General features: G+C 40.9%; 59 protein-coding genes (2 of these 59 running past the window's edge). 30 read left to right on the top strand and 29 right to left on the bottom strand.

The features are described 5' to 3' along the window. From L1266_RS08845 to L1266_RS08835, 3 genes are all read left to right on the top strand, one after another. Positions 1-383 carry the final stretch of a GMC family oxidoreductase gene (locus L1266_RS08845; RefSeq protein ID WP_138600784.1) on the top strand. Its footprint begins 1297 nt before the window's first position, so only the last 383 of its 1680 coding nucleotides appear in the window; its start codon lies off the left edge, out of view; its stop codon occupies positions 381-383. A gap of 2 nt (positions 384-385) precedes the next feature. Next, on the top strand, positions 386-1141 hold the full coding sequence (locus L1266_RS08840) for a gluconate 2-dehydrogenase subunit 3 family protein (protein ID WP_194441038.1): 756 nt from the start codon (positions 386-388) through the stop codon (positions 1139-1141). A gap of 67 nt (positions 1142-1208) precedes the next feature. After that, positions 1209-2039, top strand: a complete 831-nt coding sequence (locus L1266_RS08835) for a sugar phosphate isomerase/epimerase family protein (RefSeq protein WP_235377337.1) — start codon at positions 1209-1211, stop codon at positions 2037-2039. An 85-nt stretch (positions 2040-2124) separates the two neighbouring features. Here L1266_RS08835 and L1266_RS08830 read toward each other — a convergent pair whose 3' ends face one another. Then, entirely contained in the window at positions 2125-2376 is a 252-nt protein-coding gene (locus tag L1266_RS08830; RefSeq protein ID WP_235377336.1) for a hypothetical protein, read from the bottom strand. Between the two features lie 852 nt (positions 2377-3228). Here L1266_RS08830 and L1266_RS08825 point away from each other — a divergent pair. Beyond that, positions 3229-3675 carry a hypothetical protein gene (locus tag L1266_RS08825; RefSeq protein ID WP_199528991.1) on the top strand — a complete coding sequence of 149 codons (447 nt, stop codon included), beginning with the start codon at positions 3229-3231 and terminating at the stop codon, positions 3673-3675. A 30-nt stretch (positions 3676-3705) separates the two neighbouring features. Here L1266_RS08825 and rnd read toward each other — a convergent pair whose 3' ends face one another. The 3 genes from rnd to L1266_RS08810 form a co-directional block, all read right to left on the bottom strand. Continuing rightward, positions 3706-4836, bottom strand: coding sequence for a ribonuclease D (gene rnd, locus L1266_RS08820; protein WP_063707455.1), 1131 nt, complete (start codon positions 4834-4836; stop codon positions 3706-3708). Positions 4837-4884: 48 nt separating this feature from the next. Next, positions 4885-6546 carry a long-chain-fatty-acid--CoA ligase FadD gene (gene fadD / locus L1266_RS08815; RefSeq protein ID WP_235377335.1) on the bottom strand — a complete coding sequence of 554 codons (1662 nt, stop codon included), beginning with the start codon at positions 6544-6546 and terminating at the stop codon, positions 4885-4887. A gap of 117 nt (positions 6547-6663) precedes the next feature. Then, positions 6664-7515: an alpha/beta fold hydrolase gene (locus tag L1266_RS08810; protein ID WP_235377334.1), complete on the bottom strand. Its 852-nt coding sequence runs from the start codon at positions 7513-7515 to the stop codon at positions 6664-6666. A 110-nt stretch (positions 7516-7625) separates the two neighbouring features. On the opposite strand from L1266_RS08810, the gene L1266_RS08805 reads away from it, so the two are divergent. Further along, on the top strand, positions 7626-8915 hold the full coding sequence (locus L1266_RS08805; protein ID WP_235377333.1) for an alkaline phosphatase: 1290 nt from the start codon (positions 7626-7628) through the stop codon (positions 8913-8915). 103 nt (positions 8916-9018) lie between these two features. Here L1266_RS08805 and L1266_RS08800 read toward each other — a convergent pair whose 3' ends face one another. The 5 genes from L1266_RS08800 to L1266_RS08780 form a co-directional block, all read right to left on the bottom strand. Then, positions 9019-9342, bottom strand: a complete 324-nt coding sequence (locus L1266_RS08800; RefSeq protein WP_054552027.1) for a hypothetical protein — start codon at positions 9340-9342, stop codon at positions 9019-9021. Between the two features lie 76 nt (positions 9343-9418). After that, positions 9419-10111 carry a tRNA (adenosine(37)-N6)-threonylcarbamoyltransferase complex dimerization subunit type 1 TsaB gene (gene tsaB, locus L1266_RS08795; protein WP_235377332.1) on the bottom strand — a complete coding sequence of 231 codons (693 nt, stop codon included), beginning with the start codon at positions 10109-10111 and terminating at the stop codon, positions 9419-9421. A gap of 10 nt (positions 10112-10121) precedes the next feature. Next, positions 10122-12038, bottom strand: coding sequence for an ATP-dependent DNA helicase (locus L1266_RS08790; protein ID WP_054552025.1), 1917 nt, complete (start codon positions 12036-12038; stop codon positions 10122-10124). 104 nt (positions 12039-12142) lie between these two features. Beyond that, positions 12143-14005: a M28 family metallopeptidase gene (locus L1266_RS08785; RefSeq protein ID WP_235377331.1), complete on the bottom strand. Its 1863-nt coding sequence runs from the start codon at positions 14003-14005 to the stop codon at positions 12143-12145. Positions 14006-14074: 69 nt separating this feature from the next. Beyond that, positions 14075-16270, bottom strand: a complete 2196-nt coding sequence (locus tag L1266_RS08780; RefSeq protein ID WP_138616634.1) for a M4 family metallopeptidase — start codon at positions 16268-16270, stop codon at positions 14075-14077. A 387-nt stretch (positions 16271-16657) separates the two neighbouring features. Between L1266_RS08780 and L1266_RS08775 the strand changes: the two genes are divergently transcribed. Together L1266_RS08775 and L1266_RS08770 are read left to right on the top strand one after the other, a co-directional pair. Beyond that, positions 16658-17737 (top strand): mechanosensitive ion channel family protein, encoded by a 1080-nt coding sequence (locus L1266_RS08775; protein WP_235377330.1) that lies wholly within the window; start codon positions 16658-16660, stop codon positions 17735-17737. Positions 17738-17962: 225 nt separating this feature from the next. Then, positions 17963-19246, top strand: a complete 1284-nt coding sequence (locus L1266_RS08770; RefSeq protein WP_235377329.1) for a cation:proton antiporter — start codon at positions 17963-17965, stop codon at positions 19244-19246. 27 nt (positions 19247-19273) lie between these two features. On the opposite strand, the gene L1266_RS08765 is transcribed toward L1266_RS08770, so the two are convergent. Beyond that, positions 19274-20239 carry a sensor domain-containing diguanylate cyclase gene (locus tag L1266_RS08765; RefSeq protein WP_235377328.1) on the bottom strand — a complete coding sequence of 322 codons (966 nt, stop codon included), beginning with the start codon at positions 20237-20239 and terminating at the stop codon, positions 19274-19276. A 90-nt stretch (positions 20240-20329) separates the two neighbouring features. Next, positions 20330-20563, bottom strand: coding sequence for a hypothetical protein (locus L1266_RS08760; RefSeq protein ID WP_054552021.1), 234 nt, complete (start codon positions 20561-20563; stop codon positions 20330-20332). A gap of 344 nt (positions 20564-20907) precedes the next feature. Here L1266_RS08760 and hisG point away from each other — a divergent pair, with 344 nt between their 5' ends. The 12 genes from hisG (at position 20908) to L1266_RS08700 (ending at position 30650) form a co-directional block, all read left to right on the top strand. After that, positions 20908-21807: an ATP phosphoribosyltransferase gene (gene hisG / locus L1266_RS08755; protein ID WP_054552020.1), complete on the top strand. Its 900-nt coding sequence runs from the start codon at positions 20908-20910 to the stop codon at positions 21805-21807. A 6-nt stretch (positions 21808-21813) separates the two neighbouring features. After that, entirely contained in the window at positions 21814-23115 is a 1302-nt protein-coding gene (gene hisD / locus L1266_RS08750; RefSeq protein WP_138616626.1) for a histidinol dehydrogenase, read from the top strand. Next, complete coding sequence (gene hisC / locus L1266_RS08745) at positions 23105-24202, top strand: histidinol-phosphate transaminase (protein ID WP_268842737.1); 1098 nt, start codon at positions 23105-23107, stop codon at positions 24200-24202. Before hisD ends, hisC begins: the two co-directional genes overlap by 11 nt. Further along, positions 24199-25260 carry a bifunctional histidinol-phosphatase/imidazoleglycerol-phosphate dehydratase HisB gene (gene hisB / locus L1266_RS08740; protein ID WP_054563884.1) on the top strand — a complete coding sequence of 354 codons (1062 nt, stop codon included), beginning with the start codon at positions 24199-24201 and terminating at the stop codon, positions 25258-25260. Before hisC ends, hisB begins: the two co-directional genes overlap by 4 nt. Continuing rightward, a complete protein-coding gene (gene hisH, locus L1266_RS08735; protein ID WP_235377327.1) occupies positions 25257-25847 on the top strand; it encodes an imidazole glycerol phosphate synthase subunit HisH in 591 nt (196 codons plus the stop codon). Before hisB ends, hisH begins: the two co-directional genes overlap by 4 nt. 27 nt (positions 25848-25874) lie before the next feature. Further along, positions 25875-26609 carry a 1-(5-phosphoribosyl)-5-[(5-phosphoribosylamino)methylideneamino] imidazole-4-carboxamide isomerase gene (locus L1266_RS08730; RefSeq protein ID WP_199528999.1) on the top strand — a complete coding sequence of 245 codons (735 nt, stop codon included), beginning with the start codon at positions 25875-25877 and terminating at the stop codon, positions 26607-26609. Continuing rightward, the gene (hisF, locus tag L1266_RS08725) at positions 26591-27370 is read left to right on the top strand and encodes an imidazole glycerol phosphate synthase subunit HisF (RefSeq protein WP_054563887.1); all 780 of its coding nucleotides are present in this window, start codon (positions 26591-26593) and stop codon (positions 27368-27370) included. Before L1266_RS08730 ends, hisF begins: the two co-directional genes overlap by 19 nt. Beyond that, complete coding sequence (gene hisIE / locus L1266_RS08720) at positions 27361-27975, top strand: bifunctional phosphoribosyl-AMP cyclohydrolase/phosphoribosyl-ATP diphosphatase HisIE (RefSeq protein WP_054552013.1); 615 nt, start codon at positions 27361-27363, stop codon at positions 27973-27975. Before hisF ends, hisIE begins: the two co-directional genes overlap by 10 nt. Before the next feature lie 192 nt (positions 27976-28167). Beyond that, entirely contained in the window at positions 28168-28905 is a 738-nt protein-coding gene (locus L1266_RS08715) for a hypothetical protein (RefSeq protein ID WP_235377326.1), read from the top strand. A gap of 151 nt (positions 28906-29056) precedes the next feature. Then, on the top strand, positions 29057-29569 hold the full coding sequence (locus L1266_RS08710; RefSeq protein WP_054552010.1) for a hypothetical protein: 513 nt from the start codon (positions 29057-29059) through the stop codon (positions 29567-29569). Positions 29570-29605: 36 nt separating this feature from the next. Further along, the gene (locus L1266_RS08705) at positions 29606-29791 is read left to right on the top strand and encodes a DUF1289 domain-containing protein (RefSeq protein WP_138600737.1); all 186 of its coding nucleotides are present in this window, start codon (positions 29606-29608) and stop codon (positions 29789-29791) included. Between the two features lie 64 nt (positions 29792-29855). Further along, a complete protein-coding gene (locus tag L1266_RS08700; RefSeq protein ID WP_235377325.1) occupies positions 29856-30650 on the top strand; it encodes a glycosyltransferase family 25 protein in 795 nt (264 codons plus the stop codon). A 20-nt stretch (positions 30651-30670) separates the two neighbouring features. Here L1266_RS08700 and L1266_RS08695 read toward each other — a convergent pair whose 3' ends face one another. Continuing rightward, the gene (locus tag L1266_RS08695; protein WP_054552007.1) at positions 30671-32452 is read right to left on the bottom strand and encodes a M61 family metallopeptidase; all 1782 of its coding nucleotides are present in this window, start codon (positions 32450-32452) and stop codon (positions 30671-30673) included. A 201-nt stretch (positions 32453-32653) separates the two neighbouring features. Between L1266_RS08695 and L1266_RS08690 the strand changes: the two genes are divergently transcribed. The 9 genes from L1266_RS08690 to ilvN all read left to right on the top strand — a co-directional run bounded on the left by L1266_RS08690 (position 32654) and on the right by ilvN (position 43952). Further along, complete coding sequence (locus L1266_RS08690; protein ID WP_138600731.1) at positions 32654-34189, top strand: GGDEF domain-containing protein; 1536 nt, start codon at positions 32654-32656, stop codon at positions 34187-34189. Between the two features lie 71 nt (positions 34190-34260). Beyond that, positions 34261-35604, top strand: a complete 1344-nt coding sequence (gene ppnN / locus L1266_RS08685) for a nucleotide 5'-monophosphate nucleosidase PpnN (protein ID WP_054552005.1) — start codon at positions 34261-34263, stop codon at positions 35602-35604. An 11-nt stretch (positions 35605-35615) separates the two neighbouring features. Next, entirely contained in the window at positions 35616-36431 is an 816-nt protein-coding gene (xni, locus tag L1266_RS08680; protein ID WP_235377324.1) for a flap endonuclease Xni, read from the top strand. A 29-nt stretch (positions 36432-36460) separates the two neighbouring features. After that, positions 36461-36844 (top strand): DUF3192 domain-containing protein, encoded by a 384-nt coding sequence (locus tag L1266_RS08675; protein ID WP_054552003.1) that lies wholly within the window; start codon positions 36461-36463, stop codon positions 36842-36844. Between the two features lie 6 nt (positions 36845-36850). Then, positions 36851-38548, top strand: coding sequence for a hypothetical protein (locus L1266_RS08670; protein ID WP_235377323.1), 1698 nt, complete (start codon positions 36851-36853; stop codon positions 38546-38548). Between the two features lie 215 nt (positions 38549-38763). Beyond that, positions 38764-39771, top strand: coding sequence for an isocitrate dehydrogenase (locus L1266_RS08665; protein ID WP_054552001.1), 1008 nt, complete (start codon positions 38764-38766; stop codon positions 39769-39771). Positions 39772-40013: 242 nt separating this feature from the next. Then, positions 40014-40988: a transposase gene (locus L1266_RS08660; protein ID WP_235377322.1), complete on the top strand. Its 975-nt coding sequence runs from the start codon at positions 40014-40016 to the stop codon at positions 40986-40988. A gap of 742 nt (positions 40989-41730) precedes the next feature. Continuing rightward, entirely contained in the window at positions 41731-43455 is a 1725-nt protein-coding gene (locus tag L1266_RS08655) for an acetolactate synthase 3 large subunit (RefSeq protein WP_054551999.1), read from the top strand. Further along, positions 43455-43952 carry an acetolactate synthase small subunit gene (gene ilvN, locus L1266_RS08650; RefSeq protein WP_054551998.1) on the top strand — a complete coding sequence of 166 codons (498 nt, stop codon included), beginning with the start codon at positions 43455-43457 and terminating at the stop codon, positions 43950-43952. Before L1266_RS08655 ends, ilvN begins: the two co-directional genes overlap by 1 nt. An 82-nt stretch (positions 43953-44034) precedes the next feature. On the opposite strand, the gene L1266_RS08645 is transcribed toward ilvN, so the two are convergent. The 15 genes from L1266_RS08645 to L1266_RS08575 form a co-directional block, all read right to left on the bottom strand. Continuing rightward, positions 44035-44310, bottom strand: a complete 276-nt coding sequence (locus tag L1266_RS08645) for an HU family DNA-binding protein (protein ID WP_036972004.1) — start codon at positions 44308-44310, stop codon at positions 44035-44037. Between the two features lie 204 nt (positions 44311-44514). Beyond that, positions 44515-45048 carry a DUF3833 domain-containing protein gene (locus L1266_RS08640; protein WP_054551997.1) on the bottom strand — a complete coding sequence of 178 codons (534 nt, stop codon included), beginning with the start codon at positions 45046-45048 and terminating at the stop codon, positions 44515-44517. After that, positions 45041-45538 (bottom strand): chalcone isomerase family protein, encoded by a 498-nt coding sequence (locus L1266_RS08635; RefSeq protein WP_235377321.1) that lies wholly within the window; start codon positions 45536-45538, stop codon positions 45041-45043. Before L1266_RS08635 ends, L1266_RS08640 begins: the two co-directional genes overlap by 8 nt. 55 nt (positions 45539-45593) lie before the next feature. Continuing rightward, on the bottom strand, positions 45594-46088 hold the full coding sequence (locus L1266_RS08630; RefSeq protein ID WP_138599482.1) for a DUF2878 family protein: 495 nt from the start codon (positions 46086-46088) through the stop codon (positions 45594-45596). Then, positions 46066-47328 carry an SAM-dependent methyltransferase gene (locus L1266_RS08625; protein ID WP_235377320.1) on the bottom strand — a complete coding sequence of 421 codons (1263 nt, stop codon included), beginning with the start codon at positions 47326-47328 and terminating at the stop codon, positions 46066-46068. Before L1266_RS08625 ends, L1266_RS08630 begins: the two co-directional genes overlap by 23 nt. 4 nt (positions 47329-47332) lie before the next feature. Next, positions 47333-48082 (bottom strand): DUF1365 domain-containing protein, encoded by a 750-nt coding sequence (locus tag L1266_RS08620; protein WP_235377351.1) that lies wholly within the window; start codon positions 48080-48082, stop codon positions 47333-47335. Continuing rightward, the gene (locus L1266_RS08615; protein WP_235377319.1) at positions 48075-49331 is read right to left on the bottom strand and encodes an NAD(P)/FAD-dependent oxidoreductase; all 1257 of its coding nucleotides are present in this window, start codon (positions 49329-49331) and stop codon (positions 48075-48077) included. Before L1266_RS08615 ends, L1266_RS08620 begins: the two co-directional genes overlap by 8 nt. Continuing rightward, positions 49328-50038 (bottom strand): SDR family NAD(P)-dependent oxidoreductase, encoded by a 711-nt coding sequence (locus L1266_RS08610; protein ID WP_235377318.1) that lies wholly within the window; start codon positions 50036-50038, stop codon positions 49328-49330. Before L1266_RS08610 ends, L1266_RS08615 begins: the two co-directional genes overlap by 4 nt. Next, on the bottom strand, positions 50038-50484 hold the full coding sequence (locus L1266_RS08605; protein ID WP_235377317.1) for a nuclear transport factor 2 family protein: 447 nt from the start codon (positions 50482-50484) through the stop codon (positions 50038-50040). The genes L1266_RS08610 and L1266_RS08605 overlap by 1 nt, the downstream gene beginning before the upstream one ends. 1 nt (position 50485) lies before the next feature. Further along, positions 50486-51877, bottom strand: a complete 1392-nt coding sequence (phrB, locus tag L1266_RS08600; RefSeq protein ID WP_235377316.1) for a deoxyribodipyrimidine photo-lyase — start codon at positions 51875-51877, stop codon at positions 50486-50488. Beyond that, positions 51877-52830 carry a YbgA family protein gene (locus L1266_RS08595; RefSeq protein ID WP_235377315.1) on the bottom strand — a complete coding sequence of 318 codons (954 nt, stop codon included), beginning with the start codon at positions 52828-52830 and terminating at the stop codon, positions 51877-51879. Before L1266_RS08595 ends, phrB begins: the two co-directional genes overlap by 1 nt. 10 nt (positions 52831-52840) lie before the next feature. Then, positions 52841-53491 carry a ChrR family anti-sigma-E factor gene (locus L1266_RS08590; RefSeq protein ID WP_235377314.1) on the bottom strand — a complete coding sequence of 217 codons (651 nt, stop codon included), beginning with the start codon at positions 53489-53491 and terminating at the stop codon, positions 52841-52843. Further along, positions 53484-54107, bottom strand: a complete 624-nt coding sequence (locus tag L1266_RS08585; RefSeq protein ID WP_235377313.1) for a sigma-70 family RNA polymerase sigma factor — start codon at positions 54105-54107, stop codon at positions 53484-53486. Before L1266_RS08585 ends, L1266_RS08590 begins: the two co-directional genes overlap by 8 nt. A gap of 62 nt (positions 54108-54169) precedes the next feature. Then, positions 54170-54748: an LON peptidase substrate-binding domain-containing protein gene (locus L1266_RS08580; RefSeq protein ID WP_235377312.1), complete on the bottom strand. Its 579-nt coding sequence runs from the start codon at positions 54746-54748 to the stop codon at positions 54170-54172. A gap of 220 nt (positions 54749-54968) precedes the next feature. Continuing rightward, complete coding sequence (locus L1266_RS08575; RefSeq protein WP_063707548.1) at positions 54969-55247, bottom strand: hypothetical protein; 279 nt, start codon at positions 55245-55247, stop codon at positions 54969-54971. A gap of 258 nt (positions 55248-55505) precedes the next feature. Here L1266_RS08575 and trhA point away from each other — a divergent pair, with 258 nt between their 5' ends. Then, positions 55506-56135: a PAQR family membrane homeostasis protein TrhA gene (trhA, locus tag L1266_RS08570; protein WP_235377311.1), complete on the top strand. Its 630-nt coding sequence runs from the start codon at positions 55506-55508 to the stop codon at positions 56133-56135. On the opposite strand, the gene L1266_RS08565 is transcribed toward trhA, so the two are convergent. Together L1266_RS08565 and L1266_RS08560 are read right to left on the bottom strand one after the other, a co-directional pair. Next, complete coding sequence (locus L1266_RS08565; protein ID WP_235377310.1) at positions 56132-56440, bottom strand: MGMT family protein; 309 nt, start codon at positions 56438-56440, stop codon at positions 56132-56134. The two genes, trhA and L1266_RS08565, sit on opposite strands and share 4 nt — an antisense overlap. Next, a complete protein-coding gene (locus L1266_RS08560) occupies positions 56424-57335 on the bottom strand; it encodes a LysR family transcriptional regulator (RefSeq protein ID WP_235377309.1) in 912 nt (303 codons plus the stop codon). The genes L1266_RS08565 and L1266_RS08560 overlap by 17 nt, the downstream gene beginning before the upstream one ends. A gap of 117 nt (positions 57336-57452) precedes the next feature. Here L1266_RS08560 and L1266_RS08555 point away from each other — a divergent pair, with 117 nt between their 5' ends. Next, positions 57453-57671: the start of an efflux RND transporter periplasmic adaptor subunit gene (locus L1266_RS08555; RefSeq protein ID WP_235377308.1), read on the top strand. 867 nt of this gene lie beyond the right edge of the window; only the first 219 of its 1086 coding nucleotides appear in the window; it begins with the start codon at positions 57453-57455; the stop codon falls past the right edge of the window.

Here is a 57671-nt window from a genome sequence, read left to right as displayed (position 1 = left end):
AAGACAAATGGGGTATTCCGGTATCAAAGTTCCACTTTAAGTGGTCTGACAGAGAATTAAAGCAAATCGAGCATGGTTTAAAAACCGCGAAGCAAATCCTCGAAAACATGGGTGCGACTGTTGGCGAACTCCCGCCTGCTGAAAAAGCAATTTCAAAAGGTGGCGAAATCATTCACGAAGTGGGCACCACACGAATGGGCAGCTCAAAGAAAGACTCAGTCACCAATCAATGGGGCCAAACATGGGATTGTAATAACCTATTTGTAATGGATGCGGGGGTATTTGCTTCAAACCCTCATAAAAACTGTACGCTCACCATCATGACACTGGCAATGCGTAATTCAACTTGGCTTGCTCAACAAATTGATAACGGGGTACTTTAATTATGCATCATCGTAACGAACACGACTCATATAACTATGTTTCTAACATGAGCCGCCGTGAGTCTTTAAAATGGCTTGGTCTATTAGCTGCGGGCTCGGCGGTTAGTTTAACTGCAGGTTGCACAAAAGCACTTGAAGATGACGTTGCTGTCTCTGCAAAAGAGCATTGGCCTGATTTAGATATCAAGCCTGTAACCGCTAAAGGCTATGGTCAAGATCCTAATTTGGTTATGCCACCAGAATCACCTTGGCCACTGACCTTAACAGCAGACGAACTCACGTTAGTAGCGGTTTTAGCTGATTACATTGTGCCGCGCGAAGGTGCTATTCCTTCAGCCAGTGAGCTACAAGTACCAGCTGTTATTAATGAGTGGGTGAGCGCGCCTTATGAAGGTCAACAACGCGATAGAATTAAAATTTTAAATTCATTAGCGTGGCTAAACGATGAAGCACAGCTTCGTTTTAAAAAGCAATTTGTTGCACTTAACGAAAAGCAACATCGCGCGATTTTAGATGATATTGCGTTTTTAAACGAGCAAACACCTCTACAATTTCAGCGTATTGGTAAAGCTTTTTTACGCTTTAAAGAGTTAGTGCTTGCTGCCTTTTTCTGTACACCTGAAGGCTGTAAAGACATAGGTTACCTTGGTAATGTGCCTATTGCAGGCGATTACCCTGGCCCTTCTGATGAAGCAAAAGCCCATTTAGATCAGGTTTTAGCTGAGCTTGGTTTAAGCGAGTACGCCTATATCGATTAACTTTCCCCCTTGTGTTATTTGTAACACTGTGCAGGGGGGCAGCCCCCTGCTTTTTTAGGATTGAAGTATGTTTAAAACCCGCATTTTATTGCTCATTATTAGCCTTGTATTTAGTGGTCAATTATTCGCAAAACTGCCCGTGAGTGTGCAGCTATGGTCAGTCAAAGACACCTTAAAAAATGACTTTCATGGTACGCTTAAGTCTCTTGCCGAAATGGGGTTTGACGGCGTTGAGTTTGCCGGAGACTTTGGCCCATACTCACATAACCCAGCAGCCTTAAAAGCAAAGCTCAGTGAATTAGGCTTAGTTGCCAGTAGCGCCCATATCGGCTTTGATGCACTCAGTGAAAACACAATTGATAGCACCCTGCTGTTTTACAAGACCCTTGGCGTTACTACACTTTATGTACCTTGGGATGAAAGAGCATGGCACCCTGAGGGAGTTAAATCTCTGGTTAAAGAGCTTACTAAAGTCAGTGATTATGCGACCCGCTTTGATATGAAGATCGGTTTTCACAATCATAATAAAGAGTTTAATGCATTTAATAACGCAACGTTTTGGGATTACATTGCCACTAATACCCCCAAGACCATGCCATTGCAGTTAGATATTGGCTGGGTCAATTACGCTGCTAAAGATCCAATCTACTTTATTAAAAAGTACCCTAACCGCACGCTTGCTACGCACATTAAAGTACGTACGATTGAGGGGAGCAACTTGAGCCCTATTATCGGCGAAAACGACATTGATTGGCCTGCCATCATCGATACTTTAGAGTCGCACGGCAACACCAAATGGTTAGTGCTTGAGCAAGAAGAATACCCAAGCGGATTAACCCCACTACAAAGCGTTGCTAAATCAAAACAAAACTTAGATAAGATTTTACTTGGTTTGTAGGGTTATTTTAGGAATGAGCTCGCTTTAAACACGTGAGCTCATGGCTTGGGTTTAATTTAAATAGTCGTTCACTCACAGCTCTATATTAGGGTTCATCTTGCCAGGAGATATTGCCTTCAGGACGTTTTGCAAAGCTTTCCGGTTTCCTGATTGGTTTATCTATACTTTTATAGAATATCAAGATCCCAGCTCCACCTATGACGGGGAGTAACCAAACCAGCACTGTTTGTGCTAATTTTTGAAAAGTTTCAAAATCATTTCTTTTAGAAATTACTAAACTAATTAATATATTGAACACTATTAGCAACCCCAAGCCAGCTAGTGCATAGTTTTCCATATCTTAATCCTATTGATGCCAAAATCACACTGTGGAAACGACCGAACGACGGCTTAAATTGTTTGTTATACGCTTTAAAACGAACAGCTAATCGTCCTTTCTTCGGTGTTTAAAGATAAATCGCCCAAATTGAAAACACAAAACTAAAAATACAATGAGAAAAATAAGTCCATTTACCCACTCAGGCAAAAACTCCACAATCTTCGGAGCAATGAGTTTTAGAATACCGAAAACTGCTACGATGAGAAGAATGAATGCAGTCCCTTTCACAAAAGCACTCCTAAATTTCCGTTCAATGCATCTGTTTATATTTAAAAAATATCAACGTCAAAGTTAATTGCGGGAATATCCTTAAATGTACCACCCATCTCGCATAGGGACAAAAAGGATGGCTATATTAACAAGCGAGAAAGATTCACATTCTTTAATCCCAGCATGTTCCTTCCAGATCTACAGCGGTTTGTTATGTGGCTTACCTCTTTGATATAGTTTTAAAAAATTACTAAAAGTATTGCTATCACAAGTTTTTTAAAATCTTTTATGTAAAGATAAATACATTAATATACTCTCGTCGATCATTTTCACAAAAATATGTACAAAGAATAGTTTGGCCGTTTTCAATAACTCATTATCCTTAATGGAGATATATGACGTGACTTATTCTACCACCCTCTTTTAGATATATCTTATACCTTTCATTGTTTAATATCTTATTTTCAACAAGATAAATAAATCACACCATTAGGAATTAATAATAAAACATTAAAAACAGCTTTTACTTTCATTTTTTCGGCAGATTGTTTTATCTAAGTTGCGAAGTATTATATTAAAAAAGCCTCTCAAGGACTGAGAATGAAAGTATTGAATTTAAGAAAGACTTCTGAAAAAAGCATATGGCTGATGTTAGCTACCCTTGAGGCTGTTTTTGTATACCTTTTAAAAACCCTTTCACAGAAGCACTTTTTATATGAGCCGCTTCTTATACTATTCATGTTAATTTCGTTAGTTCTAACATTATTAATACTTAGTAGTAAAAATGAACTCACAATCTGTCGCCACGGAGTATTTTATAGCTCGCCTTTTGGCAACGCGCATATAGAAGCAACTAAAACGAAGTTGATTAAACAATATTCTAAGTTTGGGTTTAATTGTGTAATTATTATAGGTGAAAAGTTTTTTATTTTTGCCCCTTTTTATAGTTTAACGTCTAGACAACTACAAAGATTAAAACGGTATGATTATAACTTGCTGCATTGGTTACAGGTAACTCATAAACGCAGCAAGTTTCAGGGCCTATAATGATAAGTAAATAGCAATAAAGGGCTTTTATTAGTTTTGCCACTCTTTAAGTACGTCTTTCACATACTCATAGCGCCATGAGTTGAATAGATCTGGCTTTGATGCTGCTTTACGCTCATCGGCATCGAGCTTCCAATTCCAGCTGATCAGCTGGTTAATCTGTTTTTTAGAGGCCAATACATCTTCAGGAATGCCCTGCTCTTTTGCAGCTTTAGTAATTTTTTGTTTAATATCTTTTGCGGCTTTTTTATATGCCGGAAAATCAATTAATCGTTTTAATTGTGCTGGTTGTTCACTAACAGGAACGGCTTTACCACGCTCAATACATTTTAAAATTTCAACGCCCGAACGGTTAACTTCCATTGGCTCAACACCTGGCACTCTGCGTAACGCATTTAAACTTGCAGGCTTGCGCTTAGCAATTTCAACCATGTTGTGCTCTTTAACCACAAAGTTAAGCGCGAGGTTTTTGCGCTCAGCCTTTTCACGGCGCCATGCAGCAAGCTCGCGTAATACCGCTAAGTCGTGCGGTCGTAATTGCCATGCATTTTTAATGTCTTTGTAGAGCTGCTCTGCGGGCGTTTGGTAAGCACGTTTTTGCGCGACTAACTCGCTTTCGCTGATAACAATGTCAAAAAAGCCAGCTTCATCAATTTGTTTTTTAATAATTTCAAAACAAGGCAATAAGTGATACGTATCGGCAGCGGCATAATCTAGCTGCTTTTCAGTGAGCGGGCGCTGTAACCAATTAGTACGCGATTCACTTTTATCAATTTCGATATCAAGTAACTCTTTAACCATGTGCGCAAAGCCCATGCAGTTACCATGGCCTAGTATTTGTAGTGCAAACTGGGTATCAAACAGTGGTGTTGGTACAAAGCCAGCGTATTTTTGAAACACTTCAATATCTTCTGACGGTGAATGTAGTACCTTTAACACCTCAGGGTTTTTAAGTACTTGCCAAAAATCAAAAAGCGACAGCTCAGCCAGAGGGTCGATTAACGCTAAGTGCTCACCATCGTATACTTGAATAAGTGCAACTTCAGGGTAAAGCGTACGACGACGCATAAACTCGGTATCAATTGCCAGAACCGGTTTACCTGTAATTTTTTCTACAAAATCATTTAATTGATTTTGCGTTTCGATCAGTTGATATTGCACTTATACCCCTTTCTTTACCATAAAAAAGCCGGCTAATGCCGGCTTTAATTATTTTTCTTCGTCCTTTAAGGCTCTTCTTAGAATCTTACCAACGTTTGTTTTTGGTAGTTCATCTCTAAACTCAACGAGTTTAGGCACCTTATAGTTCGTTAAATTATCACGACAGTGCTTTATTATATCTTTTTCAGTTAAAGATTGATCTTTTTTCACAACAAAAACTTTAACTTGTTCGCCACTGACCTCGTGAGGAATACCGATAGCTGCTACTTCAAGCACGCCATCGTGCATAGCGACTACTTCTTCGATCTCATTTGGGAACACGTTGAAACCAGATACGATAATCATGTCTTTCTTACGATCAACAATGTAGAAGAAGCCTTCATCATCGTAAGTAGCAATGTCACCTGTTGCAAACCAGCCATCTTTTAAGCATTCTGCTGTTGCATCTGGGCGGTTATAATAACCTTGCATAACTTGTGGGCCTTTAACCCAAAGCTCGCCCGGCTCACCTTTCGCAGCTTCTTCACCATTTTCAAGCATAAGCTTAATATCAGTGCTAGGAGCAGGTAAACCGATTGAACCGTTATAACCTTCAAGGTCGTAAGGGCTAACAGTTACAAGTGGCGCACATTCAGTTAAGCCATAACCTTCCATTAATTTGGTCTTCGTTACAGCTTGCCATTTTTCAGCAACTGGACGCTGTACCGCCATACCACCACCAAGTGACATTTTTAAGCTTGAGAAATCAAGTTCAGCAAAACCTGGGGTATTTAGTAAACCGTTAAATAGCGTATTTACACCCGTTACCGCCGTAAATTTGTGCTGTGCTAGCTCTTTAACAAAGCCCGGCATATCACGAGGGTTTGTGATAAGTACGTTTAAACCACCGTATTTCATAAATGTTAGGCAGTTCGCTGTCAGTGCAAAGATGTGATAAAGCGGCAGTGCTGTGATAACCACTTCTTTTCCGCGCTCTAATACTTTGTCTAGACAACCTGATACTTGCTCAAGGTTACCAACCATGTTGCCATGCGATAGCATTGCGCCTTTAGATACACCCGTTGTACCGCCTGTGTATTGCAAAAATGCTAAGTCGTTTAAATCAACTTCAGGTTTTTTGTAACCCGCTTCATCACCAGCAAGCGCATCTGCAAATTTGATCACATTTGGCAATGAGTAGCTAGGCACCATTTTCTTAACGTGCTTCACCACAAAATTAACGATGTGCTTTTTAAGGCCGCCAACCATGTCACCCACTTGAGTAACCACGATGTGCTTGACGTTAGTTTTTGGTAATGCTTTCTCTAGAGTATCGGCAAAGTTTGCAAGAATAAAAATTGCTGAAGACTCTGAGTCATTTAACTGATGCTCTAATTCACGCACGGTATAAAGTGGGTTTACATTCACCACTACACAGCCTGCACGAAGAATACTTAAGATAGTCACAGGCGTTTGTAGTAAGTTCGGCATCATAACCGCTACTTTATCGCCTTTTTTAAGACCAAGATCATTTTGAATGTACGACGCAACACGTTTTGTAGCACTGTCTAACTCACGATAGGTCAACTCTTTACCCATGTTGGTAAAAGCTGGAAGGTCACTAAAGTCAGCAAAACTTTTTTCAAACAAGTCGAGTAGCGAGTGATAATGCTCAGGGTCGATTGTTTCAGGCATACCTTCTGGGTAGCGTTTAAGCCAGATTTTTTCCACTCTTAGCTCCTGTTTATAATTATATTTTTTAATAACCTTAAGCTAACTAAGGCCGTTTCTCAATGGAGTAAATACTCTAATGGTGCAGATAATCCCACATTTGGTGCAATTATACAATTAACTTGCTTTATACTGCCCAATAAATGCATGAACGTGTTCTAAGGTTAATGCAGGAAATTGCATATGGCAATGGTGACCACCAGGTATCTTATGAATTTTTAACTCTTTGTAATATTTACCATATGCTTCTAAGTTTTGCTTTACAAAAGGAAACCCCTCATCGCCTAAAATAAGCTGACATGGCGCGTTAATTTGTTTAATGGTTGCAATACATTGTGCTTCATCAAAGCGAAATCCTGAGTGATTTTTAAGCTTTGGATCGGTTGTTAAGTACCACTTGCCTGCTTTTTCGTAGCTATTTCGTGTCATTAATAACTCAGCTTGTGGGTATTCAAGGTCACCACTTGCAAGCCTTGCACTAATAATGTGCGCTTTTGAGTCAAATGCGCGAGGGTCTTTGCTGTTTACCCGCGCTCTGTTTAATATTGCTTTACGAAGTTGGCCGCTCACTTCATTGCTGTTGGTTGTAACGCAGCCAATTCCCTCAATAAAGTTTACCGATGCTACCTTTTCAGGGAAGCAGCTCGCAAAAACGCCAGCCACCATGGCGCCCATAGAATGGCCAACTAAATGCACTTTCGTTACATCAAGCGACTCAATAAACTTATAGACGTCATCAATGTAGTCAATAAAGTAATAATGGGCGTCACTACTTCGCCAATCAGATAAACCATGGCCAGGAAAATCAAGGCAATACCAACGCTGGTTTAACTGCGCATTTTGTAACATAGGTATGTAACTATGTGCGTTATCAAGCCAACCATGTAAGGCAATCACAACCTCTTCACCATGCCCAAAGGTTAGGCCATGCATTGCCTGTGTGCCAGTTTGAAAAGAAAAAGGTTGCACAATTACTCCTATTTATTAAGCGTTTCAACTTAAAGGCGTTTATTTATCGTCTGGCTAGTATACAATAATCTTCGCAGTATAAATAAGGGCACAATAATAAGGTTACATCAATGAAATTAAAATTAAGTCTTTTAGCATTATTATGCTCAGCAGGCTCAGTAATGGCTGAATCAGCACCAAAAAACATCATTTATATGATTGGTGATGGTATGGGCCCAGCGTACACAACTGCATATCGTTACTTTAAAGATGATCCAAAAACTAAAGTTGTTGACCCAACTGTTTTCGATACAATTTTACGTGGGATGGCTCATACCTACCCTGACGATCATACCTATGTAACAGATAGCGCTGCAGGTGCAACAGCACTAAGCAGTGGTCATAAAAGTTATAATGGCGCAATTGCCGTTGATACTGATAAAAAACCTGTAAAAACTATGCTTGAAGTTGCCAAAGAGCGCGGTATGACAACAGCACTCGTAGCTACTTCGCAAATCAACCACGCTACACCAGCAAGCTTTGCTTCACATAACGAATCACGCCGTAACTACGACGAGATTGCTAACGACTATATCGATAACAAAATCGCGGGTAAATTACCGGTTGATTTAATGTTAGGTGGCGGCACGAAATATTACGTTCGTGAAGACCGTAATCTAGTGGAAGAGTTTAAAGCCGCTGGCTATCAATACAGCGATGACTTTGCTGCAATGAATGACTTAAAGCAAGTTCCTGCTCTTGGTTTATTTGCTGAAGTTGGTTTACCGTTTGCGCTTGACGAAAATCCAACGCGCCTTACGCAAATGACAACTAAAGCACTTGATTTACTTGATGGTCAAAACGACAAAGGTTTCTTTGTGATGATCGAAGGTAGCCAAATTGACTGGTGTGGTCATGCAAACGACATTGCATGTGCAATGGGCGAAATGGATGACTTTGCTAAATCGATTGAACAAGCAAAGGCGTATGTAGATAAAAACCCAGATACCCTACTTGTTATCACTGCCGATCACTCAACAGGTGGCTTAACACTGGGTGCGCATGGTCAATATAAGTGGGAAACTGACGTTGTTAAAGGTGTTAAAGCAACTGCTGGCACTATCACAAAAGATCTACTTGAAAGCGATGACTTAAAAGCAGTATGGCAAAAGTATTCTGATATCGAATTCACTGATGCAAACAGCATTAAGCTAAGCGAAGCTAAGAAAATGGGTGATAAAGCACTACTACTTGCAGTAAAAGATATTATCAATCATGCCAGCTTCACAGGTTGGACCACTGGCGGCCACACCGCTATTGATGTACAAGTATTTGCCTACGGTAAACGTGCTGAAGATTTCTACGGTTCGCAAAACAATACTGCGATTGCCGACAAGCTGATAGATTTTATTAAGCAGTAATTTTATTGCTTAGAAATACTATCCAATGATAAAAAAAGCCTAAACATATTGTTTAGGCTTTTTTGTGAATTCAGTTTTAGCTTTTATTAATCATACCAATTAGCTATGCATATACATCAACGCCAATAAGGCTTTGCACTTCGGCGCGGCGCTCTAAGTTAGCAAATTCCGTATAGGTTGAAATCGCGCGACTGGTTTTTGGGTTGCTTGGTTTGTCATAAATTGTTTGCTGATAGCTTTGCGACTCAGCTTTAAATTCATCGGCAATAGCAACAGCTTGAGGACTTGATTTAACATACTCTGTTGACGATTTTTGCTCAGCCGTTTGGTCTGATATCGCTTTAGGCTTATCAGTAATGGTATTTTTACGGCTATATTGACCGGGAATGTCACCGGTATAAAAGCCTGAGCCAATAGGTAAAGTCAAACTCGTAATTCCACATCAAACATGACTAAATTATGTGCCATAACTGACGGGCACGCAAGTCCCGTTATTCTTTCAGTTACTCTCGGCCTGGTAGCTTTTTCCAAGTCACTGTATCACGAACATATTTAGGCTGCGCATTGGCTGCAGTCACTGTATCACCGTGAGCATAAGCAGTTGCAATCGAGGCCAGCATGTACTTTGCATCAGGCAGTAAAATGGCTTCATTTAAACTTACATTTGCAAGTTCTGTAACTAGAGCAGGATAAGTCTGCCAACCTGTACCCACCGCTGTTGCAGCCATTTCAGGTAGCGTTAGCAACTCAGGTTTAATGACTTGCTCTTCATCAACAAGCGTCATCAGGCCATTATTATCAGCTTTATAATGAGCGTAATAAATCTCACCCATACGTGCGTCAATAGCAGAAAACACATCGTTAGCTTGGTCTTGCTCAAACGCTTGTTGTGCCATCATCTGCAATGTTGATACGCCAACCAAAGGTAAGCGTGCGGCATAAGCTAAACCTTGTGCAATCGCAACACTGATACGCACGCCCGTAAAGCTACCCGGTCCTTGACCAAAACCAATCACATCTAAGTCGGTTAGTTTACATTGCGCCTTTACGAGTAACTCATCAATTAAAGGCAAAATCTTTTGGCTGTGCTGCTGTGGGCACTCTTCAAAATGATGAAATGTTTGCCCTCGATAATGTAGCACCAGCGATAACGCTTCAGTTGATGCATCTAAGGCAAGAATATTGTGTTTAATCATCTAAGTTACTCTAATTGATCTGTTCTAAAAACGCGTTTGCCATTGCTAAATCGCGCGTGCGGCGCATAGGTGGCAAACTTTTTAAAAATACTTGGCCGTAATGGCGTGTTACTAGGCGGTTATCACAAATAACCAACACACCTTTATCTTTACTATCGCGAATAAGTCGCCCTACCCCTTGCTTTAATGCAATGACCGCTTGGGGTAATTGAATATGCGCAAATGGGTCTTTGCCTTGTAACTGGCAATCTTGCATTTTTGCTTGCAGCAATGGGTCATCTGGTGCGGCAAACGGCAATTTATCAATGATAACACAACTTAATGTACTGCCTCTAACATCTACGCCTTCCCAAAATGAAGCTGTGCCAAGTAAAACGGCATTACCGTGACGGGTAAACTTCTCAAGGATAATGCGTTTAGACATTTGCCCTTGCATATAAACCGGATAATCCATCTGCGTGGTTAAACCTTCCGCCACTAAGTGCATCATACGATAGCTAGTAAACAGCACAAAGCAGCGACCTTTTGCTGATTTAATCAACTCAAGGGTCAGCTTGATAATTGCATGGGGCATATTATTCGCATGAGACTCAGGTAAGTAGCGCGGCAAACAAAGTAATGCTTGTTGTTGATAATCAAACGGACTTTCAACAATCATGCTTTGCGTTGGCTTTAAGCCAAGACTAGCGTTAAAGTGCGCTAAGTCGTTATCGACCGATAAAGTCGCCGATGTAAACACAAAACCTGCTCCTGTGTCTTTCATCATCTGTGCAAATTTAGCCGATACATTAAGCGGTGTAATGTTTACCGTTAGGTATCGGCGAGTGGTTTCGTACCAATAACTATAACCCGTTTGTGCGGTATCAAATACCCGCTCTAACTGACCTTTAAAGGCTAGTGTGCGCTCAAACGGATGCTCTATTTTTTCGCTACGGTCTAAGCATAACTTTAATACTTGGTATAAAAAGTCGAGGTCGCTAATGACCCGGTGCAGTGCTGCACAAATCTCTTTATCAGCCAGCTTTTCACGCCAATCACCACGGCTACCATCAAGCCCAAACTGCAAGCGTAAATCTGCCACGCTAGTTTCTAACTTGTTGAGGGTTTTGCCTAATTGCAGCATATCAGGGATATCGGCACGGTAAATTGCTCGTAAGTCATTAATTAAATCCACCAGCTTTTTAGTGCTAACACTTTCACCAAAATAGTCACTGGCAATTTCACTGAGCTGATGCGCCTCATCAAAAATATAGGCGTCGGCAGTGGGCATTAATTCAGCAAACCCCGTATCTTTCACGGCCATATCAGCAAAAAACAAATGATGGTTGATCACCACCACGTCAGCTTCCATGGCATTTAAGCGGGCTTTACGAATATAACAATCTTGAAAATCGGGGCACTCTTTACCCAAACAGTTATCAGCGGTTGAGCTAACATAAGGCAGTACCTTGGCATCTTCTTCTATGCCAATACAATCTGCCAAATCGCCCGAACGGGTTTCACTTGCAAACTTTGCCACCATCGCAAGTTGATGCATTACATCTGGATCATCTGTTGGCACATGCGCAACGTGCTGACTTAAACGGTACGTACACAAATAATTCGCGCGGCCTTTTAAAAGGGCGACTTTTTTAGTGGCGCTCAGTGCTTTGACTAAATTGGGTAAATCACGGTGAAACAACTGCTCTTGTAGTGCTTTTGAACCCGTTGAGATAATGGTTTTGCCTTTTGATTTTAACGCAGGCGCTAAGTAAGCATAGGTTTTACCCGTGCCTGTGCCCGCCTCAACCACTAATTGGTGACGTTTTTTTAAGGCATCGTCAACTGCAACAGCCATGTCAATTTGTGGCTGCCGAGGAGTATATCCATCAAGAGAAAGTGCAAGGGGGCCAGTGGCACTGAAAAGTTGTTTGATAAACTTCGCCAATAGATTAAAAGTGATGGGCAGATTTTACGTAACTGACTTGCCAAGGGCAAGACTAAATGAGGAAGCGTTGCTTCCTCATGGTTAAAAGTATGATTGCGTTTAAATCATTGTCCTTGAATCGTTAATGTCACGCCCGATGCAGCTCTGTAACCCTGTAAATCTATGTACCAAGTACCACCTTGTGGGTTATCAAATTGACAACTTTCTTCGTTACCATTTTTGTAGGGCCGACATAGATAATTTGAACTTGTTGACGCTGAGCCATAGTTAACATACAAATCTGCATCGCCACTACCGCCAGATATAGTCACCGTTAAATTACTAAGGCCTGCCGGTATTTGTTGAGTAAAGCGCTGCCAACTACCGGTAGCGACACTCACGTTTGTCTCAGTTCGGTCAACGTTTTCGCCGCCACCTGAGGTGCTATAACTTCCCGTGAGTGACACATTCGAAATCTCATTCCACGCTTCAACCATGACATGATACGTGCCAGTTTGAACTGACGACATCACACAACTTTCATTACTTGTTGAGGTTGTGCTTTTACAATCAAAGTCTTGTAATGTTGGTTTACTGCCAAATTTAACGTATAAATCGGCATCGCCCGAGCCGCCCTCAGTTACAAACTCAAGGTTACTGCTCATTGCGGGTACATCAAGTGTAAAGAATAACTGCTCTTTTGCTGCGCCCGACAAACCTGTTTTAGCTACGCCATTTTCAAGCTGATTAGTCGGCTCAGTTACTACATCACCGGCATTTTTTGCCATTTCAGCAACATAACTCACAGCTAGTTTTGCAAACTTACTCGCGTGAGCCGCATCAAATTGGGCATCATTTGATGTGTGGATCAAAGGGTTAATGTCACTCATCGTTGATTCAAATGGCATTGAGGCGGCAAACCCTTGTTGATACCAAGAGGCATGATCTGAGCAGCCATAACCACATTGATCAAAGCCATAGCTCACTGTGGGCTGGTAAGCATCGAGCAACTGCGATAAATACTGATTTTGCGAAGAGTTTGTGTAATCTGTCATCATCACAATATCAGTGCTGCTGCCGTTATTGCCAGTCATATCAAACTGCACCATGCCTACAACATTCTTACCCTGTGTTTTATAACTTTGAGCAATATCTTTTGAGCCCCTTAGACCTACTTCTTCAGCAGCAAACCCCATAATTTGTATGGTCCGCTGAGGTTGGTAGTTATTTTCCACTATTGCTTTTAAGGTTTGTGTGAGCACTGCAATACCCGAGGCATTATCATCTGCACCAGGAGCTCGGCCATTACTTGGATTAGACTGATTGATTGAGTCTAAATGGCCACCAATAACGACAATTTCATCTGCTTTTTCTGCACCAGGAATGGTCACAATAACTGATGATTGCGAAAAACTATGGTTAAAATACTCAACACTGATATCACTGCGGCTACTAGCTATTTGCTGCCAATGGCTCTTTAACCAATCAGCAGCATCAACACCACTTTGCACGGCATAATATCGGTTATGAAAGTTCATCATGCTATTAACCGTATCGCTCAGTTCACTACTATCAATCGATGATATTAGCGCGTTAACTGTCGCGGCATTATCAATACTGTAGTTTACTAGGCTCGCATTCATCGCAGTCTGCGAAACCGCATTTAATTGCTGAGTATAGAGCTCTGCATCTGCTAATGAGTCATGGGCTACAAAACCACCGCAGCGATGATAGTTATCGTGCATAAACTCACTTAAACCAGCGATATCCTGCTTGTTAACGCGCATAAAATTAACTTGATTCAAAGCTGATTTTTGCATCGCAAAATTGCTGTTTAGTTTACGTTTACTCACGGTATCTTGTTGAAAGTGCTCAGCAGCAAGGGCATCAATAGTGACCCAAATTGTTTCGTCTTGCGCTGCATAACTTAGTTGGCTCAGTGACAGTGTGGCAAAGCCTACTAAGCACTGTGTTAGGCGGGTTGTCATAATCAATCCTTTTATGATGTGTATTTTAATGAAAATAAAAAAGGGAGCCGAAGCTCCCTAAAAGGGTGGCTAGTTAGCCGAAATGGTGAGAGTTACACCACTTGCAGCGCTGTAGCCGCGAAGGTCGATATACCAAGTACCCGCTTGAGGGTTTGTAAATGTACAGGTTTCGCTATTGCCGTTTTTATATGGACGGCAGTCATAGCTAGATGTTGTCGATTGCGAACCAAAATTCACATACAAGTCAGCATCACCAGAGCCACCAGAAATAGTCACATCCAGTGACGAATAACCCGCATCTAGATCTTGTGTAAAACGAGTCCAGCCATTTCTTGCTACACTCAAGTTAGACTCAGTGCGGTTAATCGGCGTTACACCACCACCGCTGCCCGAATCATAGCTACCTGTGAGTGATACACCTGAAATTTGATTCCACGCTTCAACCATTACGTAGTAAGTACCTGCTTGTACGTTACTAATAGCGCAGCTTTCTGTACTGCTAGATGAAGTGCTTTTACAATCAAAGTTGCTCAGTGTTGGTTTTGCGCCATACATAACGTAAAGGTCTGCATCACCACTTCCACCAGTTGTATTGAATTGCAAGTTCGTTGCGTCTGCTGGCACTTCAAGGGTAAAGAACATTTGATCTTTAGCAGCACCACTGATCCCTGTACGTGGCACACCATTGGTTAGTTCTTCATCACCGCCCGGAGGTGGCTCAGTTGTTCCACAGCTACTACCCGCACTTAAGCTTGAAGTCACACCCACCGCCGCAAGCGCTGCTTGAACATCTGCTGGTTCGTAATTTAAATCACACGCTGCATCCATCACGCCGTTACCTGCTAAATCCCAGTTTGTGCTGGCTGTCCAGTAAAGTTGGTTAGCGCGTGCCATCACGACGAACGCCTTTTGCGTATCCCAACCTGGTGTTGTTGCAAGGTTATAAAATGCCTTGTTGAATACACCTGAGCTGTAGTGCACATCCATACCAGAGTAGTAATTGTTTTGATGGTCAATCGAGCTGCCATCTTGGGTGGGGTTATTCATGTAACGTAATGCACCGTTACCTTTAAAGATTTCCTGACCCACTAACCAGTCATTTGAGCCTTTCATGTAAAACTCAGCTGCTTCACCTGCCATATCAGAGAAAGCTTCGTTCAAACCACCTGATTTACCTGAATAAATAAGCCCTGAATTTTGTTCGGTAAAACCATGGCTCACTTCATGGGCCGATACATCAAGGCTAACCAGCGGATAAAACGTATTTTGACCATCACCAAATGTCATGGCACTGCCATCCCAAAATGCATTTTCGTAGTTATTACCATAATGAACACGCATTTTTAGCTGGAAGGTTAAAGGCGCGGTACCTAACCAGTCGCTATACATATTGAAAATAACGTTACCAAAATAATGTGCATCATTTAAAGGCGAGTACGCACCGTTTATTTCTTTAAAGGTATTTTCTGGGCATGTAAACGAATACGCTGACGAACCACTTGTACCACCATTTAAATTAATGGTTCTTACGTTAGCGTTATTCATCGTACAAGTACTGCCTGACTGAGTAACATCTAGGCTGTCAAAATCAGTACCGTAAATGTATTTACCGGTTTTTAAGTTACCGCCTGGGCCCGTTGCACTGGCATGTTGTAAGTTATCGAAGCTAAATAAAACTTCACCGCTGTTTGCATCAATAATTTGATACGGACGAGATGGGTTATCACCATACGTCACATAAGATACTTCATACACTAGGTGTGCAACGCTGTCTTCATCTAGCCAAATAGCTAAGCGTGATTGTTCATTATGCTTTTTTAACCCAACTGATTTAATTGCTGCGGGTGAGTTAGCAAGGCCCTTCGCCATTGCTTTTTTCTTGTTAAGTGCCGGAGACACTGAATCGATGTCGGCGGCAATGTCATACACCGCTGCACCATGTGCGCGTTTTAATTGGCCATTACCATCAAATGTAAGGCTAACCGTATCGCCGATGACAGGTAGACCTTGATACATCTGCTGATAACGGCGCGTGGTGTTGCCGTTACTGGTTTTGATTTCTTTTAATACAACTAAATCATTCCCTGCACCTAAACCAACTAACTGATTTGGATTTGCACTCAATACAGATGATGCATTGGTTTGCAAAGCTTGGTTAATCCCTGTTTGTTCGTTTAGGTATTTCTTGTTCGCAGCTACTGCACTTGTTGCTTGAGTCAAAGCAAAAGCAGCAAGAGTTGCTAGTGTGATTTTAGATAAATTCACGTTTACGCTCCGTTAGATTGTTATGTATTTAATATTTTCCTAGTAACCGGACTGCACTGTTCCCGATTAGTGACCAGCCTAGATTGATTGGAACGAAATTGAAAATGAAACAAAAAATTTACAAATAAAGTATTAACTCTAAACTAAAACCCTATAATTAACAGTAGGATAAGAAAATTAAAGTTTATTAATTGTTAACAGATAAAGTGAAAGTGTAAAATTATTGATACAAAATAATAACATTTAATATACATTTGTACCTTTTATTTGCATTTAATATTGCTCATTTCATTATTTGTGGTTCAAAGCTGAAGGCTTAAATATCCACAAAAAGCCTGGGTACATAATTTGCAGCAATACCAAGTACATAGGATTTAAGGACTAAGCATGAATACTGAGTTGATACAAAATGAATGGCTAAATGAGCCTTGGCTGGTTGTCATTGGAGGCACTGCACTAGCCGCTATCGCTTTGTTCTTATTGAGGTTTGTAATTATCTATTGTTTAAAAAAATGGACTCAACGCACTGACTTTGTGTTCGACTCTTTATTGGTTGACTCACTCTCTACACCATTGACCTTGTGCACAATGATGGTGCTTGTGATCATTTTTGGTCAGTTATTGAACACCACCGGCTTTATGGCTGAGCACCCCTTACCTATTGCGGCCACCGCTAAAGCCATTTGTATTTTTGCCTTAGTGTTATTTTTAGATCATTTCTTATTTGGTACCGTTGATTATTACAGTGCCCGCTCGGTGGTGGTTTCGAATAGTCATAGCATCATTAAAGGCTTGATCCGCTGTGCAATTGTGTGTGTTGGCTTATTGGTGTTATTAGGCACGTTAGGCATATCAATCACCCCAGTTATTGCCTCATTAGGCATTACCTCTCTTGCCGTCGCTTTGGCTTTGCAACCGACACTCGAAAACTTTTTTTCTGGCGTGCAGTTGGTGATTGATAAACCAATTCGGGTCGGCGACTTTATAGAGCTTGAAAGTGGCGACCAAGGGTTTGTTGAGAAAATTGGTTGGCGCTCAACCTGGGTGAAAATGTTGCCGAACAACATGATAGTCATCCCCAATAGTCAGCTGTCTAAATCACGCATCATTAACTACTTTTATCCCGAAAAAGAGCTCAGCGTCCCCGTTGAGGTGGGTGTTCATTATGGCTCCGACCTTGAAAAAGTTGAGCAAGTAACTTTGGATGTAGCAAGACAGATCTTAAAAAGCCATAAATGGGGCATCGATGATTACGAGACCTTTGTGGTCTTTCATAATTTTGACCAATCAAGCATCAATTTTACGGTGATGTTAAGAGCAAAAGAGTACTTTAACCGCTTTTGGGTAAAATCTGCGTTTATCAAAGCATTACATCAACGTTACGCAAAAGAAGGAATTGTGATCCCTTACCCAATCAGAGCTATAAATACCAGCCAAGAATCGGCTCACTTTAAACAGGCTGATTGACCTAACTGAAGTTATCATAATTGCACATTCATCAGGTTTTTTTTGTCTCTTTTGAGACATTATTAACAGCGATTATACATATGCAATCAGCACCTTGAATTTTTACTCTAAAATGTCATAAAAATCGCATAAACACTGTGACATACCTATTTTAGAGGCGTACTATATGCGGCCAGAAAGTGACTGCTTTCTGCGTCTTGTTATAAAAATATTTAAGGTCAAACAATGAATGCTTGGTACCTCATTTGTTTTCTTTCAGCATTAGCTATTTTTATTGCTTTTGCTAACCAATTCATCCTCAAAATGCAAACTACAATTGCTATAACAACAGGTTCTGTTGTTATTTCTCTTCTTCTTATACTTGCCGTTAAAATGCTTGGTGATACCACCGCCCTCGAAATGACTCTAGTTGTCTCCAGTATCAACTTTAATCAGTTGCTATTAAAAGGGATGCTCGGCTTTTTGCTGTTCGCGGGTGCGCTAGAAATCAACTTAGCAGCCCTTCGAAAGCAACGGTGGGAAATTACCGCATTAGTGTTATTTTCAACCATAACCTCAACGGTCATTGTTGGTTACTTGAGCTATTATTTGTTTGCTTTTGTTGGCTGGCCCGTGCCGTTTATTTACTGTTTATTGTTTGGTGCTTTAATCAGCCCAACCGACCCGATTGCAGTGTTAGCCATTATTAAACAAATGCGAGCCCCAGAAGGTATTTCTGTGCAAGTTGAAGGTGAGTCTTTGTTTAATGATGGTATTGGTTTGGTGATTTTCACAACGATATTTTCAGTGGCCTTTTATGGCACCGAAGCCACCTTTACTGACGTTGCAGAATTGTTTTTAGTTGATGCAATTGGCGGTATCGTGTTTGGTCTGGTGATTGCGTTAGTCGGGCATTTTTTAATTATTAATAGCCGCGATGTGAACATTCGTTTGCTACTAACCCTGACCATTCCAACAGCCGGCTTTGCAGCAGCAAATATTTGGGAAATCTCAGGTGCCCTTGCTATGGTCACCAGTGGTATCTTACTTGGCAATATTACTCGTTCAAAAGCAACAGAGCGTACCGGGCCTGAAGATACTCGCTACGTGAAAGACTTTTGGCATGCCACAGATAGCTTTTTAAATGCCTTGCTGTTTTTGATCATCGGAATGCTAATTGTCACCATGCCTATTACTCTTGAAGAAATTGGCTTAGGTTTACTCATGGTGCCTGTGGTGTTGCTGGCTCGTTTTTTAAGTGTAGGCACGCCATTTGTATTCTTTAAAAAGTACCGCCAGTACGATAAGCACTCAGTGAAAATACTCACTTGGGGTGGCTTACGGGGTGGTTTAGCGCTTGCAATGGCAGCTGCCATCCCACGCGATCAGGTAATGATCGCAGGCTCTGATTTACATGACTTGATTGTTATTGTCACTTATGTGGTGGTGATCTTTTCGATTATCGTACAAGGTTTGACAATTTCGCCGTTGATCCAAAGCAGTATTCAATCAGCAGAAGCGAAAAATTAAGCACTGATTTTTACTTTAAAGGCTCGATTATCGAGCCTTTTTTTGTGCTTTATCGGAATACATTCGTGCGTCTGCAACAGCAAGTAATTTAATCAGCGAGCAAGGCTGCTGATCTGAAAAATCGGCTATACCATAAGAAAAGCCAAGCTCAACTTGATTATTAAAACTATTAGGTAAGTGACTGAATGACAAAAATAAACGCTGCATAATAGCCTCGCAATCACTGGTATTTAAATCTGTAAACAAAATTACAAACTCATCACCGCTCAACCGCGCATATAAATCCGCTTTGCGACAGCAGCTTTCCAGCAACCTTGCAAAATCTTTTAGCAACCGATCGCCTGCAGCATGACCGAACTGGTCGTTAATTGCTTTAAAGTTATCTAAATCTATAAATACCAATTTTGCTTTTAAATGCTGGCGAATGCATAAATCAAGGTAATGTTCAGCTGTGCTAATAAAACCCCGACGATTGGGTAATAAGGTAAGCTCATCTGTGGTTGCTAATTGCATAACCGCAAACTCACGCTCGACAATTGCTGCAAAGTCTTTTAAAACTTTAGTATCTTTATTGTTAAAACTGCGAGGTTGGTGATCAATAAGGCACAAAGTGCCAATTCTATTTCCTGATTTAAGTGTGATTGGGCAACCTGCATAAAAACGAATATTTGGGTCACCCATTACCAGCGGGTTATCTGCAAAACGTTTATCGTTTAAGGCATTTTCAACCACTAGGGGGTCTTTATATAAAATTGCATGGGCGCAAAAAGAAATGTCTCTTGCAGTCTCTGTCACATCTAACCCCACACATGACTTAAACCACTGTCTATGCTCGTCAATTAAGCTAATGACACAAATTGGCACAGAGAAAAACTGTTGGGCAAGGCGAGTGATTCGGTCAAAGGCGGGGTCGCTCTGAGAGTCTAATACATCCAAAGAGCGAAGCTCTTCAAGCCTTGCTTGCTCATTTAACGGCACTGCTGGTCGTTCCATTAGATTGCCTTTTGATCAAAATCACATGTATTTCTTAACCCTAGCAGAAAAAAATGGTCTATTGCATACAAACAATTTCTTAAATTTCTGCTATGCCCATGTATCTAGGTGTTTATTACCCTCTTCATCTTCTTCTATGGCATTTTTACCGCTTTTATCATCTTTTTTAGCAGCTTTTTTTCGTCGCTCTATTTCTCGTTTTTGGCGTTTTTCAAGTTCAATTCGCTGCACGTTCGCATCTTTTACGCCCGCAATGTGAAATGCGCCTTTACTTTCTAACTGTAGCCGTGTAATTCGACCTAAAAAGGGGATCATGATATCCATTTGTACCTCCTATCTATCCATTTATTATCGGCGGTTATAGCATATACTTTAATTTCGCAAAAAAATGCTTGCCAAATATTAGCAAAGCATGTTTATCTATATACGTAACTTATTTAAACAGATTTACGCACTGGTTTATACAAACGAGTGCAATACAGGAAAAATTATGCGCTTCAATCTGACAACTATCCATCATCACCATCATTCACCGGAATAGCCTGTCAGGTTTTTCGCTGAGAGGTTATTCCTAAAAGGAACCTCTGGCGAGCAATCAACCCAATTATTTATTTTCGCCCTGAGGTTCCCTCGGGGTTTTTAGTTTTTGAATTAAAGGAAAATGAATAATGAGCAATACCAACCGTTTACGAATCGCCATCCAAAAAGGCGGCCGCTTATCAAAAGACTGCCAAGAGTTGCTAAAGCAACTTGGTGTGAAATTAAATCTTCGTGAACAACGTTTAATCGCACACTCCACCAATATGCCAATTGATGTACTGCGTGTACGCGATGACGATATTCCGGGCCTAGTAATGGACGGTGTGTGTGACTTAGGTATCGTTGGTGAAAACGTACTTGTTGAAGTACAAGCCGAACGCGAACGTCAAGGTGTGGAATTCGAAGTAAACAAACTTTCTAAGCTTGATTTTGGTTACTGTCGCCTTGCACTTGCATGGCCGCAAGAACTTGGTCCACAAGATAAAAGCTGGTTCGAAGGTAAACGCATTGCCACTACCTACCCAGAAATCTTAAGCCAATACCTAAAACGCGAAGGTATTAACGCAAGCACAGTTATGTTAACGGGCTCTGTTGAAGTTGCGCCGCGTGCTGGTTTAGCTGATGCAATTTGTGACTTAGTATCTACAGGTGCAACGTTAGAAGCAAACGGCTTAATGCAAGGCGATACCATCTTAGAATCAAACGCATGTTTAATTCAAAACAAGAATCTAACTGATCAAAGCAAACTTGATTTAATCAATACGCTAATGCCGCGTTTACGTGGTGTACGCCAAGCAAAAGAAAGTAAATACATCATGCTACACGCACCAAAAGCAAAGCTTGATGAAGTATGCGACTTACTACCTGGCACAGGTCAACCAACTTTACTATCGCTTGCTGGTAGCGACGATTATGTTGCGCTACATATGGTTAGCAGCGAAACCCTTTTCTGGGAAACAATGGAACAGTTAAAAGCACTAGGTGCTAACTCAATTCTTGTTATGCCAATTGAAAAAATGATGGAGTAATTATCCATGTTTCGCTGGAATGAGGAAAATCAACAAGCACAGCAGGCGGTACTTACCCGCCCTGCTGTTACCGCAAGTAAAGAGGTTGAAGCAATTTGCATCGACATCTTAAATGCAGTTAAAACACAAGGTGACGCAGCGTTATTAAAGATGGCAACAGAGTTTGATAAGCGCGAAACACCTCGCTTATTAGTGCCAGTTGAAGAAATAAACCAAGCTGAGCAGCTATTATCAAACGAGTTAAAAGCTGCCATCGAAACGGCCTATGCCAATGTAAAACGTTTTCACCAAGCACAATTACCTAAAGACATTAAGTTAACAACGCAACCTGGCGTATTGTGTGAACTTAAATATCAAGCCATTGAAGCGGTAGGTATTTACGTGCCAGGTGGTAGTGCGCCACTGCCATCGTCAGTAATTATGCAAGGGGTGCTTGCACAGTTGAGTGGTGTACAAACCGTTGTGCTTACTACACCTGTGAAAGCCGATGAAACTATCAACCCTGCCATTTTATATGCGGCAAAACTATGTGGTATTAAAACCATTGTAGAAAGTGGCGGCGCGGGTGCGATTGCAGCGATGGCTTACGGTACAGAATCAGTGCCTAAAGTGAACAAGATTTTTGGCCCGGGAAATAGCTTTGTCACCATGGCAAAACAACTTGTTGCGCAAACTATTCCGGGTATGGCGATTGATATGCCAGCGGGCCCTTCTGAAGTGCTAGTGATTGCTGATGAGCGTGCAAACCCAGACTTTATTGCGGCAGATTTATTATCGCAAGCGGAGCACGGTGCAGATTCACAGGTTATTTTACTGTGTAACAGCGAACGCATTATTGAAAAAACACAGCAAGCATTAACAGAGCAGCTAGCAAAATTAAGTCGTAAAGACACTGCCGAGCAAGCCCTTGCTAACTCAAGCTTGATATTAGTCGACTCGGTTGATCAAGCCTTTGCAGTGTCTGCGCAATATGGTCCTGAGCACCTTATTCTACAGCTTGCTGATGCGCAGCCTTATTTAAGCTTAGTGAAAAATGCCGGTTCAGTATTTGTGGGTGATTACACTCCGGAGTCTGCCGGAGACTATGCATCGGGTACGAACCACGTACTACCAACGTATGGTTACAGTGCGACCTATTCGAGCTTAAACTTACTGGACTTCTTTAGAACTTACACAGTGCAAACCATCAGTAAAAATGGCTTACGTGAATTATCTAAAGCAATTTTACCTTTAGCTGCAGCAGAGGGGCTTGATGCTCACGCTAATGCTGTTTCAATTCGTCTTGAGGCTATGAATAATGAGCGATAATTCAAAAATAACAACGCTGTTGCCAGACAACATTGCAGCGCTAACAGCCTATAGTTCAGCGAAAAGTGAAAAGCTGACAGGCACAACGTGGTTAAATGCCAATGAAAGCCCGTATTCACGTACGCCAAATATCAATTTAACGGATTTAAATCGCTACCCTGATCCGCAGCCTCAGCAAGTGATCAATCGTTACGCTTGCTATGCTAATTTGGAGCCAGAGCAAGTATTGATGACTCGTGGAGCTGACGAAGGTATTGAGCTATTAGTACGTACTTTTTGTAGCCCTGCTAAAGATAGCATTGCACTCTTTTTGCCAACTTACGGCATGTACAAAGTCACTGCTGATACCCACAACATTGCGATTAACGGCTTAACTCAAGAGCTGTTATTAAAAGGCACGGTTGATGAGATTGTCACTGCGGTTGCTGATTCAAAGCTGGTGTTTATTTGTAATCCAAATAACCCTACCGGCAGCATGACAAGCTTAGACAAAATCAGAAAAATCACCCAACAACTTGCGGGTAAAGCGATTGTCGTGGTGGATGAAGCTTATATAGAATTTTGCCCAGAACAAACAGCGGCAAGCCTGATCAACGAGTTTAGTAACCTTGTGGTACTAAGGACTTTATCAAAAGCATTTGCACTTGCGGGTTTAAGAACAGGGTTCACCTTAGCCAACAGCAAGCTACTTGCGCCTATTCGTAAAGTGATTGCGCCTTACCCTGTATCAACGGTGGTGGCGAGCATTGCCGCAGATGCATTAAGTAGCGACAACATCGCTTCAATGCGCCGTCAGGTGACAATTCTAAATAGCTTAAAAAACAAACTAAAAAGTTGGCTCGAGCAATCACCTGCCGTTATCAAAGTACTGAGCGGTGAAGGTAACTTTGTCACTTTAAAATTAAAAGACAAACAATCATTTAATATCGCACTTGAGCAAGGACTCGTGATGCGTGCCTTCACTTTATATGGCGAAGATGATTGGTTACGAATTTCTATCGGTAACGAGCAAGAACTAGAACAAGTAAAAGTTTGGTTAGATGGCTTATCACTGACCAGTAAAACAGTAGAACAGGAATTATCATGAGCAACCCGTATTTATTTATTGACCGCGATGGCACGATTATCGAAGAGCCTATCACCGACAAACAGGTTGATAGCCTCGAAAAATTAGTGTTTTTGCCGAATGTGATCCCTGCTCTATTACAACTTCAAGCGGCAGGTTACCGCCTTGTTATGGTTTCAAACCAAGATGGTTTAGGCACTGATAGCTTCCCGACGGCTGATTTTGATATTGCTCAAGACAAGATGATGGATATCTTAAATAGCCAAGGGATTAAATTTGATGAAGTTCTGATCTGCCCTCACTTTGATGAACAAAATTGTGACTGCCGTAAACCAAAAACAGGCTTACTTACTGAGCTTATGCGCTCAGGTAAAGTCGATTTAGCGCGTTCATTTGTGATTGGCGACCGTCAAACTGACATCGGACTTGCCAATAACTTATGCTGCGAAGGCATTTTGTATGACGGCAGCTGGGATGCCATTGTCACTAAGCTGACAACCGCAAACCGTGAAGGCCGTGTCACTCGTAATACCAAAGAAACGCAAATTGATGTGCAAGTTAATTTAGACCAAACAAAAAATGGCGAAATTAGCACTGGCCTTGGCTTTTTCGACCACATGCTTGACCAAATTCGTACACACGCCAATATCGGACTTAATATTCAGGCCACTGGCGACTTACACATTGATGAGCATCACCTAGTTGAAGATATCGGCATTGCACTTGGCCTTGCCCTTAAACAAGCGCTAGGTACAAAAACGCAAATTGGTCGCTATGGTTTTGCACTCCCTATGGATGAATGCAAAGCAGAAGCGCAAATTGATTTATCGGGTCGCGCCTCGTTTGTATTAAATGCCGATTTTAGCCGTGAAAAAGTGGGCGACTTAGACGTGCAAATGGTTGAACACTTCTTTAAAAGCTTAAGTGATAATGCCGCCATGAGCCTTATTTTGTCGGTTAGCGATGGTAATTGTCATCACCAAGTTGAAGGCTTATTTAAAGCGTTTGCAAGAGCACTTCGCGCTGCGATTGCAAAAGATGCCTCGCAACAAACTGCCAGCTCTAAGGGGTGTTTATGATTGCCATAATTAATACCGGTTGTGCCAACATTAACTCAGTTCGTTTTGCCTTTGAGCGCTTAGGGAAAACGCCTGAGGTGATCACCTCACCTGAGCAACTAAAAGACTTTGAACGTGCGATTTTACCCGGCGTAGGCCATGCCTCTGTTGCCATGAAACGCTTAAAAGACGGTGGTTGGCAGCAAGCAATTGATGAATATCAGCGCCCGCTAATGGGCATTTGTTTAGGCATGCAATTACTTTGCGACAGTACAGAAGAAGGTAATGTTGATTGCCTTGGCAAAATTCCGGGTGTTGTTAAGCACTTAGATGTGGGCACATTAACTTCACCGCACATGGGCTGGAACGACCTAAGCGTATTAAAAGAGCATGCCCTCACCAAAGGGTTAACGGCGCAAGATCAAGTGTACTTTGTGCATAGTTTTGCTCACACAGTGAACGATGCCACCCTAGTTAGCGGTGAATACGGACAAGCTTTTTCTGCAATTGTTGCTAAAGATAACTACGCAGGCATGCAGTTTCACCCAGAGCGAAGCGCCAAAGTAGGCACCCGACTTTTACAAAACTTTTTAGATTGGCAGCTGTAAGCGCAGCAAAAAATAAGAGAAATAAACGTGATTATTCCAGCACTCGATGTATTACAAAACCAAATTGTGCGCTTATACCAAGGTAAGTATGATACAGCACAATTTTACCCTTACGAACTTAGCGCTCGCCTACAAGAGTATGCAAACAGCGGCGCAGGCAAACTGCACTTAGTTGATTTAGAAGGCGCGCGCGATCCAAATAAAAAACAGTGGCAGCATATTCAAGCTGCAACCAAAGCGCTTAATGTGCCTTATCAAGTGGGCGGTGGTATTCGCTCAGAGCAAGATGTTGCTGACTGGCTTGAAGCCGGTGCTAATCAAGTCGTGATTGGCTCAATGGCCGTTGAAAAGCGCGAACAAGTAAAGGCGTGGATTGAAAAATTTGGCAGCTCTCACTTTGTTATCGCACTAGATGTAAATAAAACTGACAACGGCTGGGCACCCGCAACACATGGTTGGTTAAGTGAATCTGAGTTTGGTTTGTTCGAACTTGTTGATTTTTACGTGGCACTGGGTGTAGTTGATTTTCTGTGTACTGACATCAGTAAAGACGGCACCATGACTGGTCCTTCGTTTGCACTTTATGAAGATTTAACCAACCACAACAGCGAGATTAAAGTTCAAGCTTCAGGCGGTGTAAGCTCACTTGATGATATTGCAAAGCTGAAAAAACTGGGCGTTGGCGGTGTTATCTTAGGTAAATCATTGCTTGATGGTGCCTTTAATGTTGAGGAGGCGCTAGCATGTTATCAAAACGCATAATCCCTTGTTTAGATGTAAAAGACGGCCAAGTCGTTAAAGGCGTTAAATTTAAAGGCCATGAAGTGGTTGGTGATATTTTAACGCTTGCCAAAGCTTACAGCGATGCCGGTGCGGATGAACTGGTGTTTTATGAAATCAGTGCCAGCGTCGAAAAACGCCTACTTGATGTCAATTGGGTAGAAAACATTGCGCGCCACATTGATATTCCATTTTGTGTGGCTGGCGGCATTAAATCTGTTGCAGATGCAGCACGTGTTTTAGAACGTGGCGCAGATAAAATCAGTATTAACAGCCCTGCAATTGCTCGCCCTGAGCTTATCAAAGAATTACACGATGAGTTTGGTAAACAATGCGTGGTTGTGGGTATTGATAGCTTTTATGATGAAACCACTGGCGAGTATTTAGTGTATCAGCTGACTGGCGACCCAAATGCATCAAGCCGTACTCGCTATAAAACCGAAGAATGGGTTAAGCGAGTGCAAGACCTAGGCGCTGGTGAAATTGTACTCAATTGCATGAACCAAGACGGCGTGCGTAAAGGCTACGACAATGTTCAGCTATCAAAAATGCGTGCACTGTGCGATATTCCACTAATTGCATCGGGCGGCGCAGGTACGATGCAAGACTTTGTTGATGTGTTTCAGCAAAGCCAAGTTGATGGCGCGCTCGCAGCCAGCGTATTTCACAAGAACGTCATTGATATTGGCGAACTAAAACAATTTTTAACTGATAATAATGTAGCGGCAAGACTATGCAATTAACCAAAGACACTCTTTCTCAAGTCGATTTTGCCAAAAGCGAATTGATCCCAGCTATTGTGCAAGACGCACGCTCTGGGGTGATTTTAATGCAAGGCTTTATGAATCAAGATGCATTAGCTGCCACTTTCGACAAACAAAAAGTAACCTTTTACTCGCGTTCTAAAGAGCGTTTATGGACCAAAGGCGAAACATCAGAAAACTACCTTGAAGTCGTCTCTGTACACACCGACTGCGATTACGACTCACTATTAGTACTGGCAAACCCACTTGGGCCAACATGCCACCTTGGTACACAAAGCTGCTTCGGCGATGATGCTAAACCTAGCTTATCGTTTTTAGCTGAGCTTGAACAAGTGATTGTCTCGCGTAAAGACGATGATCCAAGCAAAAGCTACACTGCGTCTTTGTTTGCAAAAGACTTAAGTCGTAGTTGCCAAAAAGTGGGTGAAGAAGGCGTTGAAGTTGCCCTTGCAGCCATGAAACATGATAACGATGAATTAACCAATGAATCGGCAGACTTACTGTATCACTTAACCGTGTTATTACAGCGCCAAGGCCTATCATTGGCTGATGTGGTGAGCTGTTTACAAGGTCGCCATAAGTAATTGAAGTTCAGTTAGATGCACCTTTTTAGGTGCATCTTTTCAATTTATAAACTATTACATTCAGACTGTATACTTCTAAACTCTAAACGCCAAAAAGCTTTTCGATCGTAAAAAGTTTTTAAACCCTTTAAACCTTTTTTATCAGCACCTGCGACTAAGCTAATAACACAACAGATATGAAAGGGAAGAACCATGTTAAGTACAGTAAAAACACTCTCACTCATTGCCGCAGGCTTATTATCAGCACAAACATTTGCTTGGGGTGATATGCCTCTACAAGCAACTAAAAACCTAACGCTAGATGCAGCCTCATTAAGCGCTTTAAAAGTAGAAGCCGGCTCTGGTTTTTTACATATAACCGGTAGTGACAGTGATGAAGTAACCGTTAAAGCCGAGATTTATCAAGAAAAGCCTCATGATGAATACTGCTTAAACCTTGAAGCCAAAGGCAATAACGCAGCACTTAGTGCAGGCCAGTGCGATTACCACACCAATAAGCAAACCCGCATTGATTTAACTGTTGCGATCCCTCGTTCATTTAATGTTGATGTACACGATGGCTCTGGCGAAATTATTATTAGCAAAGTCGCTGATACTGTGATCAACGATGGTTCAGGTTCAATTACCGCAAATGACATTACAGGCACATTAGAAATCAATGATGGTTCGGGTAGCATAGAGGCACGTAATATCAGCCGTGATATTAAAATTCATGACGGCTCAGGTAATATTGATGTTGCCAACGCACAGGGCAATATTGAAATACACGATGGTTCTGGTGGCATCGACTTAAATGATATTTCTGGTGATGTTGTCGTTTCAGATGGCTCAGGCAGCATTCGCGTTGATACTGCAGCAAACTTTGAGTTACTAAGTGATGGTTCTGGCTCAGTAAAAGTGACCAACATTGCTGGTAAAACTAAAATGTAAGCCTGCGCTTTTACCATATACGCAACTAAAATGCCCTCCTTTACGAGGGCATTTTGCTTTGTAATCACCAATCTTTATTAGCATTTTTACAAGGGCTTAGGTATCCTTTAGGAAACGTTTAAGGAACTGCTATTTAAAAGGATAGCCTGATATGAAAAAGCCACTCGCCGCCTTACTAACTGGCCTTGTTTTAACAGGTTGTACAGGACTAACAACTGAACAACAAACAGCCATTGATAACTTAACCCCTTGCGAGAAAATTAACGCCCTATTAGGTGCTTACGATAACCGCTTTGAAGGCTTAAAACGTAGCCGTGTAAATACAAAATACATGGAAACATGGACAGCAAAATACAACCTTATTGCCGATAACTGTCAAATCACGGCGCTTGATAAAGACAATGTTACCTACCGCTGTGTAGGCAACTACGAGCAACAGCAACAAGCTGTTGCCGATCACACCCGTGCGGTTAATTTTACCCAAGCTTGTTTAGCAAGTAATAACTGGCATCAAACACAAAAAGAGTCAGCTGAATCGTTACGCACCACGTTTGTGCTTGACGAAAACAACCCTGTTATCTCAATTCATTCGGGTAAAACCCTATCACGCAAACAGCCTTGGTCTACCACTCTTGAAATTGGTAAGCCAATTGAAGGCAAGTAATACACTCATGAAGGCTATATTAGCCTTCACATCACTATGACAAAATCAAAAAAACCAACCAGCCAATTTAAAACAGATTGCATCGGTCAATGTCATCGCCTAAATGGCTATTGCACTGGCTGTGGTCGCAGTAATGATGAAATTTTTGATTGGATCATTTTATCCGAGCAAGAAAAGCAAGCGATTTTAAATACTCCTCGCCCTGACATAAAAGCGAAATAGTTCTGACACCCAAGCGTCATTAAAGCTTGTTAGCCTGACTCAAACTGACCATCAGGTAACGATAATGACCGCTATTTTTGTAATTAACTTAGCAAGCTCTACTGAACGATTAAACCGTGTTAGCCATGAGCTAAATGTACAAAATTTGGCATTTGAACGCCTTGATGCAATTGATGGTAGAGAGCTGTATGATACAGAGATAGCCAAGCACTATAGTGCTGATTTAAACCTAAAAAAATACCACAAGCCATTGAGTAAAGGTGAAATTGGATGTTACCTGAGTCACAGAAAAGCATGGCAAACCATTGTCGATAGGCAATTAGATTACGCCATTATTTTAGAAGATGACTTTGTTCTCGACCGCTCTATTCACAGTGCAATTGAAAACATTAGTACATTAAAACAGCCTTGGCAGCTAATAAAATTGGCCGCTTATAAAGACCGAAGTCGGGAAATTGCCTTTACTAAACCCCTTGCCGATGAGCAACATTTAGTTATTCATAAAAAGCTTATGTCTGGCTGCTGTGCAACTGCTGTTAGTTTTGAAGGTGCAAAAGCGTTGTTAAAAGCCACAGCCACATTTGGCCGCCCCGTTGACTGCGATTTACAGCATGTGTGGGAAACCGGTGTTTATGGATACTCTTTGCTGCCCTACCCGGTATCACAACCCGATAATTCACAAAGCGATATTCGTGATAGATCAAGCAAAGTTAAAAAGTCGTTTTGGCGACGTAAAAAGCAGCAACTTCGCAGTGCACTATTAAACGCACAATACACTAAGCAATTTGTAAAAGCGCAGCAAGTACCAAGCAAAAAGAAAGGAGCCGCAGCTCCTCTCTTACCAATCAAAAATCATTAACGATTTATTTAGCTTGGCTGTTATTTAGCTTGATTTGGGTGGTCAACACCCATCCATGCTTTAAACAATGCCATTTGCGCTGGTGTTGCATCTTTTAATGCTTTGACCTTTTTCTCTTTATCAAAATCTTCGCTAAGTGTTAGCGTTGTGCTTTGCAGTGCATCGCGTCGAATGAAATCAACAGTCACTGTGTCGCCTGCTTTGAACGTTTCGAGGCTGGCTGTTAAATCTTTACCCACATGCTTTTTGTTAAACGCGACGATTTTATCATCCGTTGTTAAGCCCGCTTGCCATGCAGCGCCACCACGGCGAACATGAGTTAGGGTGAGTAACTCACCGCTGTTTTTAGCAAACGAATCAATACTCGGTACTGATTTTGCGCCTTCTGGGCGAATTAAACCTAAGCCTACTTTTGCAAGTAACAAATCAAAGTCGATAGCAGCTGGCTCGTCCACATTCGCTTGCCACCAAGCACTGTAATCACGACCAGTAAGCTCTTTTAAAATCGCTTTAACATCATCTGGCGTAAAACCATCTGGTAAACGGTGCTTGTTATAAAGCGCACGGTGTACATCGCGGTAACTAATTTTGCCATCGCTTTTTTCTAGCAAATCAATATCGAGTGCCATTGAAATCAACGCACCTTCTAAATAGATATTAGTGCTGTAGTTGCGAGCGTGGTCGCCGCCTTGATTAATCCACTTATCAAAACTGGTTTCAGTTGCGCTTTGTACTTCACGACCCGGTGTTTGTAGGTGGCGATTAACGGTTTTTGTTAACGTACCGAAGAACTCATCGGTTGTTTCAATACCAGCGCGCACCATTAAGTGATCTTCAAAGTAGCTGGTTGAGCCCTCTGCAATCCATAATGTTTTCGCGTAGTTAATATTGGTGTAGTCGTACGGTGCGATACCTTTAGGGCGGTATGCTTTTACGTTCCAAGTATGAATAAATTCGTGTGCTGCGGTGCTGATAAACGCAAGGTAATCTTTACGAGAACCAAAACGGTCACGTGGACGCTGGATAATTGTTGAGTTTAAATGCTCTGTTGCACCGCCTGCTCCTGACGTAGCATGCACCATAAATACATAACGCTCATACGGGTAGCTATCCCAAATTACATTACCGGTTGTCACTAGCTTTTTAAGGTCAGTTAGCATTTGATCTACGTCGTAGTTGCCTTCACCCCAAATAACTAACTCATATTCACGGCCATCAACGGTGAACTTGTGTAGCTCGTTGATACCCGTTTCGATTGGTGAATCAACTAAAATATCGTAATCAGCGGCTTTAAAACTGTGTTTAGAGCCCGCATTTTCCATACCCGATACTGAACGCCATGCTTTTGGTACATCTAGTTCAACTTTAACTGGATCTTGACGGAATGATTCACTGAACATGAAAAAGCCTGATGCATCAATGAAGGCATGGCTGTCATCAATATGACGAGCACGTTTACCTAGCTCGTTAGCGTAAACTTGGTAATCAACATTGACTTGAGTAGGTTCGTTTAGGTGAACACGCCACGTGCTGTGGTCAATTTTTTCCCACTTTAATGCTTTACCATCATCATCTTTTGCTTCGAAAAAGCGCACGCCATTGGCAAGATTTAAAATTTCGTAGCGACCAGTACGCCAAGCAGGAAGTTTAATATCTAAATGTGCTTGTGCAGTTTGCGGAAACTCAACACTTACATTACCTAGGTGGTGTTCAGGCTGAGTAATAGACAGTGAGTAGTTTACATCTGCAAACGCACTGCTAGAACAGGCCGCCAAAATAGACATGGCCAAAAACTTTTTCATAACAACTCTTTTTATTACTATCAAAATTACGAAATAGACTAACAATTGCGATAAAGAATGTGAATTAAAAACCGATAAACAGCCATTGCAACAAGTTTGATAGACAAAATGGCTAAGTTTTTGACTTGGAACCTACATTTCGTACTATTTTGTTGTAAACTTAGCTTATAGACAGTTGATTAATAACGGCGGTATTACTCGGTGCAGCAACAGCATGATCTTCTTAATAAAAAGTTAAAACAAGCAATCGATGCCCGGACGGTTGTTGAGGATGCACGCAAACACCAAGTTGAGGTTCTTTCTCAGTTTGCTGCAAAGTTATCTCTAAGTTGTAAGGGCTTAGATATTGAGTTAGATAATCGCCTCGCTAAGTTTAGAAGTGCTCTGAAAAAAGGGGTTGACTTTAACCTTCTTTCACCTTTTATTGATGATGTTCTAGGGCTATTAAAACACCAAGAAGCAAAGCAAATTGCTTTACAACGCGAACTTAACAACAGTGTTACTGATGCAGGAAAGCAGCTACAAAAAGTAAAAGGTTTACCGGATGATGCCCGTCGTTCTTTACGCCATTTGCTTGATCATGAGTTAAATAACATCCAATCTAACCATGACTTTATCCCTTTATTATCTAAGCTGGTAATAATTTATCATCAAGCTTTACAGGCAAAGCTTTCGACAAAAAGTGAAACTGAATCACAAATTAAACCCGAGCTTGCAGCCGAACTACTTAACCTAGCAAATGATCTCGTTTTAGAGGATGAAAGCGCTGAACAAATCAAAGCAGTAAAGAATAACATTACACATAACGACTGTATTGATGATTTACTTGATTCTGCTCTAAAAATTATCACGATTATTACTCGTAATATGAGTAAAGAGCGTCAATCAGCACAGAGTTTTTTGATCTCTTTAAATCAAACAATTGAAGATTTACATCATTCAATTGTTTCAACCAGTAAACATTCTGAGTCACTTAGCGCTGAGTACGAGTCGCTAAATAAGCAAATAGAAGCAAAAATTAAAAACCTTAATACTCAGACGCAACAAGCAACGTCAATATCGTCCCTCAAAGAGCTAGTCGAAGAAGAGTTAAAATCATTAAGTGATGATTTAATTGCAAAAGAAAAATTAGAACAGAGTGAAAGAGAGCATTTATTAAATAGCTTTAACGACATTAATAAAAGAATAAGTCATTTAGAAAGCAAACTCTCAACTTACAAAAAACGGTTAAATGAACAACGCTATAAAAGCTTACTTGATGGTTTAACAAAGCTACCAAACAGAGCCGCGTTCGATGAACGTTTTAATCATGAATTTCATTTATTTAACATCCAAGAGTCTGATGTGACATTTGTGGTGCTTGATGTCGATCACTTTAAATCTATTAATGATAGGTATGGCCACAGTGCTGGCGATAAAACATTGCAAGTTATTGCTAAAGCACTACAAAAATCAATTCGTAAATCAGACTTTATTGCCCGTTACGGTGGTGAGGAATTTGTGTTATTAATGACAGGCATGTCTATTGAAAATGCAGTTAGCTCTCTTGAAAAACTGCGCAAAAATATTCAGGCAATACCGTTTAAATTTAAAGATAAGCAAGTAGAAATCACTATTTCTCTTGGTGCTACCCAACTTAAAAAAGGTGATACCCCGCTGATTGCTTTTGATCGTGCCGACGATGCTCTGTACAAAGCAAAAAATGAAGGACGAAATAAAGTTTGCATTAGCAAATAAAGCCCTTATCTCAATGGTGAGGTCTTTGACACACAATGATAAAGGCTCATAGATGAGCCAGGAGAGTGCTTATGTTAAAACAACTGAATCCTACAGGTGTACTGGATTTACTATCGCAACTAGAAGTTGATCTACTCGAACAGTCATCCACCAGCGAGCGCTATAAATTATTTAGGAACTGTGTGCTCGCGGTTCTCAATGTGGGCAGCCACACCGATTCAAGCTCTGAAATTTACAATAAATACGAAGACTTTGATATTCGCTTATTAAGCCGCGAGCGTGGTATTAAAATTGAACTTGAAAACCCACCCGAATCCGCTTTTGTTGATGGCGAAATTATCACTGGTATACATGAACATATCTTCTCGGTTATTCGCGATATTCTGTTTATTTGTCAAAAATACGAAAAAGACTTAACAGAGCAAAAAACCATTACTCATATGGTCTTCGACATGCTGCGAAATGCAGGCGCACTGAGAGTGAATAGTGATCCGAGCATGATAGTTTGCTGGGGCGGCCACTCAATTAACGAAGTTGAATACAAATATACTAAACAGGTTGGCTACGAACTCGGCCTTCGTGGCTTAAACATTTGTACTGGTTGTGGCCCAGGTGCAATGAAAGGCCCAATGAAAGGTGCCACCATCGGCCATGCTAAACAGCGTATTACAGATAATCGTTACTTAGGTTTAACCGAGCCAAGTATTATTGCCGCTGAGCCACCTAACCCGATTGTAAATGAATTGGTGATTTTACCCGATATCGAAAAGCGCTTAGAGGCATTTATTCGTACCGCACATGGCATTATCATTTTCCCAGGTGGTGCAGGCACTGCAGAAGAGTTGTTATACCTTTTAGGTATTTTGTTGCATCCTGATAACGAAAAACAATGTTTACCAGTGATCCTTACAGGGCCTAAAGAAAGTGAAAACTACTTTATTGAGCTGTGTAAATTCGTTGAGAAAACACTCGGTAAAGCGGCGCTTGAGAAATTTGAAGTAATTATTGATGACCCTGAACGTGTGGGTAAAACACTCAAAGCGAAAATGGCTGATGTGCGTGAATACAGAAAGAGTCAAGGTGACGCTTACTACTTTAACTGGACGCTAAAAATCGACCATGATTTCCAACAGCCGTTTGCACCAACTCATGCTAATATGTCGAGCTTAGATTTACATTTAGATCAACCAACTCAGCAACTCGCAGCTAACTTACGCCGAGCATTCTCAGGCATTGTTGCAGGTAATGTTAAAGACGAAGGTCTACAAGCCATCAAACAACATGGGCGCTTTGTACTCAGTGGTGAGCCATCGTTAATGGCTGATATGGATAAGCTGCTGGCAGCATTTGTTGATCAAGGTCGTATGAAGTTGCCTGGCAGTAAGTACATCCCTTGCTATGAGATCAAAGCTTAACAGGAGACTATGTGACAACCCAATTACTTTTAATAGATGCGCTAAATCTTATTAGGCGCATCTATGCTGTTGATAGTAATCAGAGTCATCACAGTGAAGAACATATGATAAAAGCAAGCTGTGCCCGAGTGGCACATGCTTGCAAAAAATTACGACAGCAATGTAATGCAACTCATGCCATTGCCGTGTTTGATGGCGAAAGAAGCTGGCGCTATCACTACTTTGAGGCATACAAAAGTACTCGCTCACCGATGCCTGATACCCTCAAGCAAAACTTATCGCGCTTTAAACAAGCAATTGAAGACACTGGCATTGTGGTGTTTTCTCCTGAAAATGACGAAGCCGACGATATCATTGCCACCCTTGCTCACAAAGCAGCTACAAATAATGTAGCTTCGACTATCGTGTCTACTGATAAAGGCTTTTTACCGTTTTTATCTGAACAAATAGCTATCTATGACTACTTTAAAAAGCAATACATTGAAGTTGAAGATATTAAACAGCGCTTTAATGTACCAAAACATCGACTTGCTGATTTTTGGGCTTTGGCAGGCGATAAAACCAATGATATTCCTGGTGTTAAAGGGATCGGTAATAAGTCGGCACAGCAATTAATTAATGGTTATGAGTCGATAGAAGCGGCCATAAACGACGATGAGCTAAACCCTACTCTTAAACGCAAGCTAAGCTCAGAAATGGAGATGTTTGTGATATCAAAAAACCTCGTGATGCTGCGTACTGATATTAACTTAGGCTTTAGTTTAAAGCAGTTAAGGCTCAATTGGTCGCAATCTCGTAGCACAGTTGGCCAACTGAGCGTATACTGAAAATTCGCGTTAATTTTATAGAGTTACACATGTTTAAAAAGGTTTTCCAATATCTGGTACTTGGGTTAGGTGTTTATGCACTGATTGCAACCCTCGTGATCACTTTTTATAAAGATGATCCGCAAGCCATGATCTGGCAAGACCGTGAAGCCTTCAATAAGCGATATATTGCAAAGCTGTCTGTTGATAAACCTGAAAATCTAAATGCGGTGCTTGATTATTTAGGCAGCCCCGATCTAACCTATGCAAAACGCACCGAAGACAATGTCTGGCAAATAATTTTTTACCGCACTCAGCACGTTAAATCCGATGGAATAACGACAATAGACGAGTGCACGGGCCTACTTTTTAAGAATGGTCAGTTGGTGTTATGGGGGCCAAGTGCCTATGAAAGCTATCAACAAGAAACCTAAACGCTTATGATGGAAAATGTAACCCCTCGGGAGCTAGCGCGCTTATTTGATAGTACGCACCAATTACTTAAACTTTACCATCAAAAGCAAAAATGGTCTCAAATCTTCCCTTTATTAAGTAACCTTGCTGAGCGGTACTACCTATTATACCAAGCCTACCCAAAAGGGATGCAAGCGCAATTAAGCTTGTATGTAGCGAACCACGGCTACACCACAAATTTAGTTGTAAACCAATGTGTTGTAGCCTGTATTTTATGCCGTAGTCTTAATTACAACCAAGCTATTAGTGAGCAAATTATTAGTTGCTGCTTAGCTAATTACCTGTGCGTGCAATCGCAAAGTAATAAATTAGCAGCAAGTAAAACACTCACCCCGCAAGATAAAAAACTATGGCAATGCCGTCATCAATTAGCGGCAAAGCTTCTAAAAGAGTCAGGCTCGCATACGCTACCTATTCAGCACTTATTAGCGCGTTTAAATAAGTATAAACAAGCACTACTCAGTGCACCAAAAATTATGATTTACGATGGTGCAACAACCTTAGTTGCTTTGGCTAACATTATTGCGATGAATACGACTTATCGCGAGTCAGGTGGGCACATAAGCGTATACAAAGCGTTAGCTGATATATATTTGCGTACACCGAACGAATTTGCACAAAATGCCATAAAAGCTCTGATTGCGCATATTGGCCCTTACATTCCGGCCAGTGAAGTAAAATATGCCGAACAAGTACTTATCTATTTAGCGACAGATGAACATGGTCGTCATATTTTAGTCGATGTGAGTCGTCCTGAAAAAATTCGTTGGCATCGCATCAAGGCAAGCTTAACGACTTGCGCTAAGCAAAGGCCTTGTAAAGATACTCGCTTGCTCTACACAGTATGGTTTAGTGAGAAGATAAGTTTTGCTGAGCCACAACCAATAAATGAGCAACGTAGGCAACAATATTTAACGTTAATTAGTGCATTAAAAGTATCAAAAGAATATAGCTATCAAGGTTTAAATAAGCTTTTAAGCCCCTACCCTGAATTAATAACACAGCTCACTGTTGCCGCTAAACCCTATAATAAAGAGCAGCAAAGAGCTAAAGACTTGCGCCATTGTTTATCTATGGTCGGATACGATAACGCCCCTGCGATTATTCAAAAAGTATTGTTTCAACGCTTAGTCGCAACCACCTCTCACCCACTTTTTCAGCATATATCTAAGCGGCTTGAAAACATGGTACGTATTATCCAAGCGTTATTTAAACACACCGATTCAATTCAATTTGAGCAGGTTGCTTTGCCATTGTATGCCTATGTTCTTTATCTTTGTGAACATCAAGCAACCAGTATTTCCCGTAAAACGGTATTTGAGCAAGCTGAAAAACAAGTGATTAGCCCTCCTCTTGGCTGTTTGTTTGGGGTTAGTCAATTAAACCAAGAACCACTAACGGCGTATTTAAATCAACTGATTGGCGATAACAGTTGGACACAACATTTACTTGGTAGTGAGCAACATGATAAACAAACACTTGATATCAATGAAAAGCATTGGGTCGCGATTAAGCTATTTACTTATTATGTTTTTCAGCCAAAAGCACTTTTTAGTAGTTGGCAGGAACAAATTATTTTCGATAGTTTATCGGCCGCTGGATGGCAATCAAAAGCAGATTTTTATGCATATCTCAAAAACTGTGAATTTGCAGACAATTTTTAGATTGTGTTGTTAAAAAGTGCGAAAACGTTAAATAAATATGAACTTTAGTCTATTTATAGTCAGTATTCACAGGATAAACTGGCAAAAAGCTGAATAAATTGCTATAAAAGCCGCTTAAATTTTCAAACACATCCACGTAAACCCTCTAACAAGTAAATCGCATGCTATTTCGCGATAAGTTTACGTGTTTATCTACTCATAAATAGGAAAAGTAAATGGCTAAACAAACCATCACAGTGATCAAAGGCGACGGCATTGGTCCTAGCATTATTGATTCAGCACTTGAGATCCTTAAAGCTGCAGGTTGCGATTTTGATTATGAATTCGTTGATGCTGGCCTTGCTGCCCTAGAAAAAACTGGTGAGTTACTTCCGCAAGAAACAATCGACACAATCGCGCGTAACAAGATCACTTTAAAAGGTCCATTAACAACACCAGTTGGTGAAGGTTTCACTTCGATCAACGTAACTTTACGTAAAAAGTTTGGCCTTTACGCTAACGTTCGTCCTGTTAAGTCATTTGCAGGTACAAAAGCTCGTTACGATGACATCGACATCATCACTATTCGTGAAAACACGCAAGGTATGTACTCAGGTCTTGGCCAAGTTGTTTCTGAAGATGGTAACGAAGCTGAAGCAATGTCAAAAATCACCCGTGAAGGTGCAGAAAAAATCGTTACTTTTGCATACGAACTAGCGGTACGTGAAGGCCGTAAAAAAGTAACAGCTGTACACAAAGCGAATATCCTTAAATCTACATCTGGTTTATTCTTAAAAGTGGCACGTGAAGTAGCTGAGCGTTACCCACAAATCGAATCAACCGAAATGATTGTTGATGCAACTTGTATGAAACTAGTTATGACTCCTGATGAGTTTGATGTAATCGTTACTACAAACTTATTCGGTGACATCCTATCTGACCTATGTGCTGGTCTTGTTGGTGGTTTAGGTATGGCTCCTGGCGCAAACATCAGTGAAGATGCAGCAATCTTCGAAGCTGTACACGGTAGTGCACCAGACATCGCAGGTAAAAACCTTGCAAACCCAACATCAGTGATCTTAGCATCTATCCAAATGTTAGAGCACTTAGGTATGGGCGACACTGCAGAGCGAATCCGTAGCGCAGTTGCTGATGTTATCAAGTCAGGCGACCGTACAACTCGCGACCTAGGCGGCAGCCACGGTACTACAGACTTCACTCAAGCTGTAATTGAGCGTCTATAATAGAACACTTGTTTAAGGCTAATAAACTTAGCCCTTAACCACCTAGCAAAAGCCAGTCTACGACTGGCTTTTTTATTACCCCACTTAACCAGACACCCACTTTATCTAACAAGATTTAAACACATAAAACTAGACACCCACATTTATTCTTTCAAAATACTAACCAGACATCCAATGTAATATTTCGCACTTTTCAAAATTATGACTAAACTTACACTGTTCAACTCATGGAGGAGAAGAGCATGGCAACCCCTCGTAGAAACTTAATTAGCGTTTCAAACACGCCTTATTATCACTGCATTTCACGCTGCGTTCGTCGCGCTTTTTTGTGCGGGCAAGACCCACTAACTGGTCGTTCATATGAACACAGGCGCGATTGGGTTGAAAAGAAACTACTTCAACTTGGTCGTATATTTTGTATTGATGTTTGTGCTTACGCAGTTATGAGTAACCATACTCATCTAGTACTTCATATTGATATAGCAAAAGCAAATCGTTTGAATAATAAAGCAATTCTGATTAGATGGCACAAGTTATTTAAAAGTACATTCCTTTGCCAACGATTCTTAAATGGCGAATTGCTAACAAAAGCAGAGCTTTCTGCGATTAATGCCAGAGTAAATTTATATCGAGAGAGGCTCAGCAGTATTAGTTGGTTTATGCGCGTTCTTAATGAGAGTATTGCACGACAAGCAAATCAAGAAGATGAGTGCAAAGGACGCTTTTGGGAAGGTCGCTTTAAATCACAAGCTTTACTTGATGAAGCAGCTCTTGCAGCTTGCCTTGCTTATGTAGATTTAAACCCTGTAAGAGCGAAAGCGGCTGATTTACCTGAGCAATCTGACTACACCAGTATAAAAACACGCATTGAGTCAGCTCAAAACAATAAGCAACCAAAATCACTTATGCGTTTTGCAGGTAAACCACATAAGCATATGCCTAAAGGTCTGCCGTATGAGCTCAAAACATACCTGCAACTCGTTGATTGGACTGGCCGCTCAATACGAGAAGATAAGCCAGGGAGAATCCCCGAAGATGCGTTACCAATTCTTGAACGATTAAATATTTGTATTGATAACTGGCTTACACTCACCACCTCTTTTTCACGCTCATTTAAGAATACGGCGGGTAAAGAACAAGCTATCACAGCTTATACAAATCATATGAAACGAAAACGAAGAAGTTCTATAGCTAATAGCTTAGCCTTATTTACTTAGGTACGCATTCGACACTAAAAATCAGTCTTACAAATCCAATCCTTTTAATTCTAGAGGCATAACGACTTTTGCAACTAGCGCTGACCAGTGTGTAAAATTAAAGATTAACTCAGCACATAAGGCTGAAATTTAATAAATGACAATGAAAAATCACTATTCTTTCTAGCAATTCAGCTTGTTCTCAATAATTCACATCTTACTTAAGCTACATCTGTTTAAAAATAAGTTGGGTGTCTCATTAAACTGATTAAATATAAGTTGGGTGTCTAATTATAAAAAAGAAACCTATTCTGATAGTAGCTAAGTTATTCGTGGGAGAAATGGAAATGAACTAACTATTGGTATAGTTACCAATTTTCCACACCAACAATTCAATGCATAGTTACACCCCAAAATAATGACAACTAAGCATCTAGATGCAGCAAAAATATCAAAAAACTCAAATATAGAAAAATTAATGCAAAAAGCCACATTTTCGGTTGACATCAGTTTCCAAAACACTTAAAAATACTACTAACATTTTTTAAACAGCAGCCATCTAGTCGGCTGTGCATTTTTTAGAAGAAAATTAAAAAATAATGAATATTCGCCGTCACCTTTTAGTCGTCAACGTTCTCGTACTGGTCTTAGTTACAAGCCCAGCGGGAGGCTATTAAAAGGTGAAAGCACGCTTTTTAAAAAACCCCCGCCATATGCGGGGGTTTTTTTATGCATTTATGCTTGCACACACAGAGGAATGAGGATGAGTACAACTGAATACAATGGATCCGAACTAGTTGTTCGGGCACTTAAAGAATTGAATGTTAAGTATATTTTTGGCTACCCTGGTGGATCTGTTCTTGATTTATATGACGCGTTATTTCAACAAGAAGATATTGAACATATCTTAGTACGTCACGAACAAGCCGCTACTCATATGGCTGATGGTTATGCCCGTGCTACCGGTGAAGTCGGTGTGGTGCTAGCAACTTCTGGCCCTGGCGCTACAAACTGTGTAACAGGTATCGCGACAGCGTACATGGATTCTATCCCAATGGTGGTGTTATCTGGCCAAGTTCCTACTGGTTTAATTGGTGATGATGCATTCCAAGAAACTGATATTGTTGGTTGTTCTCGCCCTATCGTAAAGCACAGCTATAACTGTCGAAGCGCAAAAGATATTCCAACAATCTTAGCTAAAGCATTCTACTTAGCCAGCACAGGCCGCCCTGGTCCGGTTGTGGTTGAATTACCTAAAGATATGCTTAACCCTGAGTTAAAGTTCCCATTCGAATTTCCAAAAACAACTGAGCTTCGAACTTATAACCCGAACACTAAAGGCCACTCAAAACAAATTCGTAAAGCAGTGAACGCAATTTTAGAAGCTAAAAAACTGGTTATTTACTCAGGTGGCGGCATTATTCTATCAAATACCTCTGAGCAACTAACTCACTTGGTTGAATCATTAAACGCGCCAATCACTAACACCTTAATGGGTCTAGGTGGTATCAGCGGTACTCACCCTAACTTTATTGGTATGTTAGGTATGCATGGTAGCCTTGAGGCAAATAAAGCCATGGCAAATGCTGATGTTATTTTAGCTTTAGGTGCTCGATTCGATGATCGGGTAACGAATAACGTTAAAAAGTTCTGCCCTAATGCCACTATCGTTCATGTTGATGTTGACCCAACCTCAATTTCTAAAACAATTAAAGCGCACATCCCGGTTGTTGGCTGCTTGAAAACAGTGCTTGAGCAGTTACAAACGGCGATTGATAAGAGCCCTATTTCAATTGATCGTTCTGCACAAGAAGACTGGTGGCGTCAAATCATTAGCTGGCGTGAACAAAAATGCCTAAGCTACAGCACGGATGGCGATAAAATCAAACCACAAGCGGTTATCGAGGCAATTTACAAAGCAACCAATGGTGATGCTTACATTAGCTCTGATGTAGGTCAGCATCAAATGTTTGCAGCTCAGTATTATCCGTTTAAACACCCTCGCCAATGGATTAACTCTGGTGGCTTAGGCACCATGGGCTTTGGTTTACCTGCGGCAATGGGCGTTAAGCTTGCCTTCCCTGATAAAGAGTCTATCTGTGTGACGGGTGATGGTTCAATTCAGATGAACATTCAAGAGCTATCAACTTGCTTACAATACAATTTAGCTGTGAAAGTTGTGTCGTTGAATAACCGTTCACTGGGCATGGTACGTCAGTGGCAAGATATGATGTATTCAGGTCGTCACTCATCTTCTTACATGGAATCACTTCCCGATTTCGTGAAATTAGTAGAAAGCTATGGCCACGTAGGTATTCGCGTTGATCATATTGATGAGCTCCAGCCTGCTATTGAAAAAGCAATGTCTATTAACGACAGACTGGTATTTTTAGACATCTGTGTAGATGAAAAAGAACATGTTTACCCTATGCAAATCAAGCTAGGGGCAGTCGATGATATGTGGTTACGTAAAGGAGTAAAAGCATAATGCGCCGTATTTTATCAATCTTATTAGAAAACGAACCTGGCTCGTTATCGCGCATTGTAGGCTTATTTTCACAGCGCGCTTACAACATCGATAGCCTGACTGTTGGCACGACTGACGATCATTCTCTTTCGCGTATTACCATTACAACCATGGGTGATGATCGCATCGTTGAGCAAATCACTAAACAAGTGAACAAGCTTGTAGATGTTCTTAAGATTATTGACTTAACCGAAATGGCGCACATCGAGCGTGAGCTATTATTAGTGAAAGTTTTTGCCCAAGATGAAACCACTCGAGCAGCAGTAACGCGTGTTGCTGATGTATTCCAAGGTGCTATTTTAGATATGGGGCGCCACAGCTACACACTACAACTCGTAGCGAGCACAGAAAAAATTGAATCTTTCCTTGATACCCTGCGTCACGAATCAGACATTATTGAAGTTGTACGTTCAGGTGCGGTTGGTATTGGTCGTGGTGATAAAGCGTTAAAGGCATAAGCCTTTTTCGCTAGCGCGACAAAACGCAAGATACAAAAAAAGGGCTATAAGCCCTTTTTTCAATAATTAGTAAGTTATCCTATTAAGGATTAACTTGGTCTTTAAGACCTTTACCCGCTTTAAAGCTTGGGATAGTTGCTGCTGCGATTTGGATTTCTGCACCAGTTTGTGGGTTACGGCCAGTACGCGCTGCACGCTCTTTTACTGAGAAAGTACCAAAACCAACTAATGCTACTGAGTTACCTTCTTTAAGAGAGTTAGTAACTGCGCCAGTGAATGCATCTAGTGCACGAGTTGCTGCCGCTTTTGAGATTTCTGCATCAGTAGCAATTTTTTCAACTAATTGAGCTTTATTCATTGTTAGATTCCTATTCGTTATTATTTTGCCTTCGCAAAACCTATCTTTATGCATTTTTGAGAAGTTAGCAACAGCAAATTGCTATTTTTACGTAATTTATTCAAAAATGACTACTATTTAACTATCAATCACAAGGTTAGTGACATCAGTATTAATAAAGACTTAATTTAACTTCCATCACAAAATTTTATGATAGCCAAACCATCATTCAATTTTCTCGATAACCAAGGTAACTTCCCCGACCTCAAAGCCAAACTTATCAATAGCGGTACGGTTTATCAAGCGTGATTGTGTTACCAAGTACATCCAATCATCGAAATTTACCACTAAAGTACTACCATCATATGGAAGCTCGACAGAATATGTCCAATGGAACACGCTTCCATTGCTCTCACCCTTTGCTTCGCCAATCACATCTGATGCTGTTCCTGTGATACTGCCATCATCATTAATGGTGATGTACCAAACACGGGTTTGCGTTTCGCCATCATCATAAACAAATTGCTCGTCAATCACTCCCTGATTGCCGTTCCAAGATGCTTGCATGTCAACTACCAGCTTACGAGTTAACTCGCCCTTGTGGTCTTGCACAACGCCGTAGGCTTTGAGCTCACCACTAAAAAACTGCTTAAAGTCAAACTTAGGCTCTGTTCCGTGATAATAATCAACATCTGGCGCAGAGCAGCTGGTAATTAACAGTACCATAGCAAAAATAAAGAGTGCTTTGAGCTTAATCATGTTTCCCTCCAATAAGCTGTTTACGAAGTGATGGTTCAGACGTGTCGGCGCTTAACCAAATTGCTAAGAAGTTGTCAGCGAATCTATTATCATCGATCTGACCTAGCTTTTTATCATTAAAGTAGAAAGTACCAATTCCTTGCTCGTTGGTTTGAAACGACAACGAATCGTTTTTTTTGATATCAGGCCAAAGGGCTAATAATTGTTTATCGTAAGCACCAACCATGTCATTGAGCTTTAAATGTTGCCATTGCTCGTTGGTTGCTTTGACGATGTCTTTCGCATCGAAATCCCGCAAATAAGTCAGTGTAAGTTTGCTGGGGTGTTGGCCAAACTGATACGAACCCGATGGGGTCTCTAATTTAGCGTTATAAACATCCCAAAACAGATACTCCATTTTCGCTTGGCCCACCGTTTTAAAGCCATTTGCATATACGCCCGCAGAGAACAATAACGCAGCAAATAAACTTAAATTAAGTGGCTGTTTCATCGAATAATCCTTAAAGTTGTGTTGTAAAACACTACGAAAAACCACCTAAAACTGATCATTTAGCCGCTAAAAATCGCTTATTAATAGCGATAATAGCCATAAACATACTTGCCCAACCCAAACCATAAACGAGCCAAAACTGCCAAAGAACGAGCTCAGTATTAAGCACTTCAAAGCGCATTCCAGCATAGTAACTAGCAGGAGCAAATAGCGCGCAAACACCCCAAGCAATATACCAAGGCAGCTTTTGTAGAAAGTGCATCGAAGTATTAATGGTTAAAAGTAGTGCAGCCCAAAGTACAGCAAGCCATAGAGGAAAAGGGCTTACTTTAAAGGCAAGTAAATTTAAGCTGCTGGCAAGCCATTCATAGCCCAGTGCGAGAGGCAAACCACATAAGAGTAGCCAACTATCTTGCTGGCGTTGCTTTGATAGATAAATCATCAAAGCGACAACAGCTAAAGCGGGTATCAGAGAGTTGTGCTCAAGGAGTAAGGCCATAAACCAGACTCCTTGAAACAAAGCAAAATTAATAATCGAGCGCGATATCATTGCCAGAATGGCCAAAACGAGGTTTACGGGCAACTAAATGAACGGTACTGATAGCACGGGTTCTAAACGCACCTTCACAGTAAGCTAAATAAAATAACCATAAGCGATAGAATCGCTGGTCAAATTTCACTTTATCTATTTCAGGCCAGCTAGCCACAAAACGCTCACGCCAATCAGCCAAAGTTCTTGCATAGTGAACACCAATATCTTTTACACTGTGCACAACCATGTCTGTTTGCTGCTTTATTTGCTTGTTCATTTCGTCTAAACAAGGTAAACAGCCACCTGGGAAGATGTACTGCTGAATAAAATCGGAATTTTTAAGGTAATGACTGTAACGCTGATCAGCTATGGTGATTGCTTGAATAAGCATTGCACCACTGTCTTTTAATAAAGACTGACATTTGGCAAAAAAGCCTGGCAAATACTCATGCCCAACAGCTTCAATCATTTCAATTGATACAAGCTTATCGTACTTGCCCTCTAAGAGGCGGTAATCCTGCTTTAATAACGTTATTTTATGCTCAAGGTTAAGCTCTTTAACCTTTTGTTCAACATAGGCATGTTGCTCATCAGAAATGGTGGTCGTTGTTACATGGCAATCAAAATGTGTTGCTGCATAAATCGCAAATGCGCCCCACCCTGTGCCAATCTCAATCACCGAATCACCAGGTTGTAAATCAACCTGCTCACAAATCAATGCGAGTTTGTGCGCTTGGGCCTGTTCAAGGCTAGCTTGTTTTGACGGGTAAACAGCACATGAATACAACATTTCGTCACTTAAAAATGCACTGTATAAATCGTTGCCTAAATCATAGTGCGCCGCAATGTTCTTTTTCGAACCACTGGCAGAGTTTTTATTTTTAATGTGATTAACTCGGTGCGCAATGCCACTTAAGAAGGCGAATTTTTTCTCGAATGCATCTAGCTGATCTTGGTTTAAAGCGAATATTTCAATAAGTTTAGTGAGGTTGTCACAATCCCAATAGCCAAGAATATACGCTTCTCCGGCACCCACACTGCCAGATAACGCAAATGACTTATACATAGCAGCATCATTTACCGTGACCGTTGCGTGTAAATCACTTGTAATGTCACCGAATTGCTCTGTTTGGTTACCCTCTTTTAGGGTAATGCAACCGATGTTGATACTATTGAATGCACCTATTACCAGTTTTTTATAAAGCTTTGTCATCCAGCCGGTCGTTTGGGCTTGTGTTAAATTTGATACTTTTTCCATCACATCACCTAGTTGAATTCTCTTGTTTGCCCGAGTGGCCAATAAATGGCACACGTTTGCAAAACAACTTCAAAGCATGAAGGTAAATACCTTTAAAAATACTTAACGTCATAGCCGGAAACTGTTTAAGCACGGCACTAACCTGCTCTTTCGTGAGAGGCTGCTTTTGCAAACGCAGGGTTGCATCAAACAAAAGAGTGTCGTCTTTTTTATTTTCAATATGAATCATGGTGTTATCAGAATTCATTCTAATATGCCAATGATAGTTCATATCTAAGTTCATGAAAGGTGATACGGAGAAAACCTTTTTAAAGTTCACTTTTTTTTCAAGGGGTACGACATAATAATGACGTTCATTCCAGGGCGTGTTGCTGACTTCAGCAAGCATGTGAGTGAACTCGCCATGACTAGTTTGGAAGAAGAAAAAGTTAACCGGGCTAAAATAAATTCCTAAACAGCGCACCTGTCCGAGCATAAAAACATGGGTAAATTCATCGTCAATGCCAAGCTCTTTAATTTTGTTAAGTGCACGCTGCTTGAGTGGCAACTGCATATCGGTTTGATAATTAAAATAGTCGCTCTGATTAAATTTAAGCGCCTTGAAACCACTTAAGCCAAGCCAAGGATGAACTCCATTAAGCTCATCAGGCTTAGCTAAATCGACCCACATCATATAAAGCGGGTATTTAAAGTGATGCTCTTTGACGGCAAAGCGCCTGTGGCGAACATCACCTACATAAATGGCGCTATTCAAACTCGACTCCGAGTTGCTTTGCCACATTTACAGCACTTCTTACACCATCTTCGTGGAAGCCGTTGTACCAGTACGCTCCGCAAAAATAGCTGTTATTTTTACCGTCAATAAGAGACTTTTGCTGCTGAGCGGCAATCGACTGCTTATTAAATACCGGGTGATGATAGGTAAACTCGCGTAAAATTTTATCTTTTTTAATGCCATCAAGATGGTTAAGCGTGACACAAAATTGCGTATTGCTTTGAATCCCTTGCAAAATATTCATCTGATAAGTTACAACAGCAGCTTTGTCTGTGTTGTTATTTAACAGATAATTCCAACTCGCCCATGCTGCTTTGCGTTTTGGTAGCAGTGTAGTATCAGTGTGTAGTACCACTGAATTAGCCGTATAAGGTATCGCTGAGAGAACACTTTTTTCGTCTTCGCTTGGGTCTAATAACAGCTTTAAAGCTTGATCTGAGTGGCAAGCAAACACAACTTTATCGAATGATTCACTGTGGCCATCATCAAAATGAACATGCACATTGTCATCTTTTCGAGATACCGAGCTGATATTACTATTTAAACGAATTTTATCAGCAAAACCTTGGATCATAGGTTTAATGTATTCGCGAGAGCCACCCGGAATAACATACCACTGCGGACGATTAGTGATGTCCAACAAACCATGGTTATAAAAGAACTTAACAAAAAACTCTACGCCAACTTGCGCCATCTCTTTAATGCTTGTTGACCAAATAGCAGCGCCCATCGGCAAGATATAATGAAAACGGAAGAACTCGTTAAAATCATGCTCGTCTAAAAACTCACCTAGAGTTTGATTTGCTTTGTAATTTTTTTCAGCATGTAATGATTTACACACATCATTAAAGCGCACAATGTCTTTTAAAAGTTTCCAGAATTTAGGGCGAAAGATATTGCGTTTTTGTGCGAACAAGCTCCAAAAAGTATGACCGTTATATTCAAAGCCTGCTTGTTCGTTATGCACACTAAAGCTCATTTGGGTTTTCTGACGCTCAACGCCCAAGCGCTTAAGTAGTTTTTCAAAATATGGGTAAGTTCGGTCGTTAAAGACAATAAAGCCTGTATCAACAGCGTACTCAACGCCATCAACTTTTACGTCTATGGTTGCAGTATGGCCACCTATGTAGTCGTTTTTCTCAAATACGGTTACATCGTAGTGTTTATGCAATAGGTGCGCACAGCTTAAACCCGCTATGCCAGATCCAATAACAGCCACTTTTTTCAACGTGATAATCCTTTTGCAAGCTTCAGCCAAAGTGGCGTAGGAAGCATTCTTAAAAATTTTAAAATGAAGGTAAAACGGTGCGGAAAGTGCACTTCTTTGCGCCTTTTCGCGACCCCTTTATAAATATAATTTGCCGCTTTTTCTGCACTCACCGCCATTGGCATAGGGAAGTCATTTTTGTCTGTAAGCGGCGTTTTAACAAAACCTGGGTGAACTAAAGTGACATCGATATCTTTTAAATCAACCGCTAAGCTATTAGCTAAATAACTTACACCCGCTTTAGACGCACCGTATGCTTGGCTGCGCGGTAAGGGTAAATAAGTCACACTCGAGCTTACGATCACCAGCTGACCACCGGGCTTTATTTTTGGTAATAGCGCCTCAAGGCAATAGCCCATACTGAGCAGATTGGTCGTGATCACCCGTTCAAACAAGCTACTGTCAAAATTGCGAGCATCATCAATGTATTCACAATTGCCGGCATTGAGAATAACCCGATCAAATTCTTTATAAGCCACTGTGCTCGAACGAATGTCTTGAAGGTCTGTTGCATCAAATTGGCAAGACTCAATATTTTGATGTTGGCTCAATTTAGCAAGCTTTTCTGAATTTCTACCGCATGCAATGACCTGCTCATCGTTGTCTGCATAAAGCGTTGCTAATGACTCGCCAATACCTGAGGTAGCACCTGTAATTAATGTCGTCATTATGCACTCGCTCTTTTGTCGATGTATTTCACAGCTGAGCCGAGTATTGGAATATGCCTATAAAGCATAGCGCCTACGTCAAAATAATCGCGATGATTGATTATCTTATCGCCAGCAAATTTTAAACGGCTATGACCCGCAACCGAGATTGCTTGGCCTTTATTAAGCTTTGGATGGCGATAATGCATGGTCCAATAAATAAACGCGATGTCGTCTTTACCCTCTGTATTTTCAGTAACATAGCTGTCTTCGATAGCAAATTCACAAGAAAGCACATTGGCATAGAGATTTTTAAAATAATCTCGCAGCGAGCCCAGACCATTTACCGCATGCAAGGGATCTGCAAACTGGATATCTGGGTGATAAATTTCATCCAGTAACTGTAAATTGTCTTTATTGAGTGATTGATAAACATCAATAAACCTATCAAGGATCGCCTTGTCCATGTCACACCTTAAATGCGTTTAGCGCTCGCTCTCGCGCGGCTTTATGATCAACAATTGCTGGCCAATAACTGCTCGACTTACCCTGTTTCGCTAAATAATCATGCGGAAAATGGATTTGTTTGGCAGGTATTTTTTCCAGCTCTGGTAAATATTTACGGATAAATTCACCATCTGGATCAAATCGCTCGCTTTGGGTGATAGGATTAAAAATTCGAAAATATGGCTGAGCATCACACCCCGTACTTGCAGCCCATTGCCAGCCACCGTTGTTAGATGCAAGGTCGCCGTCTATAAGGTGCTGCATAAAAAAGCGTTCGCCTTTACGCCAATCAATTAATAAATGCTTGGTTAAAAAGCTCGCGACCACCATGCGTAAACGGTTATGCATCCAGCCAGTTTGCAGTAGCTGCCTCATTGCAGCATCAACTAACGGGTAGCCTGTTTTACCTTCGCACCATGCTTTAAAGTCGCTGTCATCATCACGCCACTTCACGGCGTTGTATTTCTCATTAAAGTTATCGTATTTATTTAGGTTTGGATAAATCGCGATAAGATGGCGGTAAAACTCACGCCAAATCAATTCGTTAACCCAACAAAATAAATTGCTCTTACTGCTGCGTAGTACATCAGGATGGCGCTGCTGGATCAGTGCCAATAATTGATGAACGCTGATAATGCCAAGTGCTAAGTAAGGGCTTAAACCTGAGGTGCCTTTAATGCTTGGGATATCACGCTGGTCTTGATATGTTGCGAGTTTTTCTTCAATAAAGCGCGCGCAAACGTGGCTGAGTGTTTCATCATCAACAGGCCATTTTTCTGAGCTGCCGTCTGGGGCCAATAACTCATTTGGCTGCCACTCAGTGGGCTCAAACATCTGCGGTGGTTCAGCAAAATAAAAGTGGGTGTCTTGATAAACTTTTAGCCATGCATTTTTAAATGGCGTAAATACTTTGAACATCTCACCGCTTTGATTTTTGATGCTTCCCGGTGGCGCAATCACATCGCCGTCGTATGCGTAAAAAGCAATCCCATTGCTGTCAGCGTGCTGTAAAAAGGCTTTATCTCGGTTTACCTCGTTAAGCTCATATTCGTTGTTAGCGTATACATTTTTTACTTGATGCTGCTCGCAAAATGACGCTAATTTTTCAACACAGCCTGCGTAATCAGCTGCATCAATAATATGTAATTCAATACCTTTGCTAGCTAAAAGCTGCCCCAAAAAGCTAAGCCTCCGCTTTAATAAATCTAGCTGAATAGCAGCTACATCATGCTTTTGCCATTGCTTTTCAGTAATAAAAAACACTGCATTTCGGCAGCCATTTTCGATTGCCTGATACAAGGCATCGTTATTAAAAAGGCGCAGATCGCGCCTAAACCAAAATAATGTGTTCATTAAATTCCGTAGCGTAGTTTTAATTCGTTCGGATAAGGGTCAAGGTACACTTGCTTAGCAAGGTACTCATTTGGATGCACTTTTAAATGATGCTTAATTAACGTAAGTGGTACGTAAAGTGGAACTAACCCTTGGCGATATTCATCAATGGCATCACGTAGTTCTTGTTTTTCAACTTTAGAAAGTGATTTTTTAAAATAACCTTGCAAGTGCATTAATGTATTAGCGTTATTTTTACGTGAAGCTGGTTTTTTAAGGGCTGTCATTAACCCTAAAATGTATTCATCAGCCAAAGTTTGGATATCTTCGCCGTCAAAAGTGCCAAGTAGGTTTCCTAGACTACGGTAAGCTTCGTAGTTATGCGCCATCAATAAGTACTTATATTGGGCATGAAACTGAGTCAATCTATGTACTGTGAGTGGTTGCTCGCTTAATGTTTGCCAGTGCTTGTAGGTATAAACACGCATTACAAAGTTTTCGCGTAAGTGCATATCGTTTAAACGACCGTTTTCTTCGCATGGTAACAATGGGTTATGTACCATTATTTGCTCTGCAAAAAAGCCGATACCTTCAGAGGTATTGCCAGTACCCGCTTCGTTATAAATTTTAATACGTTCCATTCCGCAACTAGGGCTTTTGGCGCAAAATACAAAGCCGCTTAACTCTGCAGTTTGTTCTGTGGCAACTCGTTTGCCGTATTCTGTTAATTTAGGCCCAACATCGCCAGTGCCATCTGGACGACACACTTTAATGGTATCGCCAACACGCACTTGACGAATAGTTGGTCTGGGGATTGGTAGCCCTACCGCTACTTCAGGGCAAAACTTTTTATATTCGACATGCTTGCCAAGCTCATCCATACAGAAATTTGATTTTTTATGGCCTGTATCAAAGCGCACTTTATCGCCTGCTAAGCAGGCACTTAAACCAATTTTTATTGTTGATTGCTGCATATAAACCCTACTAATAAATAAGATTACCAATTGGATTCAGGAGTTTGCTAATACCTTTGTTGAAGTGCAGCGCACTGCTAACTACGGTAAAACATAAACAACCTTGTTCAGTTTTTGGCGTGTGATTATGACGACCATCAAGCATCATAAAATCACCCGGTACATAGTGTCCGTCTTCATCACTGAACTCACCATCTAACAATAACGTTAGCTCAAAACCCGTATGTGTGTGCTCAGGAATTTCACCACCCGCATCAATATGAAGCAGACTTGCTCGTAACGCGCCATCATCTAAATCAATACGAGAACGGGCAAGTTTACCTATTTGCATAAACTTACTATGACCAATACGGGTAAGCGCTCTAGGTAATGTGTAAGTTTTGTTTTTAACATCTACCGACACCTGTGCTTGCTCGTAAACTTCATCAATAGTTTCATCAACTGTGATCGCATCAAACATACTAGAATCAAACATGTCATCCATATCAATAGCGGATTCTGCAAATACATTGTCTGCATTTTTGGCTTCAAGCGCAGCGAGCTCTTTTTGACACACCGGACACATTTCAACATGAATAGCGACTGCAACACTCAAAGTGGCAGGTAAATTACCTTCGCTGAACTTGGCAAGTAATTCGTTGCTAGGATGGTGCTTAATCATGGTGATCTCCCATTTCATTGCGTAACTTCTGCAAGGCTAAGCGAAGACGAGATTTCACTGTGCCTACGGGAATATTTAAATGCTCAGCAAGTTGTTCTTGCGACATATCTTGAAAGTACACCCCGCGCACAACTTCACGTTGCGCAAGCGGTAATTTATCAAGATATTGCTTAATCTGTTTATCTTCTAAATGGTCACTAAATTCGTGCTGGCCGGGCTCGGTTTCATCTATCAATGGCCAAATATCTTCACTAATGCACTCTTCTTTGCTGCTCTTCATTTTTCTTAGCATATCGAAAGAGGCATTACGCATAACTGTATATACCCAAGTTGTCGCCGCCCCTTTTTCTTTGTGATAAAGATGCGCTTTACGCCAAACTGAGGTTAGTGTTTCTTGAACTAATTCCATCGCTTGCGCTTCAGAGCCAAATTGTTTGATCCCAAAACGTTTTATTTTTGGCGAAAAATATTGGAACAGCACTGCAAACGCACGTTTATCACGGTGCGCAGCAACAGCAAATAAGGCATCAGCAAGCTCTTTGCTTGGTGTATCTGGCATGGCAGAGTATTGACCTGTGTTAGGTTTACAACCTGTTTGAAGTTGTTGACTTACCATCTTTGTGTCATCCAATTATTGTCGTAAAAACTTATACGCCAAAAAGTTGATGTGAGATCACATTAATCAGTAAATTCGTTGTTAATTAGAGTATGGAGGAAACTTAGCAAGTTTTCAAAATTAGATTTAAAGGCAAGTTGTTGTTTTTTAACTAATGAAATAGGTAAAATTTCAAGCCAGCGGGCAACAACCCAAGCAAGGTTGTCAAATTGTGGGGTTTTATATAGACCTGCTAAATCAGGCTGATTTGCAAACACAGCACGAAGCGTGTCGCTTAGTAAGGTGTTTTCGTCATTGATTGGTGTGTTTACATACCATGAAGGCGACGTAATTAGTTCGATGTCGGCATGGCGTAGTTGCTGCTTATCTTGATATGCGTTGTACATAGACACTGCATGTTCAGCATAAACATCAATTAATAATTGGCCACTATCATCTTGATTGAAGTCGGTTATTTGCACTAAACAACCTATTTCTGGCAAGTTAAGATCTGTGTCGTGTTGGTAAGTGCAAAGCACAAAACCTGTATTATCTTGTACAGCTTCTTTGACCATCGTTAAGTAACGCTGCTCAAAAATTCTTAGCTTGGTGAACCCTTCAGGTAAAATAAAAACCGGTAAAGGAAAAATCGCACGCTTCATAAAGTCTACTATTCTAAAACCACATGCCTTTAATTACGTGCGTTTTTAATCCGCCGATCAATATTTCATGAAATCTTAATATCTACTTTGTACTCTAGAAGTTGAACCATTGCGCAACGTTACGAAATAATTCGATTGATGCATACGCACTTAGTAAACTCAAAACCGGTGCAACCATAAGTAAAAATAAGCTGATTTCACTACTCATTGTCTTGTTTCCTTACTGCTTGTTTGTTGCTTTAGGAGCTTGAGCAATTTTTACTTCGTCTTCTTTCGAAGCAATTGCATCTTCACTCATGTAAGTATCTAGTAACTTTTGAGCATCAAACTCAATGCTGTTCATTACGCTTTCTTTCAACTCAATGCTTGCTTGTTGAACATAGCTTTTAACAGATTGTGTAATTGTGTTGCTGATATCTAATTCAAAGTCAGTAGCGCTTGCTTGAGTTGACCCTAATACAAGTAACGCAGCAGTAGTTAATTTAAGTGAGTTATTCATAGTGGTATTCCTTGTCTCTTTAAGTAATTAGTCGTAATTACTTAATCAAAGGTTGTGCCACCCTGAAAATATTTTTTAATTTATTGATTTTTAACGATTTAAAAATAAATTAATTTTTTAAGCGCATTCAGGGTTGGTTAATAAAACCAACGAATTTAAATATTTTGACCAACATTTAGTGAAAAAATAAGCATTGCCAACTTCAGCGCACACTTGTACACTGAAACTGTTTTATTCACTCATTTTTAGTAGATAGATATGACAGAACAACTCCCTTATTCACGTCAAGAAGAACAACTAAACGTGCTCACTCACGGCATGGGAGTCCTGTTTGCGGTATATGTGCTGTGGGATTTAATTTCACAATCTAAAGTTGTGTCAGCTACGGTGAGTGCCATCGTGTATGGCTCAAGCCTACTGGTATTATTTTTAGCCTCGACCTTATATCACGCTAGCACCAGAGAGCATATACGAGCCATTTATAAAAAATGTGACCACTGTGCGATTTACTTGCTTATTGCCGGAACCTACACGCCTTATTTAGTTATTTCGTTATCTGGGGCTTGGGCAATTGCTGCTTTAGTGTTTATTTGGTCTTTAGCGCTTGGTGGTGTTGCATATAAATTACTGGTCAAAAACACGAATAAAAAAGTCTCTCTCGCTACCTATTTATTAATGGGCTGGTTTGCATTAGCACTTGTTTATCCACTTTATTTGAACCTTGATTTAAGCGCTTTATGGTGGCTGCTAGCTGGCGGGATTGCGTACAGTTTAGGCACAGTGTTTTACAGCGCTAAAACCCGCCATTACAGCCATGCAATTTGGCACGTATTCGTGTTAGTTGGCTGTGTTTGTCATTACCTATCAATTAGCTTGTATGTTTATTAGTCCCACTGGTGCAGGCGCATATTAATTTTAGCCTTATTAAAGGTAACGCCTTCACTGAGTAGTTTTTGTCGTTGCTCCAGATGCTTACTGCTGCCTTCAGGAAACGATATTTTACCCTGGCTATTAACTACCCGATGCCAAGGAATGTTTGAGCCTTCGGGCATTACTTTTAATAACCTGCCCACTAACCTTGAGTTATTAGGGTATCCTGCAAGCTTTGCTACTTGCCCATAACTGGCAACTTTTCCCTCAGGAATGGCACAAATAATGGTATAAATTAAATCTTCTTTAGTTGCCTGCTGCACGACTCGACTCCAAATAGTGTTTACTGACCTCGCTAAAATCTTGCCAAATGGCTCTTGCAACAGGCCCATGATGAACCGAGTGCTGTCTAAAAACTCGAATTTCTGCGCCAAACTGGTGTTCACGATCGACAATTTTAATTTGCTGCAATAAACCAGCGTCGATTTCGGCTTGGCAATGTTGCAAACTGATCATTGCCCAGCCCGCACCAGAGAGCAAAAACGACTTAACACTGGTTATATCGTCAATTTTCATTAATGCAGAGCCTAAGGTATAAGAAAGCCTATCACTGTCAAAACTCAAGTCGCTTTCAAACATGGCTAAACACGGGTAGTTTTGAATATCTGCAAAGCTGATTGAACTTGGCACCACATCAGGCGCGCTAACAATACCTATATCAAATTTACCAATCGGTAAACTTTCAAGGTCTCCTGTTGCATGAAACAAATCAAACCAAGGGCCAATTCCTAAATCAGCCTGATGACTATTAACCTGCTCAAGAGATACAAAGCGCTTCCCTGAAGAAATACTAAACTCAGTACTAGCAAAGCGTTTGAAGGTTTGGCTGATCACTTGGTTATAGCTGTTTTGATGACAAAGTTGCTCGTAGCATATTTTGTAATTGGCCTCATTACCTAATGCAAGCTCTTTAGCGAGTGAGCTTAACTCACTGTTTGCATTAAGCAATTGTCGGGCTTCTCGATAAAAGATACGGCCTTTTTCAGTTAAGTGTAACCGATACTGACTACGGTCTAGCAGCTCAAAACCTAGCTCTGACTCCAGCTTCTTAATCGCTAGCGTGAGCGCAGGTTGAGTCTTATGCAATTTAAGTGCGGCTTGGCTCAAACTAGAGCTTTGCACAATAGCATCTAGAATGATTAATTGATTTAAATTCATTAATGGCAAACTATATAAATAAAACTTATGCTGTTTCTAAAATTTAATAATTTTTATTTTATATCTTTGCAGCGTATCCTGCAGCAAATTTATGCTTTCTTATCTATGGAGAAGACAATGAGATTGGCACCCGCCGTGTTAATGAGCAGTATGTTTCTGTTACTTGCGGCATGTTCAGAGCAAGCACAACAAGGTGAAGCAGAGTCGGTAGTTCGCCCTGTAAAACTGTTTAATATTGGTAATAATTCGGAGCAGAGCATTCGCAGCTTTCCTGCTGAAGTGGTTGCTAACCAAGGATCTTACCTTGCCTTTCGAGTAAATGGTGAGTTACTTGAG

Origin of the sequence: Pseudoalteromonas sp. Cn5-37, from assembly GCF_021532495.1 — a bacterium.
Classification (GTDB): domain Bacteria; phylum Pseudomonadota; class Gammaproteobacteria; order Enterobacterales; family Alteromonadaceae; genus Pseudoalteromonas; species Pseudoalteromonas simplex.
Note: the sequence above shows the minus strand (reverse complement) of the source record. Positions and strands in the feature narration are given on the sequence as shown.

Excerpts from the sequence above, each read along its gene's own strand:
- L1266_RS08835 (WP_235377337.1), top strand. The coding sequence starts at position 1,209 with ATGTTTAAAACCCGCATTTTATTGCTCATTATTAGCCTTGTATTTAGT.
- L1266_RS08775 (WP_235377330.1), top strand. The coding sequence starts at position 16,658 with ATGAATACTGAGTTGATACAAAATGAATGGCTAAATGAGCCTTGGCTG.
- L1266_RS08710 (WP_054552010.1), top strand. The coding sequence starts at position 29,057 with ATGAAAAAGCCACTCGCCGCCTTACTAACTGGCCTTGTTTTAACAGGT.
- L1266_RS08665 (WP_054552001.1), top strand. The coding sequence starts at position 38,764 with ATGGCTAAACAAACCATCACAGTGATCAAAGGCGACGGCATTGGTCCT.
- hisB (WP_054563884.1), top strand. The coding sequence starts at position 24,199 with ATGAGCAACCCGTATTTATTTATTGACCGCGATGGCACGATTATCGAA.
- L1266_RS08770 (WP_235377329.1), top strand. The coding sequence starts at position 17,963 with ATGAATGCTTGGTACCTCATTTGTTTTCTTTCAGCATTAGCTATTTTT.
- L1266_RS08625 (WP_235377320.1), bottom strand. The coding sequence starts at position 47,328 with ATGGAAAAAGTATCAAATTTAACACAAGCCCAAACGACCGGCTGGATG.
- hisF (WP_054563887.1), top strand. The coding sequence starts at position 26,591 with ATGTTATCAAAACGCATAATCCCTTGTTTAGATGTAAAAGACGGCCAA.
- L1266_RS08635 (WP_235377321.1), bottom strand. The coding sequence starts at position 45,538 with ATGAAACAGCCACTTAATTTAAGTTTATTTGCTGCGTTATTGTTCTCT.
- tsaB (WP_235377332.1), bottom strand. The coding sequence starts at position 10,111 with ATGATTAAACACAATATTCTTGCCTTAGATGCATCAACTGAAGCGTTA.
- hisG (WP_054552020.1), top strand. The coding sequence starts at position 20,908 with ATGAGCAATACCAACCGTTTACGAATCGCCATCCAAAAAGGCGGCCGC.
- L1266_RS08765 (WP_235377328.1), bottom strand. The coding sequence starts at position 20,239 with ATGGAACGACCAGCAGTGCCGTTAAATGAGCAAGCAAGGCTTGAAGAG.
- L1266_RS08645 (WP_036972004.1), bottom strand. The coding sequence starts at position 44,310 with ATGAATAAAGCTCAATTAGTTGAAAAAATTGCTACTGATGCAGAAATC.
- L1266_RS08705 (WP_138600737.1), top strand. The coding sequence starts at position 29,606 with ATGACAAAATCAAAAAAACCAACCAGCCAATTTAAAACAGATTGCATC.
- L1266_RS08585 (WP_235377313.1), bottom strand. The coding sequence starts at position 54,107 with ATGGTAAGTCAACAACTTCAAACAGGTTGTAAACCTAACACAGGTCAA.
- hisC (WP_268842737.1), top strand. The coding sequence starts at position 23,105 with ATGAGCGATAATTCAAAAATAACAACGCTGTTGCCAGACAACATTGCA.
- L1266_RS08670 (WP_235377323.1), top strand. The coding sequence starts at position 36,851 with ATGATGGAAAATGTAACCCCTCGGGAGCTAGCGCGCTTATTTGATAGT.
- hisIE (WP_054552013.1), top strand. The coding sequence starts at position 27,361 with ATGCAATTAACCAAAGACACTCTTTCTCAAGTCGATTTTGCCAAAAGC.
- L1266_RS08830 (WP_235377336.1), bottom strand. The coding sequence starts at position 2,376 with ATGGAAAACTATGCACTAGCTGGCTTGGGGTTGCTAATAGTGTTCAAT.
- phrB (WP_235377316.1), bottom strand. The coding sequence starts at position 51,877 with ATGAACACATTATTTTGGTTTAGGCGCGATCTGCGCCTTTTTAATAAC.
- L1266_RS08695 (WP_054552007.1), bottom strand. The coding sequence starts at position 32,452 with ATGAAAAAGTTTTTGGCCATGTCTATTTTGGCGGCCTGTTCTAGCAGT.
- L1266_RS08715 (WP_235377326.1), top strand. The coding sequence starts at position 28,168 with ATGTTAAGTACAGTAAAAACACTCTCACTCATTGCCGCAGGCTTATTA.
- L1266_RS08610 (WP_235377318.1), bottom strand. The coding sequence starts at position 50,038 with ATGACGACATTAATTACAGGTGCTACCTCAGGTATTGGCGAGTCATTA.
- L1266_RS08630 (WP_138599482.1), bottom strand. The coding sequence starts at position 46,088 with ATGATATCGCGCTCGATTATTAATTTTGCTTTGTTTCAAGGAGTCTGG.
- L1266_RS08675 (WP_054552003.1), top strand. The coding sequence starts at position 36,461 with ATGTTTAAAAAGGTTTTCCAATATCTGGTACTTGGGTTAGGTGTTTAT.
- L1266_RS08840 (WP_194441038.1), top strand. The coding sequence starts at position 386 with ATGCATCATCGTAACGAACACGACTCATATAACTATGTTTCTAACATG.
- L1266_RS08760 (WP_054552021.1), bottom strand. The coding sequence starts at position 20,563 with ATGGATATCATGATCCCCTTTTTAGGTCGAATTACACGGCTACAGTTA.
- L1266_RS08700 (WP_235377325.1), top strand. The coding sequence starts at position 29,856 with ATGACCGCTATTTTTGTAATTAACTTAGCAAGCTCTACTGAACGATTA.
- L1266_RS08580 (WP_235377312.1), bottom strand. The coding sequence starts at position 54,748 with ATGAAGCGTGCGATTTTTCCTTTACCGGTTTTTATTTTACCTGAAGGG.
- L1266_RS08575 (WP_063707548.1), bottom strand. The coding sequence starts at position 55,247 with ATGAATAACTCACTTAAATTAACTACTGCTGCGTTACTTGTATTAGGG.
- L1266_RS08655 (WP_054551999.1), top strand. The coding sequence starts at position 41,731 with ATGAGTACAACTGAATACAATGGATCCGAACTAGTTGTTCGGGCACTT.
- L1266_RS08560 (WP_235377309.1), bottom strand. The coding sequence starts at position 57,335 with ATGAATTTAAATCAATTAATCATTCTAGATGCTATTGTGCAAAGCTCT.
- trhA (WP_235377311.1), top strand. The coding sequence starts at position 55,506 with ATGACAGAACAACTCCCTTATTCACGTCAAGAAGAACAACTAAACGTG.
- hisH (WP_235377327.1), top strand. The coding sequence starts at position 25,257 with ATGATTGCCATAATTAATACCGGTTGTGCCAACATTAACTCAGTTCGT.
- L1266_RS08785 (WP_235377331.1), bottom strand. The coding sequence starts at position 14,005 with ATGACAACCCGCCTAACACAGTGCTTAGTAGGCTTTGCCACACTGTCA.
- L1266_RS08805 (WP_235377333.1), top strand. The coding sequence starts at position 7,626 with ATGAAATTAAAATTAAGTCTTTTAGCATTATTATGCTCAGCAGGCTCA.
- L1266_RS08595 (WP_235377315.1), bottom strand. The coding sequence starts at position 52,830 with ATGCAGCAATCAACAATAAAAATTGGTTTAAGTGCCTGCTTAGCAGGC.
- ilvN (WP_054551998.1), top strand. The coding sequence starts at position 43,455 with ATGCGCCGTATTTTATCAATCTTATTAGAAAACGAACCTGGCTCGTTA.
- hisD (WP_138616626.1), top strand. The coding sequence starts at position 21,814 with ATGTTTCGCTGGAATGAGGAAAATCAACAAGCACAGCAGGCGGTACTT.
- L1266_RS08590 (WP_235377314.1), bottom strand. The coding sequence starts at position 53,491 with ATGATTAAGCACCATCCTAGCAACGAATTACTTGCCAAGTTCAGCGAA.
- L1266_RS08825 (WP_199528991.1), top strand. The coding sequence starts at position 3,229 with ATGAAAGTATTGAATTTAAGAAAGACTTCTGAAAAAAGCATATGGCTG.
- L1266_RS08660 (WP_235377322.1), top strand. The coding sequence starts at position 40,014 with ATGGCAACCCCTCGTAGAAACTTAATTAGCGTTTCAAACACGCCTTAT.
- L1266_RS08605 (WP_235377317.1), bottom strand. The coding sequence starts at position 50,484 with ATGGACAAGGCGATCCTTGATAGGTTTATTGATGTTTATCAATCACTC.
- ppnN (WP_054552005.1), top strand. The coding sequence starts at position 34,261 with ATGTTAAAACAACTGAATCCTACAGGTGTACTGGATTTACTATCGCAA.
- L1266_RS08640 (WP_054551997.1), bottom strand. The coding sequence starts at position 45,048 with ATGATTAAGCTCAAAGCACTCTTTATTTTTGCTATGGTACTGTTAATT.